General features: G+C 60.5%; 46 protein-coding genes (1 of these 46 running past the window's edge). 16 read left to right on the forward strand and 30 right to left on the reverse strand.

All coding sequences use genetic code 11. The features are described from left to right. Positions 1-240: 240 nt before the first annotated feature. The 4 genes from DXT96_RS18015 to DXT96_RS18030 all read right to left on the reverse strand — a co-directional run bounded on the left by DXT96_RS18015 (position 241) and on the right by DXT96_RS18030 (position 6019). Complete coding sequence (locus DXT96_RS18015) at positions 241-1554, reverse strand: sugar ABC transporter substrate-binding protein (protein WP_153515809.1); 1314 nt, start codon at positions 1552-1554, stop codon at positions 241-243. A 144-nt stretch (positions 1555-1698) separates the two neighbouring features. Continuing rightward, complete coding sequence (locus DXT96_RS18020; RefSeq protein ID WP_153515810.1) at positions 1699-2652, reverse strand: sugar-binding transcriptional regulator; 954 nt, start codon at positions 2650-2652, stop codon at positions 1699-1701. A gap of 304 nt (positions 2653-2956) precedes the next feature. Further along, positions 2957-4807: an ABC transporter ATP-binding protein gene (locus DXT96_RS18025; protein ID WP_153515811.1), complete on the reverse strand. Its 1851-nt coding sequence runs from the start codon at positions 4805-4807 to the stop codon at positions 2957-2959. Positions 4808-4855: 48 nt separating this feature from the next. Continuing rightward, a complete protein-coding gene (locus tag DXT96_RS18030) occupies positions 4856-6019 on the reverse strand; it encodes a M20 aminoacylase family protein (RefSeq protein ID WP_153515812.1) in 1164 nt (387 codons plus the stop codon). Between the two features lie 305 nt (positions 6020-6324). Here DXT96_RS18030 and DXT96_RS18035 point away from each other — a divergent pair, with 305 nt between their 5' ends. From DXT96_RS18035 to DXT96_RS18045, 3 genes are all read left to right on the forward strand, one after another. Then, positions 6325-8034: a peptide ABC transporter substrate-binding protein gene (locus DXT96_RS18035; protein WP_153515813.1), complete on the forward strand. Its 1710-nt coding sequence runs from the start codon at positions 6325-6327 to the stop codon at positions 8032-8034. A gap of 145 nt (positions 8035-8179) precedes the next feature. After that, positions 8180-9190 (forward strand): ABC transporter permease, encoded by a 1011-nt coding sequence (locus DXT96_RS18040; protein ID WP_153515814.1) that lies wholly within the window; start codon positions 8180-8182, stop codon positions 9188-9190. Further along, entirely contained in the window at positions 9183-10103 is a 921-nt protein-coding gene (locus tag DXT96_RS18045; RefSeq protein ID WP_149900888.1) for an ABC transporter permease, read from the forward strand. Before DXT96_RS18040 ends, DXT96_RS18045 begins: the two co-directional genes overlap by 8 nt. Before the next feature lie 34 nt (positions 10104-10137). On the opposite strand, the gene DXT96_RS18050 is transcribed toward DXT96_RS18045, so the two are convergent. The 14 genes from DXT96_RS18050 to DXT96_RS18115 form a co-directional block, all read right to left on the reverse strand. Beyond that, positions 10138-10488 (reverse strand): ribbon-helix-helix domain-containing protein, encoded by a 351-nt coding sequence (locus DXT96_RS18050; protein ID WP_149900887.1) that lies wholly within the window; start codon positions 10486-10488, stop codon positions 10138-10140. A gap of 71 nt (positions 10489-10559) precedes the next feature. Then, entirely contained in the window at positions 10560-11126 is a 567-nt protein-coding gene (locus DXT96_RS18055; protein ID WP_161991821.1) for a DJ-1/PfpI family protein, read from the reverse strand. A gap of 97 nt (positions 11127-11223) precedes the next feature. Continuing rightward, positions 11224-12621: an amidase gene (locus tag DXT96_RS18060; protein WP_153515815.1), complete on the reverse strand. Its 1398-nt coding sequence runs from the start codon at positions 12619-12621 to the stop codon at positions 11224-11226. Between the two features lie 53 nt (positions 12622-12674). After that, complete coding sequence (locus DXT96_RS18065; protein WP_194287670.1) at positions 12675-13496, reverse strand: ABC transporter permease; 822 nt, start codon at positions 13494-13496, stop codon at positions 12675-12677. Continuing rightward, positions 13493-14443, reverse strand: coding sequence for an ABC transporter permease (locus DXT96_RS18070; protein ID WP_153515816.1), 951 nt, complete (start codon positions 14441-14443; stop codon positions 13493-13495). Before DXT96_RS18070 ends, DXT96_RS18065 begins: the two co-directional genes overlap by 4 nt. 194 nt (positions 14444-14637) lie before the next feature. Next, positions 14638-16173 (reverse strand): ABC transporter substrate-binding protein, encoded by a 1536-nt coding sequence (locus DXT96_RS18075; protein WP_153515817.1) that lies wholly within the window; start codon positions 16171-16173, stop codon positions 14638-14640. 184 nt (positions 16174-16357) lie between these two features. Continuing rightward, entirely contained in the window at positions 16358-17260 is a 903-nt protein-coding gene (locus tag DXT96_RS18080; RefSeq protein ID WP_149900883.1) for a LysR family transcriptional regulator, read from the reverse strand. 262 nt (positions 17261-17522) lie between these two features. Further along, the gene (locus DXT96_RS18085; protein WP_149900882.1) at positions 17523-18272 is read right to left on the reverse strand and encodes an ABC transporter ATP-binding protein; all 750 of its coding nucleotides are present in this window, start codon (positions 18270-18272) and stop codon (positions 17523-17525) included. Next, positions 18269-19105: an ABC transporter ATP-binding protein gene (locus tag DXT96_RS18090; protein WP_149900881.1), complete on the reverse strand. Its 837-nt coding sequence runs from the start codon at positions 19103-19105 to the stop codon at positions 18269-18271. The genes DXT96_RS18085 and DXT96_RS18090 overlap by 4 nt, the downstream gene beginning before the upstream one ends. Further along, the gene (locus DXT96_RS18095; protein WP_153515818.1) at positions 19102-20034 is read right to left on the reverse strand and encodes an ABC transporter permease; all 933 of its coding nucleotides are present in this window, start codon (positions 20032-20034) and stop codon (positions 19102-19104) included. The genes DXT96_RS18090 and DXT96_RS18095 overlap by 4 nt, the downstream gene beginning before the upstream one ends. After that, positions 20031-21098, reverse strand: a complete 1068-nt coding sequence (locus tag DXT96_RS18100) for an ABC transporter permease (protein WP_153515819.1) — start codon at positions 21096-21098, stop codon at positions 20031-20033. The genes DXT96_RS18095 and DXT96_RS18100 overlap by 4 nt, the downstream gene beginning before the upstream one ends. Positions 21099-21116: 18 nt before the next feature. After that, positions 21117-22757 carry an ABC transporter substrate-binding protein gene (locus DXT96_RS18105; RefSeq protein ID WP_153515820.1) on the reverse strand — a complete coding sequence of 547 codons (1641 nt, stop codon included), beginning with the start codon at positions 22755-22757 and terminating at the stop codon, positions 21117-21119. Between the two features lie 52 nt (positions 22758-22809). After that, positions 22810-23865 carry a dipeptidase gene (locus DXT96_RS18110; protein ID WP_153515821.1) on the reverse strand — a complete coding sequence of 352 codons (1056 nt, stop codon included), beginning with the start codon at positions 23863-23865 and terminating at the stop codon, positions 22810-22812. 205 nt (positions 23866-24070) lie between these two features. Next, positions 24071-24766, reverse strand: a complete 696-nt coding sequence (locus DXT96_RS18115; protein WP_149900876.1) for a phosphoribosyltransferase — start codon at positions 24764-24766, stop codon at positions 24071-24073. 200 nt (positions 24767-24966) lie between these two features. Between DXT96_RS18115 and DXT96_RS18120 the strand changes: the two genes are divergently transcribed. From DXT96_RS18120 to DXT96_RS18130, 3 genes are all read left to right on the forward strand, one after another. Continuing rightward, complete coding sequence (locus DXT96_RS18120; RefSeq protein ID WP_194287672.1) at positions 24967-26139, forward strand: M20 aminoacylase family protein; 1173 nt, start codon at positions 24967-24969, stop codon at positions 26137-26139. Between the two features lie 224 nt (positions 26140-26363). Beyond that, on the forward strand, positions 26364-26825 hold the full coding sequence (locus DXT96_RS18125; RefSeq protein ID WP_153515823.1) for a hypothetical protein: 462 nt from the start codon (positions 26364-26366) through the stop codon (positions 26823-26825). 6 nt (positions 26826-26831) lie between these two features. After that, positions 26832-28031, forward strand: a complete 1200-nt coding sequence (locus DXT96_RS18130; RefSeq protein ID WP_153515824.1) for a hypothetical protein — start codon at positions 26832-26834, stop codon at positions 28029-28031. A 51-nt stretch (positions 28032-28082) separates the two neighbouring features. On the opposite strand, the gene DXT96_RS18135 is transcribed toward DXT96_RS18130, so the two are convergent. The 8 genes from DXT96_RS18135 to DXT96_RS18170 form a co-directional block, all read right to left on the reverse strand. Continuing rightward, positions 28083-29876 (reverse strand): adenine deaminase, encoded by a 1794-nt coding sequence (locus DXT96_RS18135; protein WP_153515825.1) that lies wholly within the window; start codon positions 29874-29876, stop codon positions 28083-28085. After that, positions 29873-30793 (reverse strand): nucleoside hydrolase, encoded by a 921-nt coding sequence (locus DXT96_RS18140; protein WP_153515826.1) that lies wholly within the window; start codon positions 30791-30793, stop codon positions 29873-29875. The genes DXT96_RS18135 and DXT96_RS18140 overlap by 4 nt, the downstream gene beginning before the upstream one ends. A gap of 2 nt (positions 30794-30795) precedes the next feature. Next, positions 30796-31821 (reverse strand): ABC transporter ATP-binding protein, encoded by a 1026-nt coding sequence (locus DXT96_RS18145; protein ID WP_153515827.1) that lies wholly within the window; start codon positions 31819-31821, stop codon positions 30796-30798. Next, positions 31814-32593, reverse strand: a complete 780-nt coding sequence (locus DXT96_RS18150) for an ABC transporter permease (RefSeq protein ID WP_153515828.1) — start codon at positions 32591-32593, stop codon at positions 31814-31816. The genes DXT96_RS18145 and DXT96_RS18150 overlap by 8 nt, the downstream gene beginning before the upstream one ends. Then, positions 32590-33417, reverse strand: coding sequence for an ABC transporter permease (locus DXT96_RS18155; RefSeq protein WP_153515829.1), 828 nt, complete (start codon positions 33415-33417; stop codon positions 32590-32592). The genes DXT96_RS18150 and DXT96_RS18155 overlap by 4 nt, the downstream gene beginning before the upstream one ends. A gap of 177 nt (positions 33418-33594) precedes the next feature. Continuing rightward, positions 33595-34617 (reverse strand): ABC transporter substrate-binding protein, encoded by a 1023-nt coding sequence (locus DXT96_RS18160; protein WP_153515830.1) that lies wholly within the window; start codon positions 34615-34617, stop codon positions 33595-33597. Then, positions 34614-35675, reverse strand: a complete 1062-nt coding sequence (locus DXT96_RS18165; protein WP_153515831.1) for a LacI family DNA-binding transcriptional regulator — start codon at positions 35673-35675, stop codon at positions 34614-34616. The genes DXT96_RS18160 and DXT96_RS18165 overlap by 4 nt, the downstream gene beginning before the upstream one ends. Before the next feature lie 127 nt (positions 35676-35802). Further along, entirely contained in the window at positions 35803-36729 is a 927-nt protein-coding gene (locus DXT96_RS18170) for a LysR family transcriptional regulator (RefSeq protein WP_153515832.1), read from the reverse strand. A 96-nt stretch (positions 36730-36825) separates the two neighbouring features. Here DXT96_RS18170 and DXT96_RS18175 point away from each other — a divergent pair, with 96 nt between their 5' ends. Continuing rightward, positions 36826-38013: an acyl-CoA dehydrogenase gene (locus DXT96_RS18175; protein ID WP_111817865.1), complete on the forward strand. Its 1188-nt coding sequence runs from the start codon at positions 36826-36828 to the stop codon at positions 38011-38013. 85 nt (positions 38014-38098) lie between these two features. Here DXT96_RS18175 and DXT96_RS18180 read toward each other — a convergent pair whose 3' ends face one another. After that, on the reverse strand, positions 38099-40165 hold the full coding sequence (locus tag DXT96_RS18180; protein WP_153515833.1) for a TonB-dependent receptor: 2067 nt from the start codon (positions 40163-40165) through the stop codon (positions 38099-38101). Between the two features lie 300 nt (positions 40166-40465). On the opposite strand from DXT96_RS18180, the gene DXT96_RS18185 reads away from it, so the two are divergent. After that, positions 40466-41242, forward strand: coding sequence for an IclR family transcriptional regulator (locus tag DXT96_RS18185; RefSeq protein WP_153515990.1), 777 nt, complete (start codon positions 40466-40468; stop codon positions 41240-41242). Between the two features lies 1 nt (position 41243). Here DXT96_RS18185 and DXT96_RS18190 read toward each other — a convergent pair whose 3' ends face one another. Then, a complete protein-coding gene (locus DXT96_RS18190; protein ID WP_153515834.1) occupies positions 41244-42545 on the reverse strand; it encodes an NtaA/DmoA family FMN-dependent monooxygenase in 1302 nt (433 codons plus the stop codon). A gap of 214 nt (positions 42546-42759) precedes the next feature. On the opposite strand from DXT96_RS18190, the gene DXT96_RS18195 reads away from it, so the two are divergent. The 7 genes from DXT96_RS18195 (at position 42760) to DXT96_RS18225 (ending at position 50855) form a co-directional block, all read left to right on the forward strand. After that, entirely contained in the window at positions 42760-43560 is an 801-nt protein-coding gene (locus tag DXT96_RS18195; RefSeq protein WP_153515835.1) for an ABC transporter ATP-binding protein, read from the forward strand. Beyond that, a complete protein-coding gene (locus tag DXT96_RS18200; protein WP_153515836.1) occupies positions 43557-44570 on the forward strand; it encodes an iron ABC transporter permease in 1014 nt (337 codons plus the stop codon). Before DXT96_RS18195 ends, DXT96_RS18200 begins: the two co-directional genes overlap by 4 nt. Next, positions 44567-45631 (forward strand): iron ABC transporter permease, encoded by a 1065-nt coding sequence (locus DXT96_RS18205; protein WP_153515837.1) that lies wholly within the window; start codon positions 44567-44569, stop codon positions 45629-45631. The genes DXT96_RS18200 and DXT96_RS18205 overlap by 4 nt, the downstream gene beginning before the upstream one ends. A gap of 23 nt (positions 45632-45654) precedes the next feature. Next, entirely contained in the window at positions 45655-46608 is a 954-nt protein-coding gene (locus DXT96_RS18210; protein ID WP_153515838.1) for an ABC transporter substrate-binding protein, read from the forward strand. A gap of 235 nt (positions 46609-46843) precedes the next feature. Continuing rightward, entirely contained in the window at positions 46844-47683 is an 840-nt protein-coding gene (locus DXT96_RS18215) for a siderophore-interacting protein (protein WP_153515839.1), read from the forward strand. Beyond that, on the forward strand, positions 47676-47954 hold the full coding sequence (locus DXT96_RS18220; RefSeq protein WP_153515840.1) for a phosphopantetheine-binding protein: 279 nt from the start codon (positions 47676-47678) through the stop codon (positions 47952-47954). Before DXT96_RS18215 ends, DXT96_RS18220 begins: the two co-directional genes overlap by 8 nt. 75 nt (positions 47955-48029) lie before the next feature. Beyond that, positions 48030-50855, forward strand: coding sequence for a condensation domain-containing protein (locus DXT96_RS18225; protein WP_153515841.1), 2826 nt, complete (start codon positions 48030-48032; stop codon positions 50853-50855). 149 nt (positions 50856-51004) lie between these two features. Here the strand turns inward: DXT96_RS18225 and DXT96_RS18230 are convergent, their stop codons facing one another. Continuing rightward, positions 51005-52351: a condensation domain-containing protein gene (locus DXT96_RS18230; protein WP_153515842.1), complete on the reverse strand. Its 1347-nt coding sequence runs from the start codon at positions 52349-52351 to the stop codon at positions 51005-51007. Between the two features lie 53 nt (positions 52352-52404). After that, the gene (locus DXT96_RS18235) at positions 52405-56862 is read right to left on the reverse strand and encodes an amino acid adenylation domain-containing protein (RefSeq protein ID WP_153515843.1); all 4458 of its coding nucleotides are present in this window, start codon (positions 56860-56862) and stop codon (positions 52405-52407) included. Positions 56863-56943: 81 nt separating this feature from the next. Between DXT96_RS18235 and DXT96_RS18240 the strand changes: the two genes are divergently transcribed. Then, positions 56944-57671 carry the 5' portion of an isochorismate synthase MenF gene (locus DXT96_RS18240; RefSeq protein WP_153515844.1) on the forward strand. It continues 448 nt past the right edge of the window, so only the first 728 of its 1176 coding nucleotides appear in the window; the start codon lies at positions 56944-56946; the stop codon falls past the right edge of the window.

Raw genomic sequence — 57671 nt, forward strand, 5'->3', positions numbered from 1 at the left:
CATCCACACCAGCAATAACAGCACCGATGGCGCAAGCATTACCCGCGCAAGGCCGCTCGTGTTTCGTGTTGCCATTGCATTCACCTCCCCTTGGGCGCGGGCGTCATGCGATGCGCCCGGCATATCCGGAAGAACCGGCTCATTCTTGTTTTGATTTGAAAACAATTGAAGCCGCAGAGCGGCCTTCGGCCCGCAGGTGCGCTGCCCGGCGCTCAGGCCGGACAGCGATCTTCGGGAGGATTACTTGATGTAACCGGCGCGGGTCATTTCACGCGTCGCTGTCGACTGGGCGCCCGCAAGCGCGTCGTCAACGCTGGACTGGCCGGCAACGACCGCCGAGAACAGCTGGCCGACCGTGGTGCCGAGCGCCTGGAATTCAGGGATCGCCACGAACTGACCGCCGGTGTAAGGCACGGGCTTTACAGTCGGCTTGGTAATGTCGGCGGCGTCCATAGCGGCAAGCGTCGGCTTGGCGAAGGCGGCGGCCTTTTCATAGTCAGCGTTCTTGTAAAGCGAGGTGCGGGTGCCCGGAGGCACGTTTGCCCAGCCTTCCTTGGAAGCGACGAGCGTGGTGTAGTCCTTGCTGGTTGCCCAGGCGATGAACTTCTCGGCGGCTTCCGCCTTCTGCGAGCTCTTCGGGATCGCAAGATTCCACGACCACAGCCAGTTGCCATGGTTCTTCAGTTCACCATGGGTCGGGAAGAGCGCATAACCGACCTTGTCGGCAACGGTGGAATCCTTCGGGTTGGACACGAATGAGGCAGCCACCGTGGCGTCGATCCACATGCCGCATTTGCCCTGCTGGAACAGCGTCAGGTTTTCGTTGAAGCCATTGGAGGACGCACCGGACGGGCCGGCATCCTTCATCAGGTCGACGTAAAACTGTAGCGCGCTTTTCCACTCCGGCTGATCGAACTGTGGCTTCCAGTTTTCATCGAACCAGCGGCCACCGAAGGAGTTGGTGAGTGCGCTGATGAAGGCCATGTTCTCGCCCCAGCCGGCCTTGCCGCGCAGGCACATGCCGTTGATATCCGTCTTGCGATCGGTAATCTTGCGGGCGGCGTCACCGATAAATTCCCAGGTCGGGTTGTCGGGCATCTTCAGGCCGGCTTTTTCAAACAGGTCCTTGCGATACATGATCATGGCGGATTCGCCGTAGAAAGGCGCCGCGTAAAGCTTGCCCTCAGCGGAAAGACCGCCGCGGATGGCTGGCAGGATGTCATCGACATCGTATTTGTCGCCGAGCTTTTCGAGCGGCAGCAGCCAGCCCTGCTTGGCCCAGATCGGCACTTCATAGTTACCGATGGTCATGATGTCGTATTGGCCGCCATTGGTGGCGATATCGGTCGTCACGCGTTCGCGCAGGACGTTTTCTTCAAGCGTGACCCATTCGACCTTGATGTCGGGGTTCTTTGCCGTGAAGTCGGAGGTCAGCCCCTGCATGCGGATCATGTCGCCATTGTTGACGGTGGCGATGGTCAGCGTTTCGGCGGAAGCAAGGGTCGAAAAGGCGAGTGCCGAGCATGCGCCCAGCAAAATGGTCTTCAGTGTCATATCTTCCTCCCAGAAGAAAAATGATGAGCATTCGCTTTGCTCTGGGGCATTTACTCACCCGGAGAGGAAAAAAGTCAAGCGACATCCTGTGCTGCGACGCACATGGAAAAATCAACCAACTGATTTTGTTGTATTAATTTTTGCTCAGTGCGTGAGCAAATATTCGCTTGTCACTTCATCGGTGATGAGGCCGTTCAACAGACCGCCCCTCAGCGCCGCCAGAATCGAGGCGTTCTTGCGCGCCCCCTGCGCCATGCCGATGACGGTGCAGGTCTCTCGTGACGGGATTGGAACGGAGGCGACGCGCTCGTTGACGGAATGCTCGAGAATGCGGCCGTTGGCATCATACATCCAGCCGCAAATCTCGCCGACCGCACCGCTCGCCATCAGGGCCTTCATCTCATCGACGCCGAGGAAACCATCAACGCAGAGCGGCGCGTTTTCGCCGAGTTCGCCAACGCCGACGAAGGTGACATTGGCGGCAGCGCCCAGCGCCAGCGTGGAGCGCACCATGGATTGATCATGCAGCAGTTCCCGCTCTTCCGCCGAGGAGCACAGGACCGGCAGCGGCATGGGAAAATGCCGCGCCTTGATGGCGTCCGCCATGCTGAAGATGACGTTGTAATAGGCGGCCGAGCCATCCGGCCCGATATTGCCGGTCAGCGACACGATGCGGTGCTGCGGGCATTCCATCGGCGGCAGCTGATCCACAGCGGCCTTGAGTGTGCGGCCGGTGCCGATGGCGAGCACGATGGGATCGGCATTTTTCAGCCAGCGCTCGATTTCGGCCGCCCCGGCTTCCGCAATGCCCACCGTGGAGGAGACGCCGGCCGGATCGCTCGGCACCACCTCAATATATTTGAGGTCGAATTTCTCTTTCAGCCGTTCGGATTTTTCCAGACACGCGGCAATGGGGTGATCGAGCCGGACCTTGATCAGCCGCTCGGCGACGGCCAGCGACACCAGCCGCTGCGCCGATTGCCGGGATATGCCCATGGCGGCGGCGATTTCATCCTGTGTGCGCCCCGCGACGTAATAAAGCCAGCCGGCGCGGGCCGCATCGTCCAGCCGTCCATGTGCGTCGTTTCGTCTGGCCATGCCGCCGCCCTCTCAGAATTATGCTTGAGCATTTGCTGGCATTTTTTTGCGGCGGCTGTCAAACGGCGGGATGCGGAAGGGAGCGTCTGGTGGATTAAGATTACCTAGATCGGCAGGGCGGCATATTTCTTCTCCCCGCCGGGGAGAAGGTGGCCCGAAGGGTCGGATGAGGGGGCACCGTTGCCGAATATCTCTACCCTTGCCCCCTCATCCCGCTGCCGCGACCTTCTCCCCCTCGGGGAGAAGAAATGCGCGGCACCCGCTCGTTCCATTCTCTATCGCGCAGTTCGGCGCGCGCCCTCGATCAAGCCGCTTCCTGCACCAGATGCCCCGCCGAAACCTCGCGATAATGCCGTTGCGGCGGCACGTAATCCACTGGGCGGATCGGGCTTCTTATCTCGTCCGTCGCCATATTGCGGCGAATCTGACGCCGCGCCGGGTCCGGCACCGGAACGGCGGACATCAGCTTCTTCGTATAGGGGTGCTGCGGATTGTCAAAGACGGCGGCGCGGGGGCCGATTTCGACGATTTCACCGAGATACATCACCGCAACACGATGGCTGACGCGTTCCACCACCGCCATGTCGTGAGAGATGAACAGGAAGGCCAAATTGAGGTTCTGTTGCAGGTCGAGCAACAGGTTGCAGACCTGCGCCTTGATCGAGACATCGAGTGCCGAAACCGCCTCGTCGGCAACGATGACCTTGGGGTCGAGCATCAGCGAACGGGCAATGGCGATGCGCTGGCGCTGGCCGCCGGAAAATTCATGCGGGAAACGCCGCATCATATCCGGGCTGAGGCCGACCTTTTCCATCAGGTCCGCCGCCTTTTCGCGCGCCTGCGCCTTCGGCCCAAGCCGGTGCTCGATGAAGGGCTCCATGATCGCCGTGCCTATGCTCATGCGTGGATCCAGCGAGGCGAAGGGGTCCTGAAAGATCATCTGCACGCTGCGGCGCATGGTGCGCAGCGTCGTCTTGTCGAGTTTCAGCACCTCGTAACCATCGAGCATGACATTGCCCGAGGTCGGCTCGATCAGCCGGGTGATCGAGCGGCCCGTAGTGGACTTGCCGCAACCGGATTCGCCGACCAGCGACAGGGTTTCACCTTCGGCGAGATCGAAGGAAACCTTTTCCACCGCATGCACGGCACCGGATTTGCGACCGAAAAGGCCCGACCGGATATCGAAACGCGTGGTCAGATCCTTGACCGAGAGAATGGGCGTGCGCGAACCGGAGACCGTGTCCTTCACCTCCATCACGGGCAGGCTTTCGCCGGTCTTGATATCGATGATCGGGAAACGGGCGGGCAGCACACGTTCCCTCATCGAACCGAGCTTCGGCACCGCCGAAAGCAAAGCGCGCGTATAGGGGTGATGTCCGCGATGGAAAATGTCGTCGGTGGCGCCGGTTTCCACCACATCGCCACGGAACATGACGATGGTGCGGTCGGACACTTCCGCCACCACGCCCATATCGTGGGTGATGAACAGCACCGACATGCCCTCCTCTTCCTGCAATTGCTTGATGAGATCGAGAATCTGGCCCTGAATGGTGACGTCGAGCGCCGTCGTCGGCTCGTCCGCGATCAGCAGTTTCGGTTTGGAAGCGAGCGCCATGGCGATCATCACGCGCTGGCGCATGCCGCCGGAAAACTGGTGCGGATAATCGTCGAAACGGTTCTTCGCATTGGGAATGCGGACCTTTTCCAAAAGCCGGATAACCTCGGCCCTGGCGGCCGATGAGGAAATATCCTGATGCACGGTGAGCGCCTCGGCGATCTGCTTGCCGATCGGGAAGATCGGGTTGAGGCTGGTCATCGGCTCCTGGAAGATCATCGAAATGTCCTTGCCGCGAACCTTGCGCATCTCCTCTTCCGGCAGCGCCAGCAAATCGCGCCCGCCGAGCATGACCTTGCCCTCGATGCGGCTGGTTTTTTTATCGAGAAGCCGCATGATCGACAGCGACGTCACGCTTTTGCCCGAGCCGCTCTCGCCGACGATCGCCACCGTTTCGCGCGGAGCGATGTCGAAGCTCATATTGCGGACCACGGATTTCCAGTCGCCATCGACACGGAAGGAGGTGGTGAGATTCTGAACCGAAAGAACCGGGCTTACCGAGCCTCCGGTCTGTTCCATGGATGTTGCCGCCAAAAGCATGCTGATCTCCTGAAAAGCGAAAGGCGGCCATGAAGGCCGCCGGATGTCTTACGCAGCAAGTGCTTTTTCGGCCATCGAGACCCAGTAGCTGATGCCGTAGGGCAGTGCATCATCGTTGAAATCATAGGCGGCGTTGTGCAGCCCGGCGGTATCGCCATTGCCGATGAAGATGAACGCGCCGGGGCGCGCTTCCAGCATGTAGGAGAAATCCTCCGCCCCCATATGCGGGTTGGGATTGGTGTTGACGGCGTTCGCACCGGCCACGCCCATCGCCACGCCGGTCGCAAATTCGGTCTCATCATTGTGGTTGAAGGTGACGGGATAACCGCGATGATATTTCACCTCCACGGTGGCGCCATGCGCCATGGCCGTGGCAGTCGCCACTTCCTTCAGGCGTTTTTCGGCGAAATCGCGGGTTTCCGGCAAGAGCGTACGCACCGTGCCGGTCAGCGTCACTGAGCCGGGAATGACATTGACGGCCGTGCCGCCATGGGTGGTAGCGACGGTGACGACCAGCGATTTCAACGGGTCCGTCTCCCGCGAGACGATGGATTGCAAAGCGATGATGATATGCGCCGAGGTCAGCACCGGATCGATGGAAAGATGCGGCGCGGCCGCATGGCTGCCCTTGCCGGTGATGACGATCTCGAAACTATCCGCCGCCGCCATGGTCGAGCCCTTGCGGATGGCGAATTGGCCGACGGGAATGCCCGGCTCGTTATGCATGCCATAGACCTGCGAAATGCCGAATTTTTCCATCATGCCGTCATTTAGCATGGCAAGAGCGCCTGCCCCGCCCTCTTCCGCCGGCTGGAAGATGACCGCGACGGAACCCTTGAAATTACGGGTCTCCGCCAGATATTGCGCGGCACCCAGAAGCATGGCGGTGTGCCCGTCATGGCCGCAGGAATGGGCCTTGCCGGGAACCTTGGAAGCCCATGGCTTGCCGCTGGTCTCGAGGATCGGCAGCGCGTCCATGTCGGAACGGAAACCGATGGTCGGGCCGTCGCCGTGTCGGCCCTTGATGATGCCGACCACGCCGGTCCTGCCGATGCCGGTCTCGACGATGTCGCAGCCGAAGGACGTCAGTTTCTCGGCCACGAATTTCGAGGTTTCGAAGACGTCATAAAGCAGCTCCGGCGTCTCGTGCAGGTGCCGCCTCCAACCGGCAACGTCTTCCTGCATCTCGGCCACACGGTTCAATATCGGCATTCCCATTTTTCCTTTTTTTGTTCCCCGCCGGGTTGTCGGGAACCATATTGCGTTAGGAATTTCTGCTTTTGCAAGTATGAATTTTGCTGCGTGAGCGAAAAATAGGCCAAAAGTTGAATGGCTCAAATTTTGTTCATCAATAGAAGTTTGGGGCTTGCATTTCAAAAAAACTGACAATAGCATCAGCGAGAGTGAAGGAGTATTCCTTAGCAAAGTCAAATACTTATAAAAATAGACCTTGCATCTGACGATGGGAAAAGCGTCAAACATTCAAATAGATAAAATCTCAAAAGGGGAAAAACACGATGAAGAAGCGCAGCGTTCTCTTTGCCAGCACGGTGGCAGCCTTGGCCATGGCAGGCTCTGCCGCCCATGCCGAGCGCGGCAGTGATGGCGAACTGAAAATCCTGTTCTGGCAGGCGGTATCGACACTTAATCCTTATCTTTCCGGTGGCACGAAAGAGATCTACAGCTCGTCCATGGTGATAGAGCCGCTGGCCCGCTACGACGAAAAGGGCGAATTGGTGCCGATGCTGGTGAGCGAGATCCCGACAGTCGATAATGGCGGCGTCGCGAAGGATTTGCTCAGCATGACCTGGAAGCTGAAAAGCGATGTCAAATGGTCGGATGGAACGCCGCTTACCGCTGACGACGTGATCTTCACGTGGAAATATTGCACCGCACCGGATGGCGGCTGCGCGCAGGCCGCACAATATGAAGGCGTGAAAAACGTCGAGGCGGTCGACGCCCATACCGTCAAGGTCAGCTTCACCGAACCGAAACCCTACCCCTACTCGGCTTTCGTCGGCGCGCAATCGCCGGTCATCCAGAAGAAGCAGTTCGAAAATTGCCTCGGCGCGGCCGCTCCCGGCTGCACCTCGGCCAATTTTGGCCCCATCGGCACCGGCCCCTTCGTGGTCAAGGATTTCAAGCCGAACGACGTTATCAGCTACGTCGCCAATCCCAATTATCGTGATCCGGCCAAACCTGCCTTTGCGACCGCCACGCTGAAGGGCGGCGGTGACGCGGCTTCCGCTGCGCGTGCCGTGCTTGAAACCGGCGAATTCGACTACGCATGGAACATGCAGGTGGAGCCGGAAATTTTGGCCACCATGGTGGCCGCCGGCAAGGGCAAGCTGGAAACCGCCTTCGGCACCCAGGTCGAGCGTATCAATCTCAACTGGTACAATGCCGATCCTGCCCTGGGCGACAAGCGCTCCACCAAGGAGGGCGGCCCGCACCCAGCCTTGTCCGATCCCGCCGTGCGCCGGGCGCTATCGCTCGCCATCGACCGCGACATCATCGATGAGACGGGATATGGCGAGGCAGGCAAGCCGACCTGCAACATCGTGCCGGCGCCTGAGGCCGTCGCTTCCACCAAGAATGACAGATGGTGCCTGAAGCAGGATGTGGAAGGTGCAAACAAGCTGCTTGACGATGCCGGCTGGGTAAAGGGTTCCGATGGCATCCGCGCCAAGAACGGCGTGAAGCTGTCCTTCCTCTACCAGACCTCCACCAACTCCGTTCGCCAGGCGGCGCAGGAACTGGTGAAAGACATGTGGTCGCAGATCGGCGTTGCATCCGAACTGCGCAATGTCAGCGCCTCGGTGTTCTTCGGCGGCGATCCGGCAAGCCCGGATACCTTCCAGAAATTTTATGCCGACGTTGAAATGTACACCAACAATTTCGACGGCACCGATCCGGAAAAATATCTGGCGGAATGGCTGTGCGACAAAATTCCCGCCCCCGCAAACGGCTGGCAGGGCCAGAATGTTCCGCGTTATTGCAACCCGGAATTCGACAAGCTGGTGGGCGTGCTCTCCAAGACGACGGACTTCGCCAAGCGCGGAGAAATCGCCAAACAGCTGAACGACATGCTGACGGAAGAGGGCGCGCACATTCCGCTGATCCATCGCGGCAACGTTTCCTCGCATTCGCTGACGCTGGAAGGCGTTCGCATGAATGCCTGGGATTCGGAACTCTGGAACGTCGCGGACTGGTCCCGCAAGAAATAACACGCAGATGCGCCGGTCTCGCTGCCAAGGTGAGGCCGGCCTTTTGCATGCCCCCTGGACCATGTTCTGAAGACACATTTGCAGCGTCGCGGCGAAAACACTCCCGATTTTCGTCCTGCCGCGCTCTGGGTCTGGAGAGTTTCAGATGTTTGCCTTTACGCTCCGGCGGCTTGCCTTTGCCGTACCGACGTTGCTCGTCATCAGCTTCGTCATCTTCGCGCTGCTCGATCTCGCGCCCAACGACCCGACCGGCGACCTGCCGCTGACGATTCCGCCTGAGGTGCGCGAACAGATTCGCGCCTCACTTGGCCTCGACCAGCCCTTTTTCATCCGTTACCTGATGTGGCTGCAGCAGTTTTTCATCAACGAACCTTTGAACCTCTTCGAAAAGCTGACCGGCTGGCAGATCGGCGATGGCAGCCGCATGCGGGTGCTGTCCTGGGCCACACGCAGCCCGGTGGTCGATCTCGTCATCCAGCGCATGCCGCAGACGCTTTGGGTGGTCGGTCTCGCCTATCTTTTCGGCGCGCTGCTGGCGATCCCGATCGGTGTCATTTCCGCCTATAAGCAATATTCGATCTTCGACCAGATCGGCACCTTCATTTCCATGGTCGGTTATTCGGTGCCGACCTTCTTCACCGGCGTGCTGCTGGTCGTCATCTTCAGCTCCTACCTGCAATGGTTCCCTTCGGTCTACGACACCAATCTTCAAGTACGGGACTGGGGAAGTTTCGTGGCGCAGATAAAGCAGATGTTCCTGCCGGTGCTGGTGCTGACGCTTTACAACGTCTCGCAGATCAGCCGCTTCGTGCGCGCCTCCATGCTCGACAATCTGCATCAGGATTATGTGCGCACCGCGCGTGCAAAGGGCGTGAAAGAAAAATCCGTGCTGCTGGTACATGTGCTGCGCAACAGCCTGATCCCGGTCGTCACCGTCATTGCACTCGGCGTGCCGACGATCTTTTCCGGCGCCATCATCACCGAGCAGATATTCCGTGTGAACGGGCTTGGCCAATTGCTGATAACGGCCGTTCAGGGCGCGGATATCCCACTCGTGCAGACACTGACCTTCATCTTCGCGGTGCTTATCGTGCTCTTCAACCTGATTGCCGACGTGCTTTACGGCATTCTCGACCCGAGGATCCGCTATGACTGACGCCACCATCGCAGCGCCGACAGTTGCCGCCTCGCCCACGAAATCAGCACTTGCCGATATCTGGAAACAGTTCCGCGCTCACAAGGGCGGCGTGGCGGGCCTGATTGTTTTCGTCTTCATCCTGCTCGCCGTTTATGTCGGCCCCTATATCCACACCGTCGCGCCCAATGTCATCAACGTCAGGGAACGCAACCAGTGGCCGTCGCTGGCCCATCCCTTCGGCACCGATAATCTGGGCAAGGACATGCTGGCGCAGGTTCTGGCCGGCGGGCGCATCTCGCTTGCCGTCGGCATCACCGCCATGCTGCTGGCGCTGTTTCTCGGCACGCTGGTGGGAGTGCTATCAGGCTATTTCCGCAGGCTCGACGGGCCGCTGATGCGGCTGACGGACCTGTTCCTGGCCCTGCCGCTTCTGCCGCTGCTGCTCGTCATCCTGATGCTGTTTCGCGATACGCTGCGCGCAGCCTTCGGGCCGGAAACCGGCATCTTCATTCTCATCGTCTTCGTGATCGGCATAACCAGCTGGATGCATACCGCCCGTATCGTGCGCGGCGATGTGCTGACGATCAAAAGCCAGGAATTCATCATGGCGGCGAAATCGAGTGGCATGCGCGAATATCGCATCATCATCAGGCACATCCTGCCGAATGTGCTGAGCTCGATCATGGTCTCGGCCACGCTCGGCATCGCTGCCGCCATTATCACGGAATCGGCCCTGTCCTTCCTCGGCCTCGGCTTTCCCTCCGACTTTCCGACCTGGGGACGGCTGCTGTTCGACGGCGCCAACTTCCTGCAGCTAACGCCGTCACGCGTGCTATGGCCCGGACTGGCGATCTCGCTGACGGTCCTGAGCGTCAATTATATCGGCGATGCCGTGCGCGATGCGCTCGATCCGCGCTCGTTGAAAACTTGAGGGAAGGGCGCAGCGGCTGCGCCCTTCGCTTTCCTCAATGATAATTCACCTTTTCCGCATCAAGAATGCTGTCGGCATCCAGCGCCGCAATCGGAATGTCGCTGCGCGCGGGAATATCGCCGGAAAGCTGAAGCGCAAGATAGCGCCCGCAACAGACCCGCAGGAACGAGGTGAAGTTGCCGAGGTCATGCCCGGCATCGATCGATTCATTATAAAGCTTGGCGATGAGCTGCACGCTGTTCATGCCATCGCGACGGGCGATCTCGTCCAGCGCCGTCCAGAAGAAGTTTTCAAGCCGCACACTGGTGACCATGCCATCGATCCTGAGCGACCTTGTGTGGCTTTCCCACAACGCCGGGTCAGCCTTGATGAAAAGCTTGCACATGGTTTTCCTCCCTCACCACGCTTCAAGAATAGACGTGAAACGGGGCCGGAAAAAGCCCCGTTTCGCAGGTCTTATTTGCCGAGCACCGCCATGAACTGCGAAAGCCAGGCCGGATGGGCGGGCCATGCGGGAGCCGTTACCAGCTTGCCGTCGGTCACGGCGGCATCGATGGCGATATCGGCATAGGTGCCGCCCGCCAGTTCCACTTCCGGACGGCAGGCCGGATAGGCCGAGCAGGTGCGGCCTTTCAGGACACCGGCAGCCGCCAGCAATTGCGCGCCGTGGCAGACCGCCGCTACCGGCTTGTCGGCTTCAAAGAAATGTTTCACCGCCGCCAGCACATCGGCATTGAGCCGCAGATATTCCGGCGCGCGGCCGCCCGGAATGACCAGCGCGTCGTAATCCGCGACCTTGATCTCGGCGAAGGTGGCGTTGAGCGCGAAATTATGGCCACGTTTTTCCGAATAGGTCTGGTCGCCCTCGAAATCATGGATGGCCGTGGCAATGGTCTGGCCCGCCTTCTTGCCGGGGCAGACGGCATGGACCGTGTGGCCGACCGCAAGCAGCGTCTGGAACGGCACCATGGTCTCATAATCCTCGGCGAAATCGCCGGTGATCATCAAAATCTTCTTCGGCATGTTTGCTCCTCCCGTTTTCGAATGCCTTCGGGCAACCTAACAGGCGGGGCGCAGGTGTGGGTATTATGGCAATACTACATGGCCGATAAAGGCGGGATCAGCGGGCCTGCGGCGGCTCCGGCCAGCGCCGCACACCACCGCCCCAATCCTCGAAAGCCCTGGACAGTTTGAGCACGAACAGATCCTCGTAACGGGGGCCGACAATCTGCAGGCCGATCGGCATGCCGGATGCCGAGAAACCGCAATTGATCGAGGAAGCCGGCTGTTCCGACATGTTCCACGGCACGGTGAAGGCAATATGTTCGAATGGCCTTGCGGGATCATTGGTGGGCGAGGCCCAGTCGGCCGGATAGGAGACGATGGGATTAGTGGCCGAGATCACCGCATCCACTTTCTGCATCAGCCGCCCGCAGGTCTTGCGCATTTCCATGGTCTGGTTGAAACCGAAGACCGCACGGGAGCCGGTAACCTCCGCCCCCTTCTCCGCCCATTCAAGGATATAGGGAAGGATCGCCGCGCGACGCTCCTCACTCAGCGTCACCATGTCGCCCCAGAATTTTGCCCGCCAGAAATCATCCAGCCCGTCCAGCATCTCGCGCGTCAGCACCGGCTCGACGGGGATGACGATGGCGCCGGCCGCCTCGAACAGCTTCGCGGCGGAAAGCACGGCGTCCCGTACCTCTTCGTCCAGCGACAGGCCGCAGCCGGCATCCAGCATCAGGCCGATCTTCAGGCCCTTCACGTCGATATCGAGATCCATCCAGTCGATGCTGTTTGGCGGCAGTGATGTGCCGTCGCGCCAGTCGGGCCGCGAAAGCGTCGCCATCGCATAGGCAGCATCGACAACGGTGCGGGTCATCGGCCCGGCGCAGCGGCCGGTATAATAGGGATCGACCGGGATGCGGCCCTGGCTCGGCTTGAAGCCGAACAGTCCCGTCCAACCGGCCGGGAGCCGCACCGAGCCGCCAATATCCGTGCCGATATGCAGCGTGCCATAACCCGCGGCCCCGGCCGAGGCTGCACCGGCACTGGAGCCGCCGGGGTTCTGCGTCGGGTCCCACGGATTGCGGCTGAGCTTGTGGAAGCTGGAAAGGCCTGATGATAACATGCCGTAATCCGGGCAGGTCGTCTTGGCGTAAAGGATCGCGCCATCCTCGCGGCAGCGGGCAGCGACGGGCGCATCTTCAACCGCAGGCACCAGTTCGACCGCCCTAGTGCCTAGCGGCACAGGATGGCCCTTGGTGGCGATCAGTTCCTTCAGCGAAACGGGAAGCCCATCTAGCGGGCCGAGCGTTTCGCCTTTTTGCCAGCGCTGCGTCGAGGCCAGCGCCTGCCTGCGGGCGTCTTCGGGATCATAGGCATAGAGCGCGTTCACCGTCGGCTCGAACGCCTCGATCCGCGCCTCCACCGCCTGCCAGTATTCCGATGGCGACAGCTTTTTTTGCCCGTAAAGCGCCAGGATTTCGAGCGTGTTGAGGTCTATGAGATCGGTCATGGCATCGTCTCGTGAGAAAAACAGGAAATAGGGGCGATATCGACTTGAAGTGGTCAGCTGGTATCGCGCGGGTCGAGCAGGTCACGCAGGCCGTCGCCAAGAAGATTGAGACCGAAGACGGCAAGCGCAATTGCAAGGCCTGGCATGATGGCAAGCCAGGGTGCCGCGCCGAGATAGGTCTGCGCATCGGCCAGCATCCGCCCCCAAGTGGCGGCCGGCGGCGGCATGCCGAGACCGAGGAAGGAAAGGCCTGCCTCCGTCAATATCGCAAGACCGAGCTGGATCGTCACCTGCACGATGATCTGGTTGGAAATATTCGGTATGATATGAAAGAGCGTGATCTTGGCACGGTTCTGGCCGATGCTGGTGGCGGCGGTGATGTATTCCCGCGCCCAGATTTGCAGGGCAGCCCCCAGCGTCAGCCGGGCAAACACCGGCACCATGAAGGTGGCGATGGCGATGATGGCGGTAAAACGTCCCGTGCCGATGAAGGCGCCGAGCATCATGGCCGAGAGGATGGGCGGCACGGCGAAGATGATGTCGCAGATGCGCATGACAACGGTTTCGGTGACACCGCGCAGAGCCGCGACCGTCACGCCGATGGCCGTGCCGAGAGCGGCGCCGATGGCGACGGCGGCGATGGCGGTAGAGAGCGAGTTCCACGCACCGGTCATCAACATCGACAGCACATCACGGCCGAAATGATCCGTGCCAAGGCCGCCATAAACGAATGGCGATTTCAGTTTCTGGACAATCTGCATCTTGGTCGGCGAGACTGGCGTCCAGACCAGCGACAGCAGGGCGACAGCAACCAGAAAGGCGGTGACAGCAATACCGAGTACGAAGGCGGGGCGGCGGCGGATCAGTCGCATCATCGCGCACCTGCCCGCAGTCTCGGATCGATGAAGAGATAGGCGATATCGACCACGAAATTCATGGTGATGACCAGTGCCGAGAAAAACAGCACCACCGATTGCATGACGACGATATCGCGCTGGGTCAGCGCCTGATAGGCGAGCCGCCCCAGCCCCGGCAGGTTGAAGACATTTTCCACCAGCACCGCGCCGGCGATAAGAAAGGTGAATTGCAGGCCGATCATGGTGACGACAGGGATCATCGCATTCGGAACCGCATGCCGCCACAACGCCACCCGCTCGCTCAGGCCCTTGGCCCGGGCGGTGCGCACGAAATCCTCATTCATCACCTCCAGCACGGCGGAGCGGCAGACGCGGGTAAGAACACCGGCCTGCGACAGCGCCAGCGCGACCGCGGGAAGTACCAGGGCCTTAAGACTCGCCGAAAAACTCGGTGCCCAGCCGGGAAAACCGCCAGCCGGCATCCAGCCGAGCGTTGTGGAAAAGACGATGATAAGCAGCAGCCCGACCCAGAAACCCGGCACGGCAATGCCGATATGGGAAAACAGCCCGGCCGCGAAATCCACCAGCCCGTTGCGGCTCCTCGCCGCCGCCACGCCGAGCGGAATGGCAGTGGCGACCGAAAGGCAGACCGCGAGCAGCGCCAGCGGCAGGGTGACGGCAAGCCGCTCGACGATCAGCCCTGCCACCGGCACGCCATAGGTATAGGATTGCCCGAGATCACCCCGGAAGACGCCGCCGAGCCAGTGGAGGTACCGCAGCGGCAGCGGCTGATCGAGACCCATCTGCTTTTGCAGCGCCGCCAGCGTATCCGGACTGGCGGAAGTGCCGAGCATGATGGCCGCCGGGTCGCCCGGCAAAAGCCCCATGATGACATAGATGATGAGGGAAACGGCAAACAGTGTGATGACGAGGCTTACGAGACGCCGGATGAGGAGGGTTAACATCTGGCATCTTCTCCTTGCTTGGCTTCGTTTGCGGGCGAGCGTCCGGCCGCCTCTCTCCCGTCATTCCGGCCCTGAGCCGGAATCCAGCCGACGCGCGTCTGCGCGACGGGGAGAGCCCTTTCAGCCCAAGGACTTGGGCTGGCTGGATGCCGGATCAAGTCCGGCATGACGGCGATGGAGGATATCGGCAAACCCTACTCTTCCCAATGCACATCCGTCAGCACATTAGAGGGAATGGGCTCGTTTTCCCACAGCCCCTTCACCTTCCTGTCCCAGACACCAAGCTTCGGCATGACGAACAGAAAGAGAGCCGGCACATCTTCGGCAAGGATTTTCTGGGCATCGCCATAAAGCTTTTCCTGCTCGCCGGCATCCGCCGTCTTTTCGACGCTGGCAATAACCTCGTTGAAGGCCGGGTTCTTGTAGTTGAAATAATAGGGATCGCGGGAATAGATATCGATATCCATCGGCTCGGCATGAGCGACGATCGTCATGTCATAATCCGCGCCTTTTAGAACGTCGGCCACCCATTTTGCCGGAAATTCGGTGGTCTCGATGGTCATCGTCACACCGATTTCGGCCAGCATCGCCTGCAGGATTTGCGAGGTGCGCTGGGCATAGGCCATCTGCGGCGCCTTGATGGTGAAGCTGAAGCCATCCGCATAACCCGCTTCGGCAAGCAACGCCCTGGCCTTGTCGACATCGTAAGGGTGCACCCCTGTCGTATCGATGTATCCGCGGTCATTCGGGGTGTAATGGCTGCCAATGGCCGTGCCGTAACCGGACCAGGCGCCTTCAATGGCCGTGCCACGCTCCACCGCCATCATCAGCGCCTGGCGTACGCGCTTGTCGTCAAAAGGCTTGCGGGCATTGTTCATGCCGGCCACGACCTTCAGCTCGGTATTGCCGACGAAGGTGACGAGGCGTTTATCGCCGTCAAAGGAGGCCATCAGTTCCGGCGCACCGAATTCCGGGAAGGCATCGATATCGCCAGACTTCAGTGCCGCAGCCTGCGCCTGCGGGTCGGACACGAAGCGGAAGGTCGCCTTGTTGAGCTTCACCGCCACGGCCTTGTCCCAATAGGCGGCGTTCTTCTCCAGTTCCACCTTGTCGCCCTTGGCCCAGTTCACGAATTTGAACGGGCCGGTGCCGACGGGCGTGGTGCGGTTATTGTCGGCGCTTTTCGGCGCAACAATCACGGAGGCAGGCCAGCCGAGCCAGTAAAGAAGGCTGCCGGCCGGCTGCTTCAGCTTCAGCACCAGCGTTGTGGCATCCGGTGTCTCGATACTGTCGATAGCGGCAAAGAAGCGTTTCTGCGGATTGACGGAGCTATCACCGCGCGCCCGATCCAGCGAAAATTTGGCAACGGAGGAATCGAAAGCCTCACCATCGTGAAAGGTCACGCCCTTGCGGAGCTTGAACGTATAGGTCTTGCCGTCAGGAGAAATCTCCCAGCTTTCGGCAAGCTGCGGCTTTACCTTGCCGTCGCGATCGATCTTCACCAGTCCTTCAAAGACATTCTGCCAGGTGACCTGGCCGATGGCGACGGGGGCGGCGATGGTTGGATCGAGACCGGTTGGCTCGACTGCCATGCCCAGTGTCAGCGCGGTTTTCGGTGCAGCCTCGGCTCGCGCAACTGAAAGCGGCAGCCAGAGCGCCGTGCCCAGGGCGAGGGTCAACGCGGTGCGGCGCGAAAGCGTTGCCGCCTGCGAAAGGTAAGTGCGTGGCATCATTGTCCCCAATCTTGCGGCCGGGGGCATTTTTGCCCTCTCATCGACCGCCCGTTGCAAAAAGAGTGTCATGTTGCAGGCGCACACACAATCTCGATTTTTGTGTGCTCCGTGTAGCTGAAATGGCTACACGGAAATGCGAACGGAAATCAACCTCTCGGACAGAGACATGGGAGTGCCCCGTTTACCCCGCCGTTGCCTCGCGCATGAAGCGCTCGATGAAATCGGCAAGCTTGGAGGCGGCGAAGGACAATTGCCTGTCGGGAGCAACGCAGAGATCGATCTGGGTATGAATGCCCTTCTTGCCGGCAAGGGGAACGGCGACCATCTGGCCGCTGCGGATTTCGCGCGCTACCGACAAGGCCGGCAGCAGCGTGGCCGCCGCGTGCCCCAATACCAGTTCCTTCAGCATCTCCAGCGAGCTGGTGATAAAGACGGGATCAAGCTCGACACCCGCATCGGCAAACAGCGTATCGAATGCCTGTCGTGCGGCGAAACTCTTGTCCGGCAGGGCAAGCGGCAGGCCGGCCAGTTCCTTCAGCGAAACCTCCGGCTGGGCCGCGAGCGCATGACCGGCCGGGAAGATGACATCGTAACTGATGCGGGTGCGCGAGCGCACTTTCACACCGGAAACCTTTGGGGCAAAAAGGCTGACGACCAGATCGGCCTCCGCCGCACCCAGCGCCTCCATCGCCTGCCGGGCGCTGGTAATATGCACCTCGAAACGCAATTTTGGATATTTCAGGCTGAACTGTGCCAGCACCGGCGCCAGAAGGTTCGCCACCGTCGCGCCATTGGCATAGACCGTGACCCGGCCGCGCTGCAGCCCCTTCAGGTCATCGATCAGCTGGTGAACATGATCGAGTTCCCGCAGCGTCTTGCCGGCGCGGGCGGCGAGAAGTTCGCCTGCCGCCGTCAACTTCACGCCGCGGCTGGAGCGCTCCACCAGCGGCGAGCCGAAATAATATTCGAGATTTTCGATCTGCCGGCTCACCGCCGTTGGCGCAACATTCAGGTTTTCCGCCGCGGCGCGCATGGAATTGGTGCGGACGAGTTCGTCGAAATACATCAAGGCGCGCAGTTGCATGGTGTGGGTACCTTGTTCGGATATGCCGGTGTGGCGGGGCAGCATATCACCGCCGCTCGATGAGAGAATACGTCACCGGAGAAGATCGGGTGGGGAACGAAGCTTGCCACTTGTTTCTTCTCCCCGGCCGGGGAGAAGGTGGCGCGCAGCGCCGGATGAGGGGGCAACGTTGCCGGATTTCGGAGAGCTTGCCCCCTCATCTGCCCCGTTCGGGCCATCTTCTCCCCGGTGGGGAGAAGAAAGGGAGGCACCTTCCCGCCAATCAACCGCGTTTAAAACCCTCACTCGCCACCAGCAGCTGCCTTGTATAATCCGCGCTGAACTCGCGGCTTTCCAGCGCCTCAGCCTCCAGCATTTCCACAACCTTGCCGCTCTTCATCACCGCCAGACGGTCGCACATGTGGCTGATGACGCCGAGATCGTGGCTGACCATGACGAAGGTGAGGTTACGATCCTTGCGCGCCTGTTCCAGCAGGTTGAGGATTTCCGCCTGGATGGAGGCATCGAGCGCCGAAGTCGGCTCGTCCAGCAGCAGGATTTTCGGCTCGACGATCAGCGCACGGGCAATGGCGATGCGCTGGCGCTGGCCGCCGGAAAGCTGGTGCGAATACCGAAACCGGAAACCGGAGCCGAGACCCACCTCGTCGAGCGCGCGGGCAATGCGTTGCTCACGATTGTCGAGACCGTGGATGACCAGCGGCTCCAGCAGCAGCGCATCCACAGTCTGGCGCGGGTGAAGGGAACCGTAAGGGTCCTGAAACACCATTTGCACATCACTGTAGAAGCTCTTGTCGCGATGCTTGCTCGAATAGGAGCGACCAGCCACCATCAATGAGCCTTCGTCGAAATGGTTGAGGCCGGCAATCGCCCGCAGCAACGTCGACTTGCCGGAACCGGACTCGCCGACGATGCCGAAGGATTCGCCCTCTGCCACGTCGATGCTGACGCTGTCGAGCGCGATGTAACCGTCGAAGTCGACCACCATGTCGCGGATAGAAAGAACTGTGCTCATGCGCGCCACTCCGGCTTGCGTTCCAGAACCGGCAACGGATGCCGGTGGCCGCCAATCTCCGGCAGGCAGTTGAGCAGACCCTGCGTATAGGGGTGCTTCGCTTCCTTCAGATTGGCCGATGACAGTTCCTCCACCACCTTGCCCGCATACATGACGAGAACCCGGTCGCAGAAAGACGAGACCAACCGCAGATCGTGGCTGACGAAAATCAGCCCCATGCCGCGGTCGCGCACCAGCCTGTCGAGAATGTCGAGCACTTCCAGCTGAACCGTCACGTCAAGCGCCGAAGTCGGCTCATCGGCGATCAGCAGTTCCGGGCCGCAGACCAGCATCATGGCAATCATGACACGCTGGCCCATGCCGCCGGAAACCTCATGCGGGTATAGATCAAACACCCGCTCGGGATCACGAATCTGCACCGCCTCCAACATGGCGAGCGTGCGCTGGCGCGCCTCGCCTGAGCTGACGTTCTCATGGGTCCGCAAGGTTTCCATGATCTGGCGGCCGATGGTCATGACCGGATTCAGCGAATATTTCGGATCCTGCAGGATCATGGCCATGCGCTTGCCGCGCATGAGCCGCCTTTCTTTCGCCGAAGCGCTGAGAAGATCGATATCGCCGAAGCGCAGCGTATCGGCCTCGATGAGCGCCCCCTTCGGGGTCAGCCCCATGATGGCGCGGCCGGTCTGCGATTTGCCGGAGCCGGATTCGCCAACGATGCCAAGCCGTTCGCGGCCCAGCGTAAAGGATACACCGCGCACCGCCTCCACCAGCCCGGTGCGGGTGGGGAAGGAGACGCGCAGATTGTCGACGGTCAGAAGCGGCGCGCTCATTGGCCCGCCTCCTTGGGGTCCAGCGCATCGCGCAGGCCGTCGCCCAGAAGGTTGAAACCGAGGCTGACGATCAGGATCGCGATACCCGGCATGGCGGCAACCCACCATTGATCGAGAATGAAACGGCGGCCTGAAGCGATCATCGCCCCCCATTCCGGCAGCGGCGGCTGCGCGCCGAGGCCAAGGAAACCGAGACCGGCGGCGGTGAGGATAATGCCCGCCATATCGAGTGTGACGCGCACGATAAGCGACGACATGCACAGCGGCATGACGTGTTTCAGCACGATGCGGAAGGGCGAAGCGCCCATGAGCTTCACCGCCGCGATGAAATCGGAATTGCGGAAGGTCATGGTTTCAGCGCGCGCGATACGCGCATAGGGCGGCCATGAGGTGACGGCGATAGCCAGCACCGCATTTTCGATGCCTGGCCCCAGAGCCGCCACCAGCGCCAGCGCCAGGACGAGCTTCGGGAAGGCAAGGAAGATATCGGTGATGCGCATCAGGATGGCATCGACCCAGCCGCCGGCATAACCCGAGACGGTGCCGACGATCAGCCCGATGGGCGCGGCGATAATCGCCACCAGCAGCACCACGAACAGAGTGAGCCGCGACCCGTGGATGAGGCGTGAGAGAATATCCCGCCCCTGATCATCGGTGCCGAGAAGATAACCCGCAGTGCCGGGCGGCAAAAGCCGGGCATTGCGCAGATCGCCCTGCACGGGGTTGTGCGGCGCCAGCACATTGGCAAACAGCGCCACGAATAGCAGAGCCGTAATGATACCGAGGCCGAGCAGCGCCAGCCGGTTTTCCGAAAACCGCCGCCAGATGACGTAGGCGCGGCCAAGCCGGGCCTGTTTGCGCGAGGCCGGTCGGTCGGAGAGCAGCCATTCGCGGCTGTAAGGTTTCAATGTATCGGTCGAAATCGTCATCGGCTGCGCGTCCTTGGATCGAGCGTCCGGTAAAGCAGATCGGAAAAGATATTGATGCCGACGAAGATGGCGCCGATCACGATCGTGCCACCGAGAACGGCGTTCATATCCGCATTCTGCAGGGAATTGGTGATGTAGAGGCCGAGCCCCGGCCAGGCGAAGATGGTTTCGGTCAGCACCGAACCTTCCAATAGACCTGCATAGGACAGCGCAATCACGGTCACCAGCGGCACGGCGGCGTTGCGCAGCGCGTGGAACCAGATGATGCGGGTTTCCGAAAGCCCCTTGGCGCGCGCAGCAACGATGTATTCCTGGCTAAGCTCGTTCAGCATGAATGAACGCGTCATGCGGCTGATATAGGCCAGCGAAAAATATCCGAGCAGGCAGGCGGGCAGGATGATGTGGCGGAACAGGTCCCACAACACGTCCCATTGCCGTTGCCAGATCGCGTCGATCAAAAAGAAACCGGTGATCGGCGTGAAGGTGAATTCGTAGACGATGTCCATGCGGCCAGGATAGGCCACCCATTGCAGGCGGGCGTAGAAAAACAGCAGCGCCAGAAGGCCGAGCCAGAAGATCGGCACGGAATAACCGATGAGGCCGATGACGCGCACGATCTGGTCGGCAAAGCTGCCGCGCTTGACGGCGGCAAGGACGCCGAGCGGAATGCCGAACACCGCACCGATGATGGTGCCGAGCGTGGCAAGCTCGATCGTGGCCGGGAAAACCCGCCTGATATCCTCCATCACCGGATTGGTGGTGAGCACCGAAATGCCGAAATCACCCGAAAGCGCCTGCTTCAGGTAAAGGAAAAACTGTTGCCAGAGCGGCAGGTTGAGGCCGAGCTCTTCCCGTACGCGCTCCACCACATGGGCGGGCGCACGGTCACCGACGATCGCCAGCGCAGGATCGATCGGAATGACGCGGCCAATGAAAAACGTCACCGCCATCAGCCCCAGAAAGGTGGTGATGACGGTGATGGCGAAGCCGAGAATGGCTTTGGTGCGGGCGTTGGCACGGCGTTTGCCGTGCCTTGCCCTGCTGTTTGCTTCAACGATGCTCAAGAGACCGATCCTTCCGGATCATTCCTTGGAGATGGGCGAAACGAAGTTGGTGTCGAAGCTCGGTCCAAGCTTCAGGCCCTTGAGCTTGTTCGAGTAACCGGCCACTTCCGTCTGCTGGAAGATGATGACGAAAGGACCCTTCGCCAGAACTTCCTTCTGCAGGTTTTCATAAATGGCGGCACGCATGGCGGTGTCCTTTTCCAGAAGCGCCGACTGCGTTTCCTTGGTCAGGTCAGGAACGTCCCAGGCATTGCGCCATGCGAGCGTCTTGTTCTTGCCTTCATCGGAATTGTCGTAGTTGATGGTGAAGGTTTCGGCATTCGAATTCGGATCGAAATAGTCCGAACCCCACTGGCCGATATAGATGTCATGCGTGCGGGCGCGGTATTTGGTCAGCGTCTGCTTGCCGTCACCCGGAATGATTTCGAGCTTGATGCCGGCCTGCGCCAGCGTCTGCTGCACGCTTTCGGCAATGCCCGTCACCGGCTGCGTGTTGCGCACATCCATGGTTACGGTGAAGCCGTCCTTCAGGCCGGCCTTGGCGAGAAGTTCCTTGGCCTTGGCGATGTCGAGCTTGTAGGGGTTCTCGTTAAGCGCGCCAAGCTGGCCCTTCGGCAGGAAGGTCTGGTGGACTTCGCCGATGCCCTTGATCAGGGTCGCGCCGATCGCGTCATAATCGACGAGATATTTGAAGGCCTCGATGACCTCAGGCTTCTTCAGGTTCTCATTCTTCTGGTTGAGGCTGAAATAATAGACGGTGCCCTTCGGCGCGGAAGTGACGGCAAGGCCGTCCTTCTTGGAAACGGCATCCATATCGCCTGGCTCAAGATTGCGGGCGATATCGATATCGCCGTTTTCAAGCGCCAGACGCTGGCCGGAGCTTTCCTTCATGTGGCGATAGACAACGCGCTTCAGCTTCGGCTTTTCGCCGTAATAATTCGGGTTTACTTCCAGAGCGACGGACTCGTTGGCCTTCCAGCCAAGGATCTTGTAGGGGCCAGAACCGGCATAACCGGTCTTCAGGAAAGCATTGCCGAAATCGGTGTCGTATTTGTATTCGGCGGTCGGGGTTACCGATTTCGCCTTTTCGGTCACCAGCTTCTTGTCCACCACGGCAGCAACGGTCGCGGTAAGCACGTTCAGCACGAAGCTCGGCGCATAGGGCTTGTCGACCGTCAGCACGAAGGTGTTTGCGTCCGCAGCCTTGGCCTTTTCATTAACGTTGTCGCCCTTGAGGCCGAACTGCGTCAGCAGGAATGCCGGCGACTTGTCGAGCTTGACGGCGCGTTCGAACGAGAACGCCACATCGTCAGCGGTGATCGGGTTGCCGGAGGCGAATTTCAGGCCGGATTTCAGCTTGAAGGTGTAGGTCAGGCCATCCTCGGAGGTCGTCCAGCTCTCGGCCAGATCGCCAATGACCTTGGAGGTGTCGTTGAGATCGATGGAAACCAGCTTGCTATAGGTGTTGCCGGTGACTTCCGCTGCGGAAAGCTCGAAAGCCTCACCCGGATCAAGCGAGATGATGTCGTCGATGGCGAAACCTTCGACCAGCGTATCGGCCGGAGTGGCCGCAAAAGCGTGCGGCGCAGACAGCATCATCAGCGACAGAGCGGCGCTGGTGCTGAGGATACGCATGGATTTGTTGAGCGATTTGATCATAGGATCTCCCCTTTTGTTATAAGATTGATTTCATTCGCTTTTAGTGGTGTCTTCAGGCCGGCTCGTGCCAGGCCTCGGACAAAACACGCAGCCAGTTTTCCCGGCATATTTTAGCAAGTTCTCCATCACCGTAGCCCGCCGATTTCAGCGCCGCAACCAGATTGTGGTTGCCGCTCGCATCGGCTATTCCGACAGGTACGGTTGCGCCGTCGAAATCCGATCCGAGCGCCACGCAGTCGATGCCCATGCGCTCCACCATGTAGTCGATATGGCGCACCATGTCGGAAAGCGGCGTGTCGGCAATGTCACGCGCATCGGCCCGCAGCATCGTCACGGCATAGTTGAGACCGACCAGACCATGGCTCTCCTTGATGGCGTCCATCTGGCGGTCGGTGAGATTGCGAGCAACGGGGGTAAGCGCATGCGCGTTGGAATGGCTGGCGATCAGCGGCTGGTTGGTGGTCCTGGCCACATCCCAGAAGCCTTTTTCGGTGATATGCGCGAGATCGATCAGAATACCGAGCCGGTTGCATTCCTTCACCAGCGCGAAACCGGCATCGGTGAGGCCGGGCGCAGTATCGGGCGACATGGGGTAGGAAAAGGGAACGCCGTGGCCGAAAACATTATGCCGGCTCCAGACCGGACCCAACGAGCGCAGGCCGGCGGCGTAAAATACCTCGAGCGCATCGAGATCGGCACCGATCGCCTCGCAGCCTTCCATGTGCAGCACGGCGGCGAAAACATCCTCGGCAAAGGCCTTGCGGATATCGGCCGTGGAACGGCAAAGCCGCCAGGCGCCGGCGCGATCGAGCCTCAGCGCAATTGCCGCCTTCTCCATGGCGATATCGAGCGAAGGCAAGCGTTCCAGCGGCGCGGCGAGCGGCGTGTCGTAGTGCCCGCTTTCGTCCGGCTCCTGCAAAATAAGGTCGCCAGAGGGGATGTAGATGGCGCAGATTCCGCCGCCAAGACCGCCGGCCCTCGCGCGAGGACCATCGATATGCCCTTCGCGCGTACCGTTTTTGAATTCCGCAACCGGATCGGCGCCGGCCTTGCTGTTGCGCCACAACCGAAGCAGCACATCATTATGACCGTCGAACACTGCATGCATGTTAAGAAATTCCAGTAAGCGGCAAAACCAAAGGGGGCGGGCAGACGCCGGAATGACACCGAACGAAAGCAAACCGGCGCGTTTTTCGCCGAGCGCTATAATCTGTCGGAGGTGATCTTAGGACGATCTCTCGCGGCTTCGCAAGACGCAAATTAGGCAATGATGAAATTATCACCACTTGCGTTTTTCAGGAATTTGCGCAACGTCAAGCCCGCCAGCCACCTTCGGCTTTTTTCAGCAACGGCGTGGTGAAAACACCCCTCACCCGCTCCGGCCATTCCGGCCCGAAAGCGGCAATTTTTTCCCGCCAACGGTCCGATTGCAGCATGGCTGCGCCGATCGCCACCGGCCGGATGCCCGACGAGGCGAGAAGCGACAGACCCGCAATGATGGAACTGCCGCTGGAGATGACATCATCCACCAGCGCCACCCGCCTGCCTTCGATCAGCGGCAGCATACGCGGATCGATATAAAGCCGCTTTTCCTGTTTGGTAGTGATGGAAGACATCGGCACCGACAGTTCCTCGAGATACCAGAATTTGCGCGAGGTGCCGAGCGGTACGTAGCGGGAATGGCCAAGATGGCGGGCAACGGCGGCGGCGAGCGTCAGCCCCAGCGTCGGCAGGCCGATGACGACATCGGGCTCGAAGGGAGCAAGCTTTTGGGCAAGGTCAGCCGCCAGCGCCTCCAGCACATGGAAAGAAGCCTGATTGACGATGAGCGAGGCGAGCGCATGCTCACCGTCCGCCAGCGGCCTTATCGGCAGGCAGATCTGCCTGTCGTCATCCAGTTCCGCCGGAAAGAATGCCGAATGCGGGCCGGCCGTTTCGAAGGCACGAGGCGGATGAATATCCTGCCAGAATTCGTGTGGCGCTGCGGGCGATGATGTGGATGGCGGCATCTTTCATCTTCTTTCAGGAACAGGACGGCGACGCGCGGCAGCGGTTTTCAGCCCGTTCGGCATATTCAGAATTCAATAACCGCAGACATGCGGCGGGTTCATTTCATTGGCTTTTTCAGCTAGAAGGGAACAAAGCAACAGGCATTCGGACAAACCCACCTATGACGCGGGTTTTTCCCATATTCAAGGACAAGCTGCCCATGAGACTGCTGGACCGGATCGGTGAAGACCTGCCATTCCTGACGGAGCTTCGCCACGATCTGCACGCGCATCCGGAACTGGGCTTCGAAGAGGAGAGAACCAGCGCCATCGTCGCCGATCTTCTGGAACGGGCCGGGCTGAAGGTGCATCGCGGTCTTGGCGGCACCGGCGTCGTCGGCACCCTGCAGGTGGGCAACGGCACCCGCAGCATCGGCCTGCGTGCCGATATGGATGCGCTTGCCATGCCGGAAGTGCCCGACAGGCCCTATAAATCGAAATTTCCCGGCAAGATGCATGCGTGCGGCCATGATGGCCACACCGCCATGCTGCTGGGTGCTGCGCGCTATCTTGCAAAGACCCGTGATTTTTCCGGCACCGTGCATTTCATCTTCCAGCCGGCCGAAGAAGGCCGTGGTGGTGCGAAGAAAATGGTGGAGGACGGGCTTTTCTCGCTGTTCCCCTGCGATGCCGTTTACGGCCTGCACAATATGCCGGGCTTAGCCATCGACGAAATGGCGGTGGTGGAAGGCCCGCAGCTTGCCTCTTCCGACAGCTGGCGCGTGACCTTCAAGGGTATCGGCACCCATGGCGCCAAGCCACATCTCGGCCGTGACCCGATAACGGCGGCAGGCACCTTCCTCGCCTCGCTGCAAACGATCGTCGGCCGTGTGATCGATCCGCTGCAGCCCGCCGTGGTCAGCGCCTGTTCGGTGCAGGCGGGTGACCCCAAGGCACTCAACGTCATTCCCGATCTCGTCGAAATCGGCGGCACGGCGCGCGCCTATGCACCTGAGGTGCGCGACCAGCTGGAAGCGGAAATCGGCAGGCTCGCCAAAGGCACGGCAGCGATGTTCGGCATCGAGGCACATTATGAATTCATCCGCCGCATCCCCCCCGTCATCAACGAGACGGAAGCGACAAAACGGGCGCTGAGGGCCGCAAAAACAGTGTTCGGCACCAAAGCCCGCACCGCCTTCCCACCCTCGACCGCCGGCGACGACTTCGCCTTCTTCGCGGGTGAAGCCCCCGGCTGCTACGTCTGGCTCGGCAACGGTCCTGCGGTGGATGGCGCCCTGCACCACAATACTTCCTACGACTTCAACGACATGGCCATCGTGCCGGGTGTGGCCTTTTGGGCGACACTGGTCGAGCAGGACCTGGCAGTGGAATGAATAAGACCGTTCCGGTCCAAGCCCGGAACGGCTTTCAGATGTGAGATTTTCACACGACAGCCCTTGCCTCACGCTGCGGCGCAGATGAATACTCTGTCATCGCCTATATTCAACAAAATATACACCCATACGCAATAGACTCTTCGCTTCCCATAGTATACATTCAAAAAATATTCACATTTATTACTTTGTTTTGGTTCAACAATTTTAAGCAGGCAAGCGTCATGGTGAGACTTGTTGTGCCACAAAGTGCGATCATCGGACGTCTGGCCGGCGCCAAATCGTTGAAAAACCTGCCGCCTGACGATTATCGCGATCGCCTTATCAAATATATTCCGGCGGAATCGGTCGCCCTTTACGTCGCGGTCGATAAAATGGTCAATTCCCACTATGGACTGAGCTTGCTGACGGCGGATAGTGTCGTTCCCATGCAGGCAGTGATCGTCAGCTGGATCATTCTGGGCCTCGGCATCGTCGGCACACCGATCTATCTTCACCGTCGCAAACTGCCGGGCCAGCCGTGGCTTTTGAACGCCAGCATTTCCACCATCGCCTTCGTGCTCTGGGCCTATACGCTGAGCGGCTCGGTGTTTCTCGTGCATGGCTGGTACAGCGTTTTCGCGGCCGGCCTGCTCGCGCCGATCTTCACCTTCGTCGCGGGGTTTTTCGAACCCAAACCGGAGTAAGCGCCAATGCCGACCTATGAGGAACTGCGCGGCTATTTCGACGCTTCCGAAGCCATGACGCAACTCGCGCGCCAGGCCTCGGAAATCCCCATCGTCCACGGCTTCACACTCGATGTGGATCCGGTGTGGATGCTGCTTTACGATCTGGAAGACGGTGTGGTGCCGGACAACGAACGCTACTTCTATGACTATCTGCTCGACCAAAGCCCCTTGCACGACCGGTGGGGTGCGCCCTTCTCTCTTCCCTATTGGCCGCTTCAGCTTCCCTATCAGGGATACAGACGCCGCGACCTCACGCGCAAGGTTTCCCTGTGGAACGCAATTCCACACCCCGAGAAAAGCGGCCCGGTCATGATGACAATCGTCTACGGACCATTGAAGACGCCGGTAAAAAACCCCACCACAGCGGAAGAAGACGATAACCTGGCGGCCTTGCGCAACTTGACCACCCTTATCAACCAAAGCCCTGCCTACGCGCGTATCCAAGAGCGCCCGAGGGCAAGGCTTGCCTTTGCGGCGGGCGATGAGATCACCACCAATGCGGGCGCATCCGGCACCTATGGCGGAACGCTGACGGACAGTCTCAGCAACAAAAAATATGGTATGACCTGCGCTCATGTCGCCCAAAGCGGCGACGATATTTTCGATGCGTCGGGAAGCCGGATCGGCACTGCCAAATACCACACGAAGCTCCACCCTCTGCCGGCAAGGACGGTCTGCGATCCGGTGGCGCTACCGATGCCCACCCCCTACCCCGGCAACGATCCGCCTGTGAACATGTTCGATTTTTCGCTGATCGAGCTGAGCGCCGCACCGGCATCGTCATCGTCATCATTGGGCGGGGTGGCCGCCAGCCTGACGCCGGGGCAGAATGTGACGCTGAGAGGTAAAAGCGGCGTCTATAAATGCAAGCTCGGCTCGCTGGCCATCAGCTACGCTTTCACCGACGGCACGTCGACCTATTGTTTTCGCGACCAGATCGAACTTCGGCCACAGCCGAGCCTGCCGATCGGCGGTGCTCTGGGGCATCTCGTTACCCCCGTGCCGACACAGGGCGATTCCGGCGGCTGGGTTCTGACGGACGATGCGACACCGCTCTGGGCCGGCGTGTTTTTCGGCGAGGATGGCAGTCGGGGTTATTGCTCACGCGCCAGCTGGGCGCATGACTGGGCCGAAAATGAGGTGGGCAATACGCTTTCGGTATAGCCCACTCCATTTACTGGAATGAGAAAAAAGCACGCCGGGAATGCCCGGCGTTCACCCCACCACCGCAATCACCGGGCTCTCCATCACCCTTCCCGTCAAAACATCGGCAATACCCATATCCGTCTGGTGCGGGCCGATATTGCAGGCGAGCGTGGCGCCGAAACAGGCCTTGAAGACCAGATAGGGCGGTTGCCATTCCACCACCTTGCCGACGGCAGCGCGCAATTCTTCGAAAGCCTTTGCCACGTCTTCAAGCGGCGCTGAGGAAACGAGACCGGAAAGCGGCAGCGGGAGCAGCGCGGTAACCCTGCCTTCTGAGGCGACGGCCATGCCGCCGCCCGCCTTTATCACCGCGTTGGCGGCCAGCGCCATGTCTTCCGCATTGCCACCGAAGACGGTGAGGTTGTGGCTGTCATGCGAGACGGTGGTCGCGAAGGCACCGTTCCATGTTCCCCAGCCGGTGAGAAAGCCGGTTCTGGTGACGGGCTCGGCCTTGCCGTGGCGATGGGTGACGGAAATCATCGTCACGCCCTGGGGCGGAATGACGAAACCGTCTTTTACCGCAGCCTCCGTTTCTCCCCATTGGGTGAAGCGCGGGCGGTCGATGGTGGCGAGGCGTATCTTCGTGCCTTCGGATGTGATCCGGAAATCATCGGGCTCACGAAGCGGCAGTTTCATCGAGCCTTCGAGCGCGGTTGCGTCGCAGGCGGGAACATCCTCAAGCATGCGGCCGCCTTCAGCGACAGCCCTGCCATTCGAGATCACCTGGCGGGCCGCGAAGTCGCTCAAATCCTCGAAAACGACGAGATCGGCGCGGCGGCCGGCGGCGATGAGGCCGAGATCGGCACGGCCGAGCCTTTGTGCGGCATTCAGCGTGGCGGCGCGCAGCGCCCATTCAGGCTTGAGACCGTAACGCACAAGCTGGCGCACCACATCATCCAGCCCGCCGCCTCGCAACAGATCATCCGGGAAAACATCGTCGGTACAGAGCGTTACCGTCTGCGGCAGATGGCCAAGCGCATTCAGCGCTTCCACGAATTCCGGCAGCAGATGATCATGCGAACCGCGCAGCTCGATGGTCAGCCCCGCCCGCAGCTTTTCCATCAGATCTTGCCCCGACACCAGTTCGTGGTCAGAGGAGACGCCCGCCGCCATGAAGGCGTTGAGATCGGCATCTTTCAGGCCGCGGGCATGGCCGCAGACCAGTTTGCCCGAGACAAGCCCGGCCTGCACGATACCGCTCATGCGCGGATCGCGCTCGACGACGCCGCGCATGTTCATGATTTCCGCAACGCCACCAACCTGCGGCCATGACAGGATATCGGCGAGAATGGTAGCGTCGAAGTCCGCACCACCGCGTTCCAGTCCCGGTGCAGAAGGAACGCAGGAAGGCGCCAGCAGAATGGCGCGCAGGGGCAGATTTTCGATTGCCTTCGCCGCCCAGCGGACACCATCGACGCCATGGACATTGCCGAATTCATGCGGGTCCCAGACGATGGTGGTGACACCGCGGGCGACCACCGCTGCCGCATAGGCGGCCGGCGTGACCATCGAGCTTTCGATATGCATGTGTGTGTCGATCAAGCCCGGCGCGACATAGGCTCCGGCCGCATCGATGATGCTTGCAGCGTCGCTGCGACTAGCGGGTTCATGGACGCTGGCGATCAGCGAGCCAACGATGCCGATATCGGCGGCGCGCAGCTCGCCGGTCACCACATCCACCAGCGTTCCGCCGGTGATGAGAATATCGAAGGGCTGGTCTCCCCGCGCTGCAGCAACGGCGCGGGCGCGCAGGGTGTCGTTGGTGAGATCATCAGGTTCGCCTACCGGGGATTTGGCGCTCATCGGGCAGCCTCCCGGCGTAACGCCTCGAGAACGGCAGCCTTTGCACCTTCAGCATCAACGGTTTCGGCAAAATGCGCATTGAAGGATTCCACCTTGTCGGCACGCGTCTCAACCACCGTTCTCCCTCGGGTCAAGGCGGAATGAAGCTCGACATCGATCCGCGCCTGCCGCCAGCCAATCAGACCGGACGTAAAGGCAACGGCAGCGACGGGGTCATAAAGCGCCATGGCCGCCCTGCCGCGGCTGGTGGCAATGCCGATGAAGCCCTCCAGAAGATCGGCAATCAGCCCGGCATTTTCGCCGCCGGCATCGCGGATCGGCAGCACATCGGCCGGAGAGGCTTTAACCTTGCGGCAGGCGTCGAGATCGACCATACGCAGCGGCAGGCCGTGGGACAGCACGATGGCCAGCGCCTCCGGATCGGCAAAGGCGTTGAATTCGGCCGATGCGGTGTGGTTGCCGCTGGTCAGACCGCCCCCCATCCAGGTGAGGTCGGAAATCCGGGCGGCAAGATCAGGTCGGGCAAGGCAAAGCGCGGCGATATTGGTGAGTGGTCCGAGCGCGAGGATGCGTTTTTCGCCTTCGCCCTCCAGCCAGTTGCACAGGGCGGTAAAGGCATTGCTTCTCGGCAAGGCCGGCGCATCCGGCAGGCTTTGGCCGACGGTCGGGATGCCGCTGTCGCCGAGAATCGACTGGGCGGTTTCGAGCGCACCGAGCACGGGCTTGGCGCGGCCCTGATGGATCGGCATGGACCAGCCGAAGGCGGCAACAGCGCCTGCGGCATTGCCGCAGACCGCTTCCAGCGTCGCATTGCCGAAGACCAGCGAAATGCCGTCTATGGCAAGGTCGGACGACTGCACCACCATGATGGCGGCAATGTCGTCGAAGCCCATATCGGTATCGATCCATACACCCATGATCAGTTGAACACCTTGAGGCTCGCCGCCTTTTCGACCGGCAGGTCGAAGGCAAGCGTATCGCCGATGACATGCGCGGCAAGCGTCGCATCGGTTTCCGCCTTGATGAGCCCGAGCGGCGTATCGAGCAGATATTCGCGGCTGTTGCCGGCAAAGGATGTACCGCGCACGGTTCCCTGGAACGGACCTGAACCGAGGGTAACCATGCGCGGCCGCCAGGCCAGTCCAGATGCTGAACGGACTGGTCCGGGAAGCGGTGTTGTGCCGTTGGCGGTTTTCAGCGCGCCGCCTTCCAGCGCGAAGATGTTTTCGAAACCGACGAAATCCGCCACGAAAGACGAAACCGGGGCGTTATAGATCTCTTCCGGCGTGCCGATCTGCTCAATCTTGCCGCCCTTCATGACGACAATGCGGTCGGCCAGCGCCAGGGCCTCGATCTGGTCATGGGTGACGAAGATCATCGTCACGCCGGTTTCCTTCTGCACACGCTGCAATTCGGTGCGCATTTCAAGCCGCAGGCGCGCATCGAGATTGGACAGGGGCTCGTCAAGCAGCAGCACCTTCGGCTCCATGACCATGGAGCGCGCCAGCGCCACACGCTGCTGCTGGCCGCCGGAAAGCTCCGCCGGCTTGCGCGAAGCGAAGCTGGATAGCCCGACCGATTTCAGGCCGGAGGCAACCTTGTCATCCAGCGTCTTGCCGCTCATGCCCTTGAGTTTCAGGCCGAACGCAACGTTTTCATACACCGTCAGATGCGGGAACAGCGCATAGGACTGGAACACCAGCCCGACGGCGCGCTTGTTGGCCGCGACCCGGGTAATATCGACGCCATCGAGATCGATGCGCCCGCCCGCCACCGGCATCAACCCGGCAATGGCGCGCATCGTCGTGGTCTTGCCACAGCCGGAAGGCCCCAGCAAGGCCAGAAGCTCACCCTTGCGGATATCAAGATCGAGATCCTTGACGGCGATGCTGTTGCCATAAGCGAGCGAGACTTTGTTGAGCGAAAGATAATTTGCGTCAGACATAACGGGAGAACCCCAGAAAACGTTCGGCCATGAAAACGATGCCGATGGAAAGGAAGGCGAGCAGCGAAGAAAGGGCGGCAACGGAAGGATCAAAGACGATTTCCATGTAACCCAGCATGTCGATCGGCAGCGTGCGCACGCCCGGACCCGACAGGAACAGTGACACCGGCACCTGATTGAAACTCGTCACGAAACCGAGAATGAAGGCCGACAGGATACCGCCGCGAATATTCGGCAGCACCACCCGGAAAAACGAGCCGAGCCGCGACGAGCCGAGCAGCACCGCCGCTTCCTCTATATCCGAGCGTAGATTATTGAGGCTGGCAGACACCACCCGCACCGCATAGGGCAGGATGAGCGCTGTGTGGGCGAGAAACAGGGCAAGCGTGATGCCAATGCCGAAAGGCACGACGAAATATCGCAGCAGCGCCAGACCGACGATGATACCAGGCACGATAATCGGCGCGGAAACGATGGTGCGTACCGTCTCAGCGAAAGGCAGCTTGTAGCGTGACATGGCGTAGGAGGCCGGAATGCCAAGGATCAGCGCCGTGAACGTGCCGCCAATGGCGAGGAACATCGACATCGCAAAGCTTTCGCGGAAGCTTTCGACCGTGAAGACCTTGGCGATCCACTTCAGCGAAAAGCCCTGCGGCGGAAAGGCAAGCGTATCGCCGGCCGAAAACGAGGCCGCAACGATGATGAGGAACGGCCCGATGAGGAAACCGACAACGAGAAGAAGCGTGAGCGGAATGAAGAGCTGCCGGGTCATTTCTTGTTCCTTGCGGTGGCGATGCGCTTCAGCAGGATATTGGCGGCAAAGCTCATGACGATCAGGATGAAGGCGATGACGCTGGCGGCAACGAAGTTGTTGGAGACTGTGACCTGCTGATAAAGCAGTGTTTCCAGCATCAGCACCTTCGAGCCGCCGAGAATGGCGGGCGTAATATAGGCCGTCAGCGAACCGGTGAAGACCAGCGTGCCGCCGACGACCAGCCCTTCCTTGGTGAGCGGCAGGATGACCTTCCAGAACACCTGAAACCAGTTGGCGCCGAGCACGCGGGCGGCGGCGATGGTATCCTTCGGCATGTTTTCCAGCGCACTGATGAGCGAGATGATCATCAACGGCAGGAACAGTTGCAGAAGGCCGATAAAAACAGCCGTTTCGGAAAACAGGATGCGGATCGGCGCATCGCTCAGGCCCACCGCCTGCAGCGCCTGGTTAACGATGCCGGTTCTGCCGAGAATGACGATCCAGGCATAGGTGCGGGCAACCGGCGAAATCATCAGCGGCAGTACGACGAGATTGACCACATGGCCCTTCGCCCCCTGCGACAGGTTGATGATGGCGAAAGCCGCCGCATACCCCACCACAGCCGAAACGACGGTGACGAGCGCGCCGAGCTTCAGGGTGCGCAGGAAGACCGTCCGGTTCAGCGGATCGAAAAAGAAATCGGCGTAAGCTGACACTGTCCAGCCGTCAGTGGTGCGGAAACCTTCCGACAGAAGCATGAAGACCGGCACAAGAAAAACCGCCGCCGCGAAAATCGCGGCGGGCAAGGCAAGCGCCAGCGCTTCGGCCCGGTTCTGAAACATTGGTTTATTCCCTGAACGGCCCGTGGCCGGTTACGCTTGAAGCCGGAATACCAGCTTGCGGCTTTAAAAGGTTGGAAAAGCGGTCAGGGGACGACCAAACCGCTTTTCCTGAAACGGAGCGAGCCCTTGCGGACGCTGAAAATCACCCCGTTCCTGACTGAATTCGACTATTTTGGCCTATTGCCCGACCTTGGAGTTCCACTCCGACAACCACTTGTCGCGGTTATCAAGCGTCACGTCGGACGGAATGAGCTGCAGGCTGCGTGCGGTTTCATCGCCATAGGTGATGTTGTTCGCCACCTCGTCGGAAACCTTGACCTCTTTATTGGTCGGGCTGTCCACCAGCTTTTCGGCCAGCGCCTTCTGCACGTCGATCGAGAGCCAGAAATCCATGAATTGCAGCGCCAGTTCCTCGTTCTTCGTGCCCTTCGGCACCACGAGCACGTTCATGCCGCCGGTCTGTCCTTCCTTGGGCGTGGCCCAGGCAAGCGGCAGATCGAGCTTGGTGAAGGGCGCCCAGGAGAAACGGCCAATCGGCGCTGCCCAGATTTCTTCCTGCTGCATCAGCTGCACCAGCTGCGAGGATTTGACGTAGAAAGTGACGATCTCGTCCTTCTTTTCGCCGACCGCTTCGATGGCGCCGGCAAGATCCGGCGTGTCCTTGCCGATGGCCTTGCCCAGCATGTAAAGCGCCGGCGGGCCCTGATTGGTGGTGACGTTCGGGAAGGCGACGTGGTCGACGATGCCGTCCTTCAGGAGATCGGCCCAGCTATCGATCTTCATCTTGTCGGTGCGGTAAACGATTGACGTGGCATAGAAATTGACGCCGACGCTCATACCGTCGCCATTCGGGTCCTTGGCGATGTCATAGAGGTTTTCGATGTTCGGCACCTTGGCGGCGTCGATCTTCTGGATCAGGTCCTTGCGGGTGGCGGAAAGCGCATCCGCCATGGAGACGATGGCAAGATCGACCACCGGATTGGCCTTGTTGGCCTCCATCTTGGCCAGACGCTCGACGCTGTTGCCGGTCTCGACCACCAGCTTGCAGCCGCATTTCTGCTCAAACGGCGTATAGACCAGTTCCTTGAATTCGTCCTGCGCGAAGGCGTAGACCGAGATCGTCAGCGTCTTGTCCTGCGCCTCAGCGGCTCCCATCGTCAGCATCAGGGCAGCGCCCGATGCAAGAATGATCTTTTTCATGGTGTGAGTTCTCCTGCTGTGATTTTTTTGGCTTCAATCGCATCATGCTTTGCTTTGCCGGTGGAGCCGCGCATGATCAGCGCCATCGGTACTTTCGAGATTTCTGCCGTGACATCGATGGCGACGCCGTTTTCACCCGCGCCGTCGATGGCGCGCAGCAGCGCCTCGACCGCCAGATCGGCGATACGGCCCATATTCATGCGCATCGTCGTCAGTGGCGGGGTGACCACGGCTGAAAAAATGAGATCATCGAAGCCGGTGACACTGGCCTCTTCCGGCACGTCGATGCCCTCGCGCTGCAATTCGGTGAGTGCGCGCAATGCGTGGAGATCGGAAACGGCGGCAAAGGCGGTGAACCCCGCAGCAACCCTGTCGGCAAGCCCAAGTCGGCAGCCCGCCCCGCCGGCCTTTTCGATGGCGTCTATCCACAGCGTCTGTGTGTCACAGGCCTTGCCGAGACCATCGCGAATGCCGCCAAGGCGGTCATTCTGCACGTTGGAATCGCGGCTCCTGCCCACCAGCACCACCTTGCGATGGCCAAGCCCCGCCAGATATTCGCCCACCTGCCGACCGCCATCCCAGTGGTCAGCGGCCACAGTGTTTCCGGGGGTCGAGGGGCTGTCGATCACCGCGACGGGACAATCGACATCGGTAATGCGCGTGCCGCGGCGGGGAACGATAACCATTCCATCCACGCCGCGCTCGATCAGCCGGTTGATGGCATCCGTCTGCATGGCGATCTCACCGCGGGAGTCGGCGATCAGCACGCCGTAACCGGCAGTCACCGCCGCCTTTTCGATGGCCTGCGCGATCTGCGGAAAGAGAGGATTGGCAATATCGGGCAGAACCAGCCCGAGAACGCCGCTTTTGCCGGTGCGAAGCGCCCTGCCCGCCGAACTCGGCACATAACCCAGTTCGCTTGCAGTCTTGCGGATACGCTCCACCAGTTCCGGCGAGACGCGGCCCTTGCCCGACAGCGCATTGGACACGGTTGCCACCGACACGCCGAGTGCCGCTGCTATCGCGCTCAGATTGGTGGCAGGCCGTGAAGACGCCATGATGGACCGAAAGGGCTGATTAAACGTTTAATCAAGATAGTCGAGCGAAACCGCCCTGTCGAGTCCAGCGGGCGGCAAAATGGGCGAAAAGCTGGGCAAAAGACATAAATGCCCGAAAAAAGTGCGGTTATTTTTGCAGCGGCGAGCCATTCGCCGCACGATAGGCCTCCACCTGCCGCACCAGCCAGTCGCGAAACAGCACGACCGGAACATGATTGGCGCGCGAAAGCGGCGCCACCGCGTAATAAGAGCTTGGGCTTTTAGCCTGGTGATCGAAGGCCTTCACCAATTGCCGGGATTTCAGTTCGTTGTCGATCAGGAAAAGCGGCATCAGCGCCACGCCCAGCCCGGCGATGCAGGCCTGCGCCACGCTGGAAAACTGCTCGAACCGCATGCCCTGCGGCAGGGCAAGCGACAGGCCGAGGCTTTCGAACCAGTGGCCCCATGCGCCCGGACGGGAGGCCATGTGCAACAGCGGCAGGCCGGCAATATCGTCTGCTTTCAGCACCGGATTGGCCCGGAGAAATTCGGGGCTGCAAACCGGGGCAACCATCTCATTCATGAGAAAAGTGCATTCCGCTCCCGGCCAGTCCGCCTGACCGATATGGATCGCCATATCAAGCTGCTCGCGCTCGAAGTCGAATTGCCCGATGCGGGTGGCGAAATTGATGGTGATTTCCGGGTGGCTGGACACGAAATCCGGGATACGCGGCAGCAGCCAGCGGGTGCCAAAAGTGGGCAGCATGGCAAGGTTCAGCGTATTGCCATGCGTTTTGGTCATGATCTGCAGCGACGCGGAGCGTATTTCGCCCAGCGCCGCGGCAATCGATTTCGCATAAGATTGCCCCTCCGCCGTCAACGCCACGCCGCGCGCGCCACGCTCGAACAGCCGCACGCCAAGCTGTTCTTCCAGTGACATAACCTGCCGGCTGATCGCCCCTTGCGTCAGGGCCAACTCATCGGCGGCAGCGGAAAAGCTGCCGAGCCGGGCAACGGAATCGAAGGCGGCAAGCGCGCTGGTGGAGGGCAGGAGTTTGCGGCTGAGAGACGTCATCAGCCATTACTATATGTAATGCAAAAATGAGTAAACATGGCTTGTGCGATCAGGGGCTAACACGAATAATCCGGCCAGCAAATCCGGAGGCATAAAGTGAGCGAACGCGCAGCATTCAATTGGCAGGACCCTTTCCTGCTCGAAGACCAACTGACCGACGACGAGCGGATGATCCGCGATGCCGCCGCCGCCTTCGGCAAATCCGAACTCATGCCGCGCGTGTCCGAGGCCTATCTTTCCGAAACCACCGAGCCAGAACTGTTCCGCCTGATGGGCCGCACCGGCCTGCTCGGCGTCACCCTGCCGGAAGAATACGGCGCGGCCAATGCGAGCTACGTCGCCTACGGTCTCGTCGCCCGCGAGGTGGAGCGCATCGATAGCGGTTATCGCTCGATGATGAGCGTGCAGTCCTCGCTCGTCATCCACCCGATCTTCGCCTATGGCTCAGATGAGCAGAAGAAGAAATACCTGCCCGGCCTCGTCTCGGGTGAGCTTATTGGCTGTTTCGGGCTGACCGAGCCGGATGCCGGTTCCGATCCCGGCGGCATGAAGACGCGCGCTGAAAAGATCGCCGGCGGCTATCGCCTGCGCGGCTCGAAGATGTGGATTTCCAACGCGCCGATCGCCGATGTCTTCGTCGTCTGGGCCAAATCGGAAGCCCATGACAACCAGATCAGGGGTTTCGTGCTGGAAAAGGGCATGAAGGGCCTTTCCGCCCCCAAGATCGGCGGCAAGCTTTCGCTGCGCGCCTCGATTACCGGCGAGATCGTCATGGATGGCGTCGAAGTCGGGGAAGACGCGCTTCTTCCCAATGTTTCCGGCCTGAAAGGCCCGTTTGGTTGCCTCAACCGCGCCCGTTATGGCATTTCCTGGGGTGTGATGGGCGCGGCCGAAGATTGCTGGTTCCGCGCCCTGCAATATGGTCTCGACCGCAAGCAGTTCGGCAAACCGCTGGCCGGCATGCAGCTTTACCAGAAGAAGCTCGCCGACATGCAGACTGAAATCGCGCTCGGCCTTCAGGCATCGCTGCGCGTCGGCCGCCTGATGGACGAGCACAGGATGGCGCCGGAAATGATCTCCATCATCAAGCGCAACAATTGCGGCAAGGCGCTGGATATCGCCCGCCAGGCCCGCGACATGCATGGCGGCAACGGCATCCAGATCGAATATCACGTCATGCGCCACGCCCAGAACCTTGAAACGGTGAATACCTACGAAGGCACGCATGACGTTCACGCGCTGATCCTCGGCCGGGCGCAAACCGGCATTCAGGCGTTTTTCTGAGGCGTTGCCCCATCATTCCCAATAAGAAAAAGGCCTTCGAAGACAGCTTCGAAGGCCTTTTTGTCTTTCTGGTTCGCCCGGTGGCTCAGAAGGTGCCGCGAACACCGATGCCGAACATGCGCGGTTCGGTCATGCTGGCCTCGATGCCGCCAATACCGCGATTTTCCTTCATCAGTGTCGGCGCACGCTCGTCGAAGACGTTCTTGACGTAAGCGTAGAATTCAAGCTCCTCCTGGAACTTGTAGCTCGCCCGCACATCCGCGATCGTATAGGGCTCGATCGCATAGACGGCCTTGTTATCCGTGTCGGAATAATAACCGTCGAGATGGCGTACCTGCCCCGAGACGGTGAACTTGTCCGTCACGTCCCAGCTCGCGCCGATGGTGAAGCTGTAACCGGGTGACTTGGCGAATTCCTTGCCGAGATAGGCGGAATTGCTGGAAATCTCGTCGATTTTCGTCTTCAGCAAACCGGCGCTGGCTTTGAGCGTCAGATTGTCGAGAACCTGATAATCCGCGCCGATTTCCAGGCCGTAGGCATGGGCCTCTTCAGCATTGACGGTGTAGGATTCGCTGATGCCGGTGGACACGACGATCGGCATGTTGAACTGCGCATCCTTCATGTCCATGTAGAACAGGTTGCCGTTGATCGTCAGCGTATCATCCAGCAGGCTGGCGCGGGTGAAGAGCTCATAGTTCCAGATGGTTTCCTTGTCGAAGGTCCGCCATTTGCTGGTCGTCAGGTCAAATGCAACACCGCCGGGATTATAACCACGGCTGATCAAACCGCCCACAGTCCAGTCATCATTCACGGCATAAGCGAGCGAGGCCTTCGGCAGAATTTCAGAGAAAGTCTCGTCATAGTTGACCGAACTTCTGCTTGTGGCGCTCAGCGTTCTGTAACCGCTGCGCTGAATCTGGTCCTGCTGGTAGCGCAGACCACCCGTCAGGGTCCATTGATCGGTCAGGCGATAGCTCAGTTCGCTGAAGAGACCGAGATTGTCCTTGGTGTCGTTGAAGCGCGATGTTCCGCGCAGATAAAGCACTTCATCGGCTTTCGTATGCGCGTAGAAGATACCCGCTACGCCGCTCAACACATCCTCCTGATCACCGAAGGTCACACGGGTTTCGTGGGAGGTGTTCTTCAGGTCGATATCGGCATCGCCGGTATTGGCAATACCGACCCTGCGCTTGGCGATGGACGAGGAAAACTGCGTCTGGTTGAACAGTTTCACACCATTCTCGAAATCATAGTTGATGTCGAGAATGCCGGTATTGGTATACTGGCTGAAGCTCGGCATCGTGTTGGTGATGTGGTTCAGGTCCTCGAAAGGACGCGACGCCGCTTCCTGGCTAGGCCGGTTGGAGGCGTTATAGGAATAGGTGAGCTTGGTCGAAAGACCGGGGATTTCCGAAGGTTCCCACAGAAGCTTGAAACGACCGTTGAACTCCTTGAAGTTCTGGTCCGTACCGTCATGGGCAAAAGCGGAATTGATATAATCGATGAAGGTGTCACGACCGGAATAGTCGATCGCCATGCGCGCCGCCAGTTCGTCTTCGATCAGCGGACCGGAAAAGGCGAAGGAACCCCGCTTCTGGTGATAATTGCCGATCTCGGCCTGATAGCTCGCTTCCGGCGTAAACGTCGGGTCTTTGGTATTGACGAGGATGGCGCCGGCAATAGCGTTCGCGCCCTGTGAGGTGGTCTGCGGACCGCGGAAGACCTCGATGCTGTCGACATCCCAGATGGAGGTCGCGCCATAGATGAACTCGTTATAACCGAGATAATGACCGTCGACATTGATCGTGGCGCGCGGCACCGTGCCGGTGAAGAAGGCGATTGAACCCGTATTCGGCCCCTGCGTGTCCTGTCCGCGAATGATCGGGGCGCTGACATTGTCGGTGTAAACGACGTTCGGAATATCCTTGATCGCATCCGAAACGGTCGGGTCGCCGGTCTTTTCCTTTTTGATTTTCTCGCTGGATATGACCGAAACGGACGACGCCGTATTCCTCATATCGCGCGCCACTTTTTCACCGGTCACGACGATCGGTTTGAGAACGGTCGTCCCCGCTGTCTCAGCCTGCTGATCCTGACCCAGGACCGGCGTTACAAACAGCGTCGCCAGCGTCAGAACGCTGACTCCGTTCATCAAACGACCGTTAGAGCGAAACCCCATAACACACCCCTAAATAAACATGAGTATTAAAGTCATATTCAAGTAACGGAAGCGTTATCTGTTTCGCAATAGAGAATACGTTCTGCATTGCGGACAATCGGGGTTCCGTAACGGGATGTGCCATATTTACAACAAAATTTATCGACCACCCGTCTGCATCACGATTGGCAAAGCGTCGCAACGGCCTGTTTTCCTGCCAGAAATCAATTCCGGTTCTCGAGCCGATGCGTTAGGCATGTTCAGTCCAAAAATGAGGGAATCTGTTTGAACGCCATGGATGACGATGCCGATGACCTTCCTGAGAACGAGGGCGAGAAGCGTTCGGCGCTCATTCAATCCGTGTCGATCGCGGCGCGTTTTCTCGATCTTCTTGCAAAATCGGAAACGGCACTCGCGCTCGGCGAACTGTCCAAACGCGCTGGCACCGGCCGTTCGACCGCGCACCGTTATATGCAGAGCCTGGTGCGGGAAGGACTGGTGACGCAGGATCCCGCAAGCGGTTGCTACGATCTCGGGCCGGCGGCACTGGGAATAGGCATCAGCGCGCTGAGACGAATCAATCCGGTCGAGACTGCCGGTCGCCAGATGAAAAATCTGGCCTCGCAGATCGGCGCCAGCTGTGGCGTGGCGATCTGGACCGATCGCGGCCCGACCGTGGTTCAATGGCACAGGAGCGCCAGCTTCTCCATCAGTACCGTGGCGCTCGGTGATGTTCTGCCGCTGGACAACAGCGCCTGCGGGCTGGTTTTTCAGGCTTACCTGCCGCCGGATAGAATTGCCGCCGTTCGCAAATTGCAGCCGGCCGCCTTTCGCGGCGCACGCCCCGAGGCGAAGGTTCTCAACACCATCCGCGAAACAGGCGGTGCGGAACTCAACGAACACCTGTTTTCCGCCCTGACGGGCAAGGCGGCCCCGGTTTTCGACGCCCAGCGCGAAATCTGTTGTGTCGTCACCACCGTATCCTTCCTGGCGACCGCCGAGGCCGAAGGACATTTTTCGCGACTGCTCGAAGCGGCGACAAAGGCGACGGGCGAATCCGGCGGATCGTAAACTATTCCGCCAGATGCTCCACGAAGGTGCGGCCGGAATAGCCGGTGCGAAAAAGCCCGGCATCGGCAAGCCTGGGAAGCAACCGCTCCAATACCAGCCGCATCGAAGCGACAGACCCGCCGGGCACCGCGACAAAACCGTCTATCGCACCCGCCTGCGCCCATTCCCGAATGGTTTCAAAAGCATCCTCGACGGTGCCGATGATCTGCCAGTGGCCTGACCCCATCACTTCCGGTCGTTGCAGCAGGTCCCCGACGCTTAACGTTTCCCGCTCGATCAACCGGCGGAGCAGATTGGCATGGGTGCGGCTTCTGGGTGTTTCAGGCGGCGATGGCAAATCCGAGGCGGTGACGATCCGCGTGAGCGGCCAGTCAGAGAGATCTAGGCCTGTCATGTCGCGGATGGAGGCAAAGGCACGGGCACGGTTGGCGCGGGCATGGGTCTCCGCAAAGAGGTCTTGGGCCTCCTTGCCGGTCTCCGCCAGATAGAGGCTGAGGCCCGGCATCAGCTTCACCCCATCCGGCTTTCGGCCATGCCCCTCGGCCCTGCGGCGCAGATCCGCCCTGAGTTCGATGGCGGCCTGCATATCCGGCGTCGAGGCAAAAACCGCATCCGCCACCGACGAAGCGAAATCGCGGCCCTCGGGAGAAGCACCGGCCTGCACCAGCGGAATGCGGCTGGCATGGGCCGGCAGGTTGAGCGGGCCTTTGACGCTGAAGTGCGGCCCTTCATGAGCAACCGGCCGCACCAGCGAGGAATCGGCAAAACGTCCGCTTTCCCTGTCGAGCTTCAACGCCTCGTTCGGAAAACTTGCCCAGAGCTGCCGCACCACGTGTGTGAATTCCGCGGCGCGTTCATAGCGCTCCTGCGGCGACGGCATCTCTCTCAGACCGAAATTTTCGTGGCCCTCCAGCGCCGTAACGATGTTCCACCCCGCCCGGCCGTTGCTCAGCCAGTTCAGCGACTGAATCTGGCGGGCAACCACATAGGGCGGCAGAAAGGTCGTCGAAACGGTGGATAACAGACCGACGCGATTGGTCTCCCGGGCGATTGCGGCGAGAAGCATTGTCGGGTCCATGCTGGCAAATCCGCCGCCGGTTTCCAGCCCCTCGGTGCGCAGAAAAAGCGTATCGGGCCGGAACACGAAATCCACATGCGCCGCCTCGGCGCGCTGGGCAAGATCGACGAAATAATCGCTGGAAAACACCCCATCTATATCGCTGTCCGCGCGCCGCCACGCCTCGCCGCTGAGCCAGGTTGGGGCCAGCGACATACCGACATGGAGCTTGGCTGCGACTGACATGATGCACCTCGACTGAAATAACCGGGAAGAAATCTGCGGGTTGAATCGGCAAATTTCGATTTGTGGAGAGTTTTACTATAGTTTAGTGTTACTTCAAGATCAGAGCGTCGCGCTTGCCTGAACGAGACCCGTTTTTCGCAAGATCGATATTTAAATTCAAATGCTTATAACGGCTGTGCGGCGTCTCGACGCATGGCCGCATGAATAACAGGAGTTGTATCCGGTGCTTGATGCGACGGACCTTCACGCCAGCTACGGACACGTCCCCGTCTTGAGAGGATTGTCCGCCCGCTTCCAAACCGGCCGGGTGACGGCGCTGGTCGGCCCCAATGGCTGCGGCAAGTCGACGCTGTTAAAAACCATCATGGGTTTCGTACCCTTGTCATCAGGCAAAATAAGACTTGGCGAGCGTTTGATCGGCGAAATCGGACGCCGGGAACTCGCCCGCCGCATCGCCTATCTGCCGCAGGAATGCCATTGCCCTGACTATATGACGCTCGGCGAGTTGGTTGAGCTTGCCGGTTACGCCCGTTACGGGCTTGGCGGCGGTCCATCTGAGCGCGACCGAGCGCTTTTTGCCGAGGCGCTGAAGACCGTCGGGCTGGAAGACAAGGCGAAGGCGCAGGTCAACACGCTATCCGGCGGCCAGCGCCAGCGCGCCTTCATTGCCATGGTGCTGGCGCAGGATACCGACGTGATCCTGATGGACGAGCCGGTCAACCATCTCGACATGAAATATCAATATGCCGTTCTCGGCCTCGTGCGCGAGTTGACCGACAGGCACGGCAAAACCGTGATCGTCGTGCTGCATGACCTCAACCTCGCCTCCACTTTCGCCGACGATGTCATCATGCTGAAAGCCGGACGGGTTCTGGCGTCAGGGCCGGTTGAAAAAACGGTCACCCCTGAAAATGTCGCCGAGGTCTTCGATCTCGAAGCCGATATCTTCTCCCGTCAGGGGCGGCTCATCTGCGTGCCCCGGCTGGACCGGCAGGAACAGGCCATTTCAGCATGACCTCGAAAGTAATGCTGATTTTTGCCGCCGCGCTGCTGCTGGCCGCCATTCTCACTATTAATCTGCTCGTCATGACCGGCGATATGCCGCTTGCCGAAATCGCGGCGACGCTCTGGCGTGGTGAGGCCGACACCTATGAACAGTCGGTGCTTCTCTATCAGCAAATCCCGCGCTTACTGATTGCGATTTATGTGGGCGCCACCACCGCCGTCAGTGGCTGCGTGCTACAGGGGCTTGTCCGCAATCCCCTCGCCTCGCCCTCTACTCTGGGCTTGAATGCTGGCGCGACGCTTTTTGTGGTTGCCGGCGCGCTGGTGTTCGATCTTTCTCCCGACGTGCAGGGATTAGCGGCTCTCGCCGGCGCCGGTCTCGGCTTTGGCGCCTGCTTCTTCGTCGCCCGACTGGCCGGGCGGGCAAACGATCCGCGCGGCCTGTCGCTCATCCTTGCGGGTGCTCTGGTTTCGATGCTGCTGATCGGCGTGACCAATGCCCTGCTGTTATCAAATCCGACACGGCGCAGCGAATTTCTGAGCTGGGTGGGCGGCAATATCAACCACGTCTATGCCGCACGGCTCACCGATTTCTGGTGGATCGGAGCCATTGCGCTGGCAATATTGTTGTCGGTCGCCCGGCCGCTGACGCTCGTTCTGCTGGGCGCGGAAAAAGCCGCCTCCGCCGGTGTGAACGTGACTCGTATTTCCCGGCTCGCGCTCTTCGCCACCATGCTGGCGTCGGGCTCAGCGGTGGCGATCTGCGGCCCAATCGGTTTCGTCGGCCTTATCGTGCCGCATATGATCCGGCCGCTGGTGGGGGTGAACTTCACGCTCGCTCTGCCAGCTTCCGCCCTTGTCGGCGCGGCTCTCTGCGTGCTGGCCGATCTTGGTGCGCAGACCCTGTTTGCGCCTTATGTGGTCAATACCGGGCTGTTCATGGATCTGCTCGGCGGCCTCGTCTTCATTGTCATCGTCAAGCGCTTCTATCTTTCGCCTTCGCAAAGGGGGCTGTCATGAAACGCCATTTCGCCACCGACGGCAAAGCGGTGCTCAGACTGCCCAGCGGCCTGCAAATCGGCATCGGCAATCTGAAAGCCGGCCTCGCGTTGATGGGGCTGGCGCTTGTGCTCGCCGCCATATCCGTTAGCCTCGGCAATACCGAAACGGGTCTATTCGATCTTTTGCGCGGCCTTGCCGGCGGGCATCTGGGCGACGATCAGGCCTATGCACTATGGACGGTGCGGCTGCCGCGCATTCTGCTCGGTTTCATGGCCGGCTGGAGCGTGGCATTGGCAGGGGCCATGCTGCAATCCGTCGCCCGCAATCCGCTCGCCGATCCCGGCCTGTTTGGTCTGAGCCAGGGGTCGATGACCACCATCATGCTGCTTCTGGTGCTGATACCGGCAGCGCCGAAAACCATGGTAGCGCTGGCGGCCGTCGGCGGCGGTCTGGCAGTGGCCTTCCTCCTGATCACCCTCGTTGGACGTGAACGATCGAGCGGTCTGGCCATCCTGCTGATGGGCATCGCAATCGAATCCGCCCTCTCGTCCGTTTCCTCGGTGCTTCTGCTTTACACGCCGGCGGAAACTTCGCTTTCACTGGCCGACTGGATGGCGGGTTCGCTGTTTCAGGCAAGCTGGTCCACCAATCTCGTTTTTGCTCCCCTCTTTGCCGCAAGTCTCGCCGGCATCTTTTTGCTCGGTCGGGCACTTGCGGTCTTCGATCTCGGCAACGAGATGGCCATGGCGCTCGGCGAAACCGTCAGGCATTCACGCCCGCTCGTCATCGTGTTCGCGGTTATCCTCAGTGCCTCATCTGTCACGGCGGTCGGCCCGCTCACATTCCTCGGCGTCATAGCCCCACATCTCGCCACTTTCGTTTCGCCCGCCGTCGGCCGCGCCAGGCTTTTCCTGTCGGGGCTCACCGGCGGCATCTTGGTGGTAACCGCGGATACGCTGTCGCGCGGGCTGGTGGCTGATACGCCGATGCCGATCGGCCTTGCGCTGACGCTGATCGGCGTGCCGCTTTTCATCCTCACGCTGCGCCTGCAGGCGTTGCGCAGAACCAACAGCCATTAAATGAACTGAATAAAGGGAATGCCATGCGAATTGCCATCCTACTCGCCGCCTTTCTGGCCGCTGGAACGAGCCTTGCCGCCGAGCGCAGCGTGACCGATGCCGCCGGCCGCACCGTCACCGTTCCGGAAAAGCCGCAGCGCATCGTCGTCATGCACGAACCGCTCCTGGGTGTGCCGCTGATGGATCTCGGCGCCAATGTGGTCGGTGCCTATGGTCGCAATAGCGACGGCAAATTCGCCACCGCCGTCGATTTTATCGATACCGTTCTTGGCGAAGGCCGTACGAAACCCAAAGGTTTTGGCGCAGTCGGCCAGATTGATCTCGAAAAGCTGCGGGCGTTGCAACCGGACCTGATCGTGGCAACGGAAATGGATGGCGGCAAGGCCGAGCAGCTTTCCACCATAGCCCCCGTCTATCTGCAAAAGGTCAGCACCGGCCATGCCTATGGTTTCAACGTGGAAGAAAATCTTGCCGGTCTCGTGGGGCGGAGCGACGCTTTCGCCGAACGCCGGAAGGCCTATGACACCGAACTTGCCGCCATCAAAAAGACGCTGGGCGATGATGTCAAAGGCAAGACCTATCTGGCGATCCTGCTGACCGACCAGATCAATGCTGTCGGCGACATGTCCGGCGCAGTGCAGGCACTGGAGGATCTGGGTTATGCCCGATTGAAAATCGACAACGCCGCCTCTTCCGGCGGGCTTGGCTCCACCCTTACCATGCCGCTGAGCGCCGAGGCTTTCGGCAAACTCAATCCTGATCTGCTGGTGGTGATGAACAGCTATAACAGCCCTGCCCGCGGCGAGGATGGAACGCGCGCGGCACTGGAAAAGATCATTCCCGGCTGGGAACGTTTCGTGAAACCGGCCCGCGAAGGCAGGATCGTGTTCCTCGATTCCACCAGGGTCACGACGCCTTCCATTCCCAGCGCCCTGCACACGCTGGACGCGGTGGAAGGCTGGGCGGGCCGTCCCTGATTTTCTCGAAAACGGCGCGTACCGGCGCGTATTTCATGCGTCGGTCATAAACTTGAGTTTTTGTGTAAAGTTATATTGCGACGGTCGGAAGCGCCTGTTATGGTTTGCACATCTTGACGCAACGATGCCGGATTATCGCACCGGATGACACTTCCGACTAGCGATCATCCCGCACGCCGATCCGGGACAGCGAGACTGCCGAACCCGTCGGCAACATCCCACGAAAGACAACAGCATGAGCATAACCGACAGCATTGAAACCGCCGTTCCGGACCGTACTCCGAAACGTCATCGCCACGCCGTCAAGCTGCGCTGCCTTGATGTTGCGCGGGTGGAACAGCTCAGCCGGTCCATGGTGCGCATCGTCCTCACCGGAGCGGAACTGGAGGGCTTTGCGAGCCTCGGTTTTGACGACCACGTCAAGATGTTCTTCCCGCTTCCCGGCGAAACCGAGCCGAACCTGCCGGTGATCGGCCCGAACGGCCTTGAATTCCCGGAAGGCGCGCCGCGCCCGCTGGCGCGCGATTATACACCGCGCAGCTTCGATGCTGAGAAAGGCGAACTCGCCATCGATTTCGCCACCCATCATGACGGCCCCGCCAGCAACTGGGCGAAAGCCGCCAAAATGGGCGACCGGGCGTGGATCGCCGGTCCACGCGGCTCTTTCACCGTTCCCTTCACCTATGACTGGCATTTGCTGATCGCCGACGATACCGGCCTTCCGGCGCTGGCGCGGCGGCTCGAAGAAATGCCGGAAAGCACACGGGCCGTGGCGCTGATCGAGGTTGAAACGGATGCGGATCGTCTGGACATCGCCACAAAGGCTGACGCTTCGATCGTCTGGGTGACGCAAAACACCGCAGGCGGAACCGATCACGACGCATTGACGGGCGCGCTGCGCAAGCTTGAGCTGCCGAAAGGCGATTTCTCCAGCTGGGTCGCCTGCGAATCGAAGACCGCAAAGGAGGTACGCACCCTCCTGATCGAAGAATTCGGCGCAAACCCCAAATGGACGCGCGCCTCCGGTTACTGGCGGCGGGGCGCCAGCGGCGTTCACGATCATTTCGATGAATGAACCGGCGGTCGCGGCGGATGCCATGCTGGAGGCGGGAACGATGCTGACGGACCTCAAGGCCCTTCTTGCCGGGGTTCTGGAGGATGAGGTGCGCGATATCGAACCGGGGGACAACCTGTTCGGCCACGGGCTTCATTCGCTTGCCCTCATGCGCCTCATCCCGCCGCTTTCGCAGCTTGCCGGAACGCGTCTCGACTATGACGATCTGGCCCGGCAGCCCACGCTTGCCGCCTGGCAGGCGCTGCTCAAACCGGCGCGCGTGGGAGACTGATCCCCGCCAACAGGATTTTTCGCGCCTGGCGCGATGTCCCTGAACATTTCCCGGAACATGTCCAAGGAGAGGACCATGGCAGCAGACAATACGCGTATGCTCGCACGTCGCATCGAACAAAGCTTCGACAGAGGCGATGCAGCACCGCCGAGCCAATATGAAGAGCGGATCTGGTTCAAGCAGTTTCAGGAGCCCGATCAGGTCTTCCGGCATCTTCTCGCCTACCGCATCGGTGAAGAATGCGACCTGTTGCGCCTGACCGCAGCGCTGAAGACGATTGGCGAAGCCTGGCCTGAGCTTCGCGCACGCTTTACCTTCGGAGAGGATGGCGCCCTTTCAAAAAGCATCGAAGCGCTGTCCGCATCCGATGTGCAATTGCTGCAGGTGCGATCGTCAGCGGAAGCCCTCGCCCTTCTGCACGACCTTCAGGCAAGGCCCTTCGACGCCGAAACCGACCCATCCTTCCAGGCGGTGGTGCTGTTGAATGAAGGGGAAATCCTGCTGGCCTTTCTGGTCCATGGTCTGCTCGGCGAAGTCCTTTCACCAAAGATATTGCTGGATGGCATTTCCGCCGCCTATGCCGGTGAGACACCGAAACCGCTTTCCGCTCGCAAGGTCGAAGATGGCGGTATCAACCCGCTTCCACTCGGCTGGCTGCAGCGCCCGGCCTCCGGCTCAGCCGTCGTGGCGTTGCGGCAAAACAGGCTGGAGAGGCCGGCAAGCCACAGCCACGGCGTCGATCTTCCCACCACCCTGCTCGGCCTCAACAGTTCTACCGCGACGAATGCGCTTCTGGCGCGTGCCGGTGCGCGTTTCGCCCTGTTCCTCGCAGCAGGCGACGGTCCCGAAACCGTGACGCTCCGCCTGCAATCTGATGCCGCTACGCCACCTTCAGCGGAGGCTGCATCACGGATATCGATCTCGCGTCACCAATCGCCCGAACAGGCTGAAAAAGCCGTACTGGCGGGACTGGAACAGCGAAACGGCAATGATGACGAGGCCACCACCTTCACGCTGCATGCGCTGGCGGCACCTGTTCAGCCCGTATCGGAGCATGGCCTCCAGTTCGAACCCCTGCTCCTGCCCTCCCTGCAATCCGGTCTTGGCCTCACCCTTGCCGCCGGCCCGACAGCCGCTGGCGACATCCGTCTCGAACTGACGGGCGGCAAGGAAATGTCGCTGCATGCGACGGCCTTCCTGCTGGAGCGTTTCGTCAGCCATCTCGAAGGCGGCGCGGATTTTTCCGGCATCGTATCTCAAAATGCCTCCTCAGCACCGGAGCAGCCGGCTCGCCTATCCGCCCACTTTGGCGATGACGCCACCGCCGCCACCATCCTTGCCGAATTCCGCGAGGCGCTCGCCTCACCCGATATGGGACCGGACGATGATTTCTTCGATTTCGGCGGTCATTCGTTGATCGCCACCCGCATCATCGGACGTCTGCTCAGCAATCACGGCATAGAGCTGCGTTTCAACGACCTGTTCAGCTATCCAACCGCCGCCGCGCTCGCCAGACAGGCGACCCGCCTCGAAACTGCTGCGCCCGCACATGCGGAAGCGACGGAATCCGGCTCACTGACCGCGCCGCTTTCGCTGGCGCAGATGTCTCTCTGGAAGGCCTATGCCGCCTTTGGTTTCGGCGAGATATTCAACATCCCCTTCGCGCTCGATTTTCTCGATCCCGTCGATGAAAACGCTTTCGAATGCGCCTTCCTGGACATCATCGAGCGCCACCCCGGCCTGCGCACCCATTTCTACGTCGAAAACGACACGGTGCTGCAGAAGATCGTGCCGATGCATGACCTGCCCGGCTATAAATGGTTCTGGACCAGCGAAGAAAGCCAAGGCGTGGACCGGCATTCGGAAGCCGGCTGGCGGTTCGATCTTGCGCATGAATTGCCGATACGGCTGCGCTTCCTGCGGGATGCACAGACCGGCCGGCAGGTACTGTCCTTCCTCTTCCACCACATCGTCCTGGACGAATGGTCGGTGAACCTGATGATGGACGAACTGACCGAGGCCTATAGGGCAAGGGCGGCGGGCAAGGCCCCGGTCTTTGCAACCAACCCTGCCCCCTTCCATGAATTTGCCAGAAAACAGGTCGTATCAGGCGTCAATGCCGGCCACCTTGCCTATTGGACCGATATGTTGCGGGATGCGCCGAAGGGCCTTGCCCTCAACGGAAAGGATCGCGCGCCGCACGAGGCATCGCAGGACGAAGCACCGGCAGGCGGCTGGGTCGAATTCAAGCTTGAGAAGCACGTCAGCGATGGGCTTTACGCCATTGCCAAACAGAACAGCGCCTCGCTGTTCAACGTGGTTTATGCGGCAATCGCCGCATCGCTGCGTCACCTGGGTGGCTTGACCGATCTCGTGGTCGGCACCTCGGCTTCGGGCCGTACAGATAGCGGTTATTTCGACACTATCGGCTATTTCACCACCGTCGTCGCCCATCGCATGCGTTTCGGCGAGAACATGACCGTTGGCGAACTGATTTCCTCGGTGAAGAACACCATCAACGGTTCGCTGGAACACAGCGAAATCCCGATCGATCTCGTTGAGGAAGCGCTGGGCATGACGCCGGGCCGCGACCATCTGTTCGAGGTCTTCATCCAGATTCACGCCAGGAACAAGCTGAATGGCACGCTTGCCAGACCAGATGGCAAACCGGTGGAGTTCCGCCAGATCGATCCCGACAAGCACGAATCCATGCTTGGCCTGCAATTCGAGGTAATGGAAGAAATGATCGGCGGTGAACGCTCCATCCGCGTGCTGATGAGCTACCGCTCCGACCGTTACGGACCCAACGACGTCGAGCGGCTGCGCAACACCACCAGCGGCGTCTTCAGCCGCTTTGCCGAAGCCGGCGCTTCGAGCAAGGTGCTGACAACGCTCGCCTGAAACGCACAAAGGCAAATGGAAAACCCGGCTTCGCGTTGCGAGGCCGGGTTATTTTTTTGCTTATGACTGCCGATGAGAATGTATCGGCACAGCTGGGCATCCACGCGCCGACACACCGGATCAAATCCGGCAGGGCGGAGATCAGTCGCTCAAACCGCCAGACGGACGCTCGAAGACGCCTCTTCCGCCGCAAGCGTCAACGTTTCCCCCTGCAACATCGCATCGAGGAACAATGGCAATTCCTCGCGATAACGGGCGAAATCCTCCGCTTGCGTCAGTGCGGAATCCGCATCGATATGCAGGTTCAGGTCGCTGCCGTCATCTTCGCCACGGAAGGTGAGGTTGAATCCATCGCCGGGACCATTGGCGAGAATGTGCCGCGAGACGTCGAGCCCGGCAAAGACCGGCGCGCTGAAGGGCAGGACATTGATGAGCGGCGAGAAGAAAAAGCGCCGGCCCTTCGATATTTCCCGGTCGGCGGCAATCTGCTCGATGCGGTAACGGCCATGCAGGCGCTGGCGGCGCAGATTAGCGGCATTGCGCGCCAGAAATGCGCCGACGCTTTCCTGCGGCTCGATCGTGAGGTGGAAGGGCAGGATATTGACGAGCATCGCCGGCATATGCGCACCGACACTGCCCCAGCGGTTCATGAAAGGCAGCCACAAGGTCAGCACATCACGGTCCGGACGTGGCAAAACCCGGTGAAGATAAAGACCGGACAGCAGTACCAGAAGATCAGGCCAGCCGATTTCCAGACGGCCCGCTATCTGCTGTAACCGCGTGCTGAAACCCGGCGGCAAGGCCGCATCGGCGTGCAGGCCGCCGCCGCCGTAATCCTCGCAATCCTTGTCGAGCACGGGCAGATCGGCGGATGCGACGAGATAGTCCGTCCAGAAATCGCGGTCCTTCTCGAAACGCCGGCTCTGCCTGTAGGCATCCTCTTCGGCAAGGAAACTGGCGAAGGGGTGGAAATCCGGTCCCGCTTCGCCCTTGCCGCAATAATGCCCGTAAAGCTGGCCGCAGCGCTGCTCTACCAGCGTCAACCCATAGCCATCCACGACGATGTGATGGGCGCGGATGTACCAGAGATAACGATCATCGGCGATACGGTAGAGCAGCTGCGCGGAAAGCCTGTCGGTTCTGAGATCCAGCCTCGCCTCCACATCGGCGTTCATGCGCCGCAGCGCCTCTTCAAAGGGCGTCGGGTCCGTGCGGAGATCGACAAGCGCCACCACCGGGGCATGGCCGGCATCGCAGCATTGCTGCGGTATCTCGCCATCCTCACCGGTACGAAAACGGATCGACAGAACCTGAGACTCGCGCACCGTGCGGGTGATCGCCTGAAGGAGCGCGCTTTCGTTCACCGCACCGGAAAGATCGATGTAGTGGGCGACGGTGGAAACCGGCTCTTCAGGATGGAAGGAAAACTCCTCCCAGAAATCGAGTTGCGGCTGGGTCAGTGGAAGCCAGCCGCCGGCAGGATCGATATGCGCCATCTGTTTTTCCTTGAACTATTCCTGTTGTGGGACACCGCCCGAAATGGTTGGGATCACGCCGCCTTCGCAGCCAGAAGCGAAGTCACCTGCCTGGCGTTGCGGCACCGCAGAAGCTGCTGCGGCGTCAGTTCAACGCCGAAGGCGGTGCGGATTTCTGCCGAAACGGCCTTCAGATGCGATGGCAGGAGGCCAAGCGCGAGCAGGTCGCTGCCTGCATCCACCATCGCCGATTTTTTGCCCAGCACGCCGAGATAGATATCCAGCACCCGGCGGTCGCCCTGATCGACAGCGGCAGCCGCAGGTGCGGAGATTTTTACCGGTTCCGCGCCAACGACCGCAGCCATCAGCAACTCCCGCGCCCGGCGGCGATCCGGCTTGCCATTAGCTGAAAGCGGCAGGTCATCAACCTTGAGGAACCGGCCAGGCACATGCGATTCCGGCAGATGGCTGCGGGCGAAATTGCGCAGATCAGCGCTGGAGAGTTCAAGGCCGGGCGCAGTGACATAAAGCACGCCAATAGCCGCCTCGCCCTTTTGCTCGACGCCATAATCCACCACCAGCACCCGATGGATGGCGGGATGGCGGATGAGTTCGTTTTCCACATCCGGCAGCGAGACGCGCACGCCGCGCACCTTGACGTAGCCATTGACCCGGCTTGCAAACATGATCTTGCCATCCGGCCGGTAGCGCCCCCGGTCGCCGGTACGGAAGGTGCGCACCGGCTTGCCTTCGGGATCAGCCACCGTGACGAAATCCGTCTGGGTGATGGCGCCGTCCTCCAGATAACCGATCGCCACATTCACGCCGACCGTATGGATGCGGCCAACGACACCGGCCGGGCAATGCTGGCCCTGATCGTTGAGGATGAAATAACGATTGGCCGGCAGGGGATGGCCATAGGGGATGGCCGCAACATCCTCCGCAACGATCTCGTGCCAGATGCTCCAGATCGTCGTTTCAGTCGGGCCGCCGAGCGATATCAGCCGCAGATCGGGCTTCAGCCGGCGCAACTCTTCGATGATGACAGGCTTGATGTAATCGCCGCCCTGCGCCACGAGCCGGAGTGAAGCAAGCTGGTCGCCACGGCGGCAGGACAGCAGCATTTCAAGGATGGCAGGCACCGAGCACCAGAGTGTCACGCCATGTTCGGCCACCAGTTCGTTCCAGCGCACCGCATCCTTTTCCTCGCCGGGTTCCGGCAGCACCAGCGTCGCGCCTGCGACCAGCGCGCCGAAAACATCGAAGACCGACATATCGTGGTGCAGCGGCGTGACCGAAATGAACACGTCCTTTTCCGTCACCGCCCATTCAGCAAGCGTGCTGTCGATGACATTGGCGGTGGCACTGTTGGAAAGCACAACGCATTTCGGCTTGCCGGTGGTGCCTGACGTGTAAAGATAATAGGCTGGCTCCTCGCTGCGGGACAGCGCCCCCAGTTCCGCCAGGCCAACAGGCGTTCCGGCCGGTGCGGGCGTGGCGAGAAGCACCTCCGGATCGACGGCCTCGAAGCCCCGCGGAACGTTGCGGGCGACGATGATGGCCGGGCGGCAATTGGTCAGCAGATAGCGCAGACGGTCTTCCGGTGAGCCGGCATCGACCGGTACCCAGATAGCCCCCATAAGTGCTGCGGCAAGTGTGATAGCCGTATGTTCAGGACTGCGCGACAGGCACACCGCCACGACATCTCCCCGACCGATACCACGGGCTTTGAAGCCCGCCATCGCCCCGGCCACCATCTCACCGAGTTCGCCATAGGAGATGCGCCTTTTGCCGCTGACGAGCGCGGTGCGCGACGGGTCACCCTCGAAAAGATGCGCGGCGATCCGTTCCAGAAATGGCGGGCAGACGAAACTCCGCTCGTCGCTATTCAGCCGATAATGGGACAGATCGACAATATCGCGTGCTTTGAAAGAGTAAGCGCCGTTATCCGTGATCGCGGCAATCGTGCGCTCGATGGCAGCGAGAATATTCCCGACCATCGTGGCATCGATCGCCTCTTCCGCATAGTCGATATCGAGGACGAGATCACCCTGCGGATTTTGCGAAAAGCGGAAATCCAGCGCCACCTGCGGCGTCTGCGTGAGACCGTTCGTCCAGCGCATGGCCGATTCGGGCGACAGCGTCGGCCAAGTTAGGCCATTGGTGATGACAACAGGCAAAGCGAGCCCGCCCGCATTGGCGTTGAGAAGCACGCGATTAAGATCGATACCGGAAAAAGCGAGGTGGTTCAGCCCTTCCAGCACATCCGTCTGCAGCCCCGCGGCCCGCTCGGCAAACTCGCCCTTGGCTCCATCCCATTTGACCGCGATGAAGCTTGAGCGATTGGCAAAAGCCCCTTCCACCTGCGGCGCAACGGGAATGCCGACAACAAGCGCCCCCTCGTTCAGCCAGAGCGACAGCACATCGAGGATCACCGCCATCAGCGCCGAATTCTTGAACAGCCGCTCTTTTGCGCCGATGCGTGAAAAGGCGGCGAAGCGCTGCTTTTCCACCGTCAGGCTTTGGCGGCTGTAGCGCGAAACGGAAATGGTCTCGAGCGCGGCCTTCCACGGCAGTTGCGAGGGCACCTCGGCATCCTTCAGCTTGTCAGCCCAATAGGCGGCGTCCTCGGCACGAGCCGCCGCGATATCCGCCTGCGGCGTGGCTACGGCAGCAGCGGTTTCCAAGGGCAGAACGCCGTCGAAAAGTTCCGCCGCCAGGCTGGCGATGGCCCGCCCGTCGAGGATAAGCGCATCAAAACGCAGGAAGGCCACGACACGGTCAGCCGTTGCCTCACGTGCCGGCAGGCGGAAAACCGTCACCTGCCAGGGAGAGGCGGAAAGATCAAAATGGGCATGAGAAAAATCACGGCGCACGGCGTCCATCCGCGCTTCCGCTTCGGTGGGAGACAGGGCGGAAAGATCAACAATATCAAGGTTGATCTTCAGCTCTTCGCTGACGACCTGCAACAGACGCCGCTCGTCGATACGGGTGCGCAGGCTCTCATGTCGCTTCACCATTGCGGCGAGACGCGATTGAAGCAGCGCCGGATCGATGCTGCCGCGATATTCGCGAAACTCCTGCATCGCCACGCCACTGAGCGGCAGATGGGTGCCACGACCAAGAAGATAGGCCTGTTGCAGGGGCGAGAGCGGGCGTTCCATCAGTTTTCCTTTTGTCTCGGCTGTGGCTTTCGACACCTGTGCGCCGAATCGCTCCGCATTCGCGGAGATGAGATCGGGGCTGGCAGCCAGTTGGCGAAGAAGGGCAGTGTAGGTGTCGAACAGGACGCGGAGCCAGCGTTCCGGCAGCGCGTCGAGCCGCACATCCCAGTTGATCAGCAATCCGCCATCCACCGCCGCGACCTGCGCATCCAGCGCGACCCCCGGCCCCTGCGAGACGGTGTGGACCATCTGACCGAACACCCGCCCAACCTTTTCCGAAAACAGCTCTCCTCCCGCCAGATCGACACCGGCGGTAAAGACGATTGGCGAGGTCTGCAAACCGCCGCGCAGACGGGAGAGGTCACGCATGACGCTGACGCCCGGATAGGCTTGATGGGCAAGAAGGTCGTTCATCTCGTTAAACAGCCGCCGGAGCAGCGCTTCGAGGCTTTCATCCGGCCTGATATCGACGCCAAGCACCAGTACATTGGAAAATTCGCCGACGATGCCATCGACCCCTTCCACCAGCGGCGCACGCCAGAAAGCCGGCACGGAGAGCCTGAACTTTTGCGCCTGTGTCGCCTGCGACAGCGCTACGGCGAAAATACCGAGCAACAGGGCCGATGTCGTCACCGAGCAACGCCGCGCCGCCTGTTCCAGACTGCCTCGTTCGGCCGCTGAAAACATGGTGGCAAAGCGATCCGTATGAACGGCGCGCGCGGCGTCCTCGGGCAAAAATGGCAGCGGCGGCGCATCCGGAACATCGCTAAGCCGTTGCCGCCACCACGACCGATCCCTTTCGCGCAAGCCCCTGAGATCCGGATCGGAGGCCAGACGCTCCGCCCAGTCGAAAAAGGATGGCGTCACCTCTCCAGAAAGCGCGGTTTCGTCTTTGCCTTCACCCTCTTCGTAAGACCGGGCGAGGTCCTCCATCACGATCCGCACACTGGCCGGATCAATCGCCAGCATGTCGGTATCCACATGCAACCGGCTGCGTCCCTGCGGCAACAGGCTGAGCGAGACCGCCGCCGGTGAAGCGATGCGCAGATCCGTTTGCCGATGGCTCCAGTCCCGCCGTTTTGCCTCGAGCCGGTGCGCAAGCGCCTCCGAATCGAGGGCGGCCAGGTCCTCGACATCAAGGCGGAGCGGCCTGCCGGCAGGATCGACGGATTGACGCCCTTCAGCATCGATCCTGAGGCTCAGCATGGGGTGACGCCGGCAAAGCTTTTCGACCGCAACAACCAGTTTTTCCACGTCAAACGCCCGCCCCTCGAACTCGAGATAGAGATGGGGCGTAACTTTTCCGAGTATCCCGCCCGCCTCTCGGCCGACCCAATAGGCTACCTGCATCGGGGTTAAATTTAGCATGTGAGTTTGCACCGATTGACAAAACATGATTATCATAATCAAGTATAAGCCATCGTCAACCACTCGAACAGGAGGCATCCCATGAAAACGGGAGCACTCAGGACGAATGACGTCGAATCCGACGAAATTACTGATTTTAATAGAGAATTTTTGTTCACCTCCGGCACGGGACAATTGCGGGCCGAAGGTATTCGCGAAAGGATAACCCTTCCCGCCCGCGGTGGCGAAGACATGGCAAGCCCTGTGCAGCAGGCGATTAAGGGCGCTTTCGAACGGGCGCATCGGGCTGGACAGGACAATCCGATCGCCATCGGCGCAATCCCCTTCGATGTCAGCGAACCATCATGCCTTTACATCCCCAACAACTATGAGTGGAGTCCGCGCGAAGCGGTTCCGATTGCCACTGATTCGGCCATGCCGGCGCTTGTCGGCCAGAACAGCCTGCCGGACGAGGCCGGTTTCAAACATGCCGTCGAGCATGCCATTATCAATTTCCGCCATTCCGAAGTGCGCAAGGCGGTGCTTTCCGTCATGCGTGAACTGACCTTCGCCTCCGAGGTCAATGTGGAAAGATTGCTGGCCAGCCTCGCCAAGCAGAATCGCGAGGGTTACCAGTTTCGTATTCCGCTTCCGGATGGCGGCGACCTGATCGGCGTCAGCCCGGAACTGCTTATCCGCAAGCAGGGTGAGAAGATCATCTCGAACCCCTTGGCCGGATCGGCAAAACGCATGACCGACCCGGTGGCGGACAAGGCCAATGCGGACCGGCTTTCGGCGTCGGAAAAAGACCATTACGAGCATAGTCTGGT

It is taken from the genome of Agrobacterium sp. ICMP 6402 (assembly GCF_009498615.1).
Taxonomy (GTDB): Bacteria; Pseudomonadota; Alphaproteobacteria; order Rhizobiales; family Rhizobiaceae; genus Agrobacterium; species Agrobacterium burrii.

Coding starts and splice junctions, on each gene's coding strand:
- DXT96_RS18015 (WP_153515809.1), bottom strand. CDS start 1,554: ATGACACTGAAGACCATTTTGCTGGGCGCATGCTCGGCACTCGCCTTT.
- DXT96_RS18050 (WP_149900887.1), bottom strand. CDS start 10,488: ATGTGCAAGCTTTTCATCAAGGCTGACCCGGCGTTGTGGGAAAGCCAC.
- DXT96_RS18030 (WP_153515812.1), bottom strand. CDS start 6,019: ATGCCGATATTGAACCGTGTGGCCGAGATGCAGGAAGACGTTGCCGGT.
- DXT96_RS18115 (WP_149900876.1), bottom strand. CDS start 24,766: ATGCCGCCATCCACATCATCGCCCGCAGCGCCACACGAATTCTGGCAG.
- DXT96_RS18120 (WP_194287672.1), top strand. CDS start 24,967: ATGAGACTGCTGGACCGGATCGGTGAAGACCTGCCATTCCTGACGGAG.
- DXT96_RS18190 (WP_153515834.1), bottom strand. CDS start 42,545: ATGTCAGTCGCAGCCAAGCTCCATGTCGGTATGTCGCTGGCCCCAACC.
- DXT96_RS18180 (WP_153515833.1), bottom strand. CDS start 40,165: ATGAACGGAGTCAGCGTTCTGACGCTGGCGACGCTGTTTGTAACGCCG.
- DXT96_RS18140 (WP_153515826.1), bottom strand. CDS start 30,793: ATGGGTGTATGGATCGATACCGATATGGGCTTCGACGACATTGCCGCC.
- DXT96_RS18225 (WP_153515841.1), top strand. CDS start 48,030: ATGGCAGCAGACAATACGCGTATGCTCGCACGTCGCATCGAACAAAGC.
- DXT96_RS18035 (WP_153515813.1), top strand. CDS start 6,325: ATGAAGAAGCGCAGCGTTCTCTTTGCCAGCACGGTGGCAGCCTTGGCC.
- DXT96_RS18085 (WP_149900882.1), bottom strand. CDS start 18,272: ATGAGCACAGTTCTTTCTATCCGCGACATGGTGGTCGACTTCGACGGT.
- DXT96_RS18055 (WP_161991821.1), bottom strand. CDS start 11,126: ATGCCGAAGAAGATTTTGATGATCACCGGCGATTTCGCCGAGGATTAT.
- DXT96_RS18220 (WP_153515840.1), top strand. CDS start 47,676: ATGAATGAACCGGCGGTCGCGGCGGATGCCATGCTGGAGGCGGGAACG.
- DXT96_RS18135 (WP_153515825.1), bottom strand. CDS start 29,876: ATGAGCGCCAAATCCCCGGTAGGCGAACCTGATGATCTCACCAACGAC.
- DXT96_RS18230 (WP_153515842.1), bottom strand. CDS start 52,351: ATGGCGCATATCGATCCTGCCGGCGGCTGGCTTCCACTGACCCAGCCG.
- DXT96_RS18020 (WP_153515810.1), bottom strand. CDS start 2,652: ATGGCCAGACGAAACGACGCACATGGACGGCTGGACGATGCGGCCCGC.
- DXT96_RS18150 (WP_153515828.1), bottom strand. CDS start 32,593: ATGACCCGGCAGCTCTTCATTCCGCTCACGCTTCTTCTCGTTGTCGGT.
- DXT96_RS18130 (WP_153515824.1), top strand. CDS start 26,832: ATGCCGACCTATGAGGAACTGCGCGGCTATTTCGACGCTTCCGAAGCC.
- DXT96_RS18025 (WP_153515811.1), bottom strand. CDS start 4,807: ATGCTTTTGGCGGCAACATCCATGGAACAGACCGGAGGCTCGGTAAGC.
- DXT96_RS18160 (WP_153515830.1), bottom strand. CDS start 34,617: ATGAAAAAGATCATTCTTGCATCGGGCGCTGCCCTGATGCTGACGATG.
- DXT96_RS18045 (WP_149900888.1), top strand. CDS start 9,183: ATGACTGACGCCACCATCGCAGCGCCGACAGTTGCCGCCTCGCCCACG.
- DXT96_RS18205 (WP_153515837.1), top strand. CDS start 44,567: ATGAAACGCCATTTCGCCACCGACGGCAAAGCGGTGCTCAGACTGCCC.
- DXT96_RS18080 (WP_149900883.1), bottom strand. CDS start 17,260: ATGCAACTGCGCGCCTTGATGTATTTCGACGAACTCGTCCGCACCAAT.
- DXT96_RS18110 (WP_153515821.1), bottom strand. CDS start 23,865: ATGCATGCAGTGTTCGACGGTCATAATGATGTGCTGCTTCGGTTGTGG.
- DXT96_RS18185 (WP_153515990.1), top strand. CDS start 40,466: ATGGATGACGATGCCGATGACCTTCCTGAGAACGAGGGCGAGAAGCGT.
- DXT96_RS18075 (WP_153515817.1), bottom strand. CDS start 16,173: ATGCCACGCACTTACCTTTCGCAGGCGGCAACGCTTTCGCGCCGCACC.
- DXT96_RS18070 (WP_153515816.1), bottom strand. CDS start 14,443: ATGTTAACCCTCCTCATCCGGCGTCTCGTAAGCCTCGTCATCACACTG.
- DXT96_RS18235 (WP_153515843.1), bottom strand. CDS start 56,862: ATGCTAAATTTAACCCCGATGCAGGTAGCCTATTGGGTCGGCCGAGAG.
- DXT96_RS18165 (WP_153515831.1), bottom strand. CDS start 35,675: ATGGCGTCTTCACGGCCTGCCACCAATCTGAGCGCGATAGCAGCGGCA.
- DXT96_RS18210 (WP_153515838.1), top strand. CDS start 45,655: ATGCGAATTGCCATCCTACTCGCCGCCTTTCTGGCCGCTGGAACGAGC.
- DXT96_RS18125 (WP_153515823.1), top strand. CDS start 26,364: ATGGTGAGACTTGTTGTGCCACAAAGTGCGATCATCGGACGTCTGGCC.
- DXT96_RS18040 (WP_153515814.1), top strand. CDS start 8,180: ATGTTTGCCTTTACGCTCCGGCGGCTTGCCTTTGCCGTACCGACGTTG.
- DXT96_RS18215 (WP_153515839.1), top strand. CDS start 46,844: ATGAGCATAACCGACAGCATTGAAACCGCCGTTCCGGACCGTACTCCG.
- DXT96_RS18095 (WP_153515818.1), bottom strand. CDS start 20,034: ATGACGATTTCGACCGATACATTGAAACCTTACAGCCGCGAATGGCTG.
- DXT96_RS18200 (WP_153515836.1), top strand. CDS start 43,557: ATGACCTCGAAAGTAATGCTGATTTTTGCCGCCGCGCTGCTGCTGGCC.
- DXT96_RS18090 (WP_149900881.1), bottom strand. CDS start 19,105: ATGAGCGCGCCGCTTCTGACCGTCGACAATCTGCGCGTCTCCTTCCCC.
- DXT96_RS18170 (WP_153515832.1), bottom strand. CDS start 36,729: ATGACGTCTCTCAGCCGCAAACTCCTGCCCTCCACCAGCGCGCTTGCC.
- DXT96_RS18145 (WP_153515827.1), bottom strand. CDS start 31,821: ATGTCTGACGCAAATTATCTTTCGCTCAACAAAGTCTCGCTCGCTTAT.
- DXT96_RS18155 (WP_153515829.1), bottom strand. CDS start 33,417: ATGTTTCAGAACCGGGCCGAAGCGCTGGCGCTTGCCTTGCCCGCCGCG.
- DXT96_RS18060 (WP_153515815.1), bottom strand. CDS start 12,621: ATGACCGATCTCATAGACCTCAACACGCTCGAAATCCTGGCGCTTTAC.
- DXT96_RS18065 (WP_194287670.1), bottom strand. CDS start 13,496: ATGATGCGACTGATCCGCCGCCGCCCCGCCTTCGTACTCGGTATTGCT.
- DXT96_RS18105 (WP_153515820.1), bottom strand. CDS start 22,757: ATGATCAAATCGCTCAACAAATCCATGCGTATCCTCAGCACCAGCGCC.